The organism is Nitrospira sp. (genome assembly GCA_024998565.1).
Lineage (GTDB): Bacteria > Nitrospirota > Nitrospiria > Nitrospirales > Nitrospiraceae > Nitrospira_A.
On the sequence record JACOEM010000011.1, the window covers coordinates 115343 to 158067 of the forward strand.

36 protein-coding genes (1 of these 36 cut by a window edge) are annotated in these 42725 nt (G+C 57.2%); 32 read left to right on the forward strand and 4 right to left on the reverse strand.

What is annotated here, in order from left to right:
- The 12 genes from H8K11_16600 to H8K11_16655 all read left to right on the forward strand — a co-directional run.
- Nucleotides 1–1169, forward strand: the 3' portion of a protein-coding gene (locus H8K11_16600; protein MCS6265372.1) for a nitric oxide reductase. 151 nt of this gene lie to the left of the window's left edge; the window shows 1169 of its 1320 coding nt (coding positions 152–1320); its start codon lies off the left edge, out of view; it ends in the stop codon at nucleotides 1167–1169.
- Nucleotides 1170–1217: 48 nt separating this feature from the next.
- Nucleotides 1218–2255, forward strand: coding sequence for a cytochrome c (locus tag H8K11_16605; protein MCS6265373.1), 1038 nt, complete (start codon nucleotides 1218–1220; stop codon nucleotides 2253–2255).
- A 47-nt stretch (nucleotides 2256–2302) separates the two neighbouring features.
- Nucleotides 2303–4087: a c-type cytochrome gene (locus H8K11_16610; protein MCS6265374.1), complete on the forward strand. Its 1785-nt coding sequence runs from the start codon at nucleotides 2303–2305 to the stop codon at nucleotides 4085–4087.
- Nucleotides 4088–4180: 93 nt separating this feature from the next.
- Nucleotides 4181–4801 (forward strand): molybdenum cofactor guanylyltransferase, encoded by a 621-nt coding sequence (locus H8K11_16615; protein MCS6265375.1) that lies wholly within the window; start codon nucleotides 4181–4183, stop codon nucleotides 4799–4801.
- Between the two features lie 563 nt (nucleotides 4802–5364).
- Nucleotides 5365–5850: a glycosyltransferase family 9 protein gene (locus H8K11_16620; protein ID MCS6265376.1), complete on the forward strand. Its 486-nt coding sequence runs from the start codon at nucleotides 5365–5367 to the stop codon at nucleotides 5848–5850.
- A gap of 84 nt (nucleotides 5851–5934) precedes the next feature.
- Nucleotides 5935–7689 carry an arginine--tRNA ligase gene (locus H8K11_16625; GenBank protein ID MCS6265377.1) on the forward strand — a complete coding sequence of 585 codons (1755 nt, stop codon included), beginning with the start codon at nucleotides 5935–5937 and terminating at the stop codon, nucleotides 7687–7689.
- A 13-nt stretch (nucleotides 7690–7702) separates the two neighbouring features.
- Nucleotides 7703–8860: a tRNA guanosine(34) transglycosylase Tgt gene (gene tgt / locus H8K11_16630; protein MCS6265378.1), complete on the forward strand. Its 1158-nt coding sequence runs from the start codon at nucleotides 7703–7705 to the stop codon at nucleotides 8858–8860.
- A 23-nt stretch (nucleotides 8861–8883) separates the two neighbouring features.
- The gene (yajC, locus tag H8K11_16635; protein ID MCS6265379.1) at nucleotides 8884–9204 is read left to right on the forward strand and encodes a preprotein translocase subunit YajC; all 321 of its coding nucleotides are present in this window, start codon (nucleotides 8884–8886) and stop codon (nucleotides 9202–9204) included.
- A 35-nt stretch (nucleotides 9205–9239) separates the two neighbouring features.
- A complete protein-coding gene (gene secD / locus H8K11_16640) occupies nucleotides 9240–10889 on the forward strand; it encodes a protein translocase subunit SecD (GenBank protein ID MCS6265380.1) in 1650 nt (549 codons plus the stop codon).
- Between the two features lie 12 nt (nucleotides 10890–10901).
- Nucleotides 10902–11819 (forward strand): protein translocase subunit SecF, encoded by a 918-nt coding sequence (gene secF, locus H8K11_16645; GenBank protein MCS6265381.1) that lies wholly within the window; start codon nucleotides 10902–10904, stop codon nucleotides 11817–11819.
- Nucleotides 11820–11895: 76 nt separating this feature from the next.
- Nucleotides 11896–15072 (forward strand): PAS domain S-box protein, encoded by a 3177-nt coding sequence (locus tag H8K11_16650; GenBank protein MCS6265382.1) that lies wholly within the window; start codon nucleotides 11896–11898, stop codon nucleotides 15070–15072.
- Nucleotides 15069–16520 (forward strand): sigma-54-dependent Fis family transcriptional regulator, encoded by a 1452-nt coding sequence (locus tag H8K11_16655; protein ID MCS6265383.1) that lies wholly within the window; start codon nucleotides 15069–15071, stop codon nucleotides 16518–16520. The genes H8K11_16650 and H8K11_16655 overlap by 4 nt, the downstream gene beginning before the upstream one ends.
- Before the next feature lies 1 nt (nucleotide 16521).
- Here H8K11_16655 and H8K11_16660 read toward each other — a convergent pair whose 3' ends face one another.
- Nucleotides 16522–17631 (reverse strand): WD40 repeat domain-containing protein, encoded by a 1110-nt coding sequence (locus H8K11_16660; protein MCS6265384.1) that lies wholly within the window; start codon nucleotides 17629–17631, stop codon nucleotides 16522–16524.
- Between the two features lie 197 nt (nucleotides 17632–17828).
- Here H8K11_16660 and H8K11_16665 point away from each other — a divergent pair, with 197 nt between their 5' ends.
- From H8K11_16665 to H8K11_16725, 13 genes are all read left to right on the forward strand, one after another.
- Nucleotides 17829–18860 carry a hypothetical protein gene (locus tag H8K11_16665; GenBank protein MCS6265385.1) on the forward strand — a complete coding sequence of 344 codons (1032 nt, stop codon included), beginning with the start codon at nucleotides 17829–17831 and terminating at the stop codon, nucleotides 18858–18860.
- 12 nt (nucleotides 18861–18872) lie between these two features.
- Nucleotides 18873–19478, forward strand: coding sequence for a 4Fe-4S dicluster domain-containing protein (locus H8K11_16670; protein ID MCS6265386.1), 606 nt, complete (start codon nucleotides 18873–18875; stop codon nucleotides 19476–19478).
- Nucleotides 19479–19688: 210 nt separating this feature from the next.
- A complete protein-coding gene (locus tag H8K11_16675) occupies nucleotides 19689–20666 on the forward strand; it encodes a molecular chaperone TorD family protein (GenBank protein MCS6265387.1) in 978 nt (325 codons plus the stop codon).
- Nucleotides 20667–20765: 99 nt separating this feature from the next.
- Nucleotides 20766–21719, forward strand: a complete 954-nt coding sequence (locus H8K11_16680; GenBank protein ID MCS6265388.1) for a nitrite oxidoreductase, gamma subunit — start codon at nucleotides 20766–20768, stop codon at nucleotides 21717–21719.
- Between the two features lie 276 nt (nucleotides 21720–21995).
- Nucleotides 21996–23777 (forward strand): radical SAM protein, encoded by a 1782-nt coding sequence (locus tag H8K11_16685; GenBank protein MCS6265389.1) that lies wholly within the window; start codon nucleotides 21996–21998, stop codon nucleotides 23775–23777.
- Between the two features lie 89 nt (nucleotides 23778–23866).
- Complete coding sequence (locus H8K11_16690; protein ID MCS6265390.1) at nucleotides 23867–24988, forward strand: hypothetical protein; 1122 nt, start codon at nucleotides 23867–23869, stop codon at nucleotides 24986–24988.
- Nucleotides 24989–25021: 33 nt separating this feature from the next.
- Entirely contained in the window at nucleotides 25022–25834 is an 813-nt protein-coding gene (locus H8K11_16695) for a tetratricopeptide repeat protein (protein MCS6265391.1), read from the forward strand.
- A gap of 24 nt (nucleotides 25835–25858) precedes the next feature.
- Nucleotides 25859–26152 (forward strand): twin-arginine translocase TatA/TatE family subunit, encoded by a 294-nt coding sequence (gene tatA / locus H8K11_16700; GenBank protein MCS6265392.1) that lies wholly within the window; start codon nucleotides 25859–25861, stop codon nucleotides 26150–26152.
- Nucleotides 26153–26198: 46 nt separating this feature from the next.
- Nucleotides 26199–27452, forward strand: coding sequence for a hypothetical protein (locus H8K11_16705; GenBank protein MCS6265393.1), 1254 nt, complete (start codon nucleotides 26199–26201; stop codon nucleotides 27450–27452).
- Between the two features lie 84 nt (nucleotides 27453–27536).
- On the forward strand, nucleotides 27537–28370 hold the full coding sequence (locus H8K11_16710) for a hypothetical protein (GenBank protein MCS6265394.1): 834 nt from the start codon (nucleotides 27537–27539) through the stop codon (nucleotides 28368–28370).
- Between the two features lie 143 nt (nucleotides 28371–28513).
- On the forward strand, nucleotides 28514–28927 hold the full coding sequence (locus tag H8K11_16715; GenBank protein ID MCS6265395.1) for a PDZ domain-containing protein: 414 nt from the start codon (nucleotides 28514–28516) through the stop codon (nucleotides 28925–28927).
- 24 nt (nucleotides 28928–28951) lie between these two features.
- Complete coding sequence (locus H8K11_16720; protein MCS6265396.1) at nucleotides 28952–30259, forward strand: hypothetical protein; 1308 nt, start codon at nucleotides 28952–28954, stop codon at nucleotides 30257–30259.
- A gap of 68 nt (nucleotides 30260–30327) precedes the next feature.
- Nucleotides 30328–31566: a hypothetical protein gene (locus H8K11_16725; protein MCS6265397.1), complete on the forward strand. Its 1239-nt coding sequence runs from the start codon at nucleotides 30328–30330 to the stop codon at nucleotides 31564–31566.
- A gap of 91 nt (nucleotides 31567–31657) precedes the next feature.
- Here H8K11_16725 and H8K11_16730 read toward each other — a convergent pair whose 3' ends face one another.
- A complete protein-coding gene (locus tag H8K11_16730) occupies nucleotides 31658–31912 on the reverse strand; it encodes a hypothetical protein (protein ID MCS6265398.1) in 255 nt (84 codons plus the stop codon).
- A gap of 363 nt (nucleotides 31913–32275) precedes the next feature.
- Here H8K11_16730 and H8K11_16735 point away from each other — a divergent pair, with 363 nt between their 5' ends.
- The 5 genes from H8K11_16735 (at nucleotide 32276) to H8K11_16755 (ending at nucleotide 40349) form a co-directional block, all read left to right on the forward strand.
- A complete protein-coding gene (locus H8K11_16735) occupies nucleotides 32276–34330 on the forward strand; it encodes a sodium-translocating pyrophosphatase (GenBank protein ID MCS6265399.1) in 2055 nt (684 codons plus the stop codon).
- A gap of 161 nt (nucleotides 34331–34491) precedes the next feature.
- Nucleotides 34492–34689 (forward strand): ubiquitin-like protein Pup, encoded by a 198-nt coding sequence (locus tag H8K11_16740; protein ID MCS6265400.1) that lies wholly within the window; start codon nucleotides 34492–34494, stop codon nucleotides 34687–34689.
- Between the two features lie 204 nt (nucleotides 34690–34893).
- Complete coding sequence (gene recJ / locus H8K11_16745) at nucleotides 34894–36600, forward strand: single-stranded-DNA-specific exonuclease RecJ (GenBank protein ID MCS6265401.1); 1707 nt, start codon at nucleotides 34894–34896, stop codon at nucleotides 36598–36600.
- A gap of 2 nt (nucleotides 36601–36602) precedes the next feature.
- Nucleotides 36603–38786 (forward strand): bifunctional (p)ppGpp synthetase/guanosine-3',5'-bis(diphosphate) 3'-pyrophosphohydrolase, encoded by a 2184-nt coding sequence (locus H8K11_16750; protein MCS6265402.1) that lies wholly within the window; start codon nucleotides 36603–36605, stop codon nucleotides 38784–38786.
- Nucleotides 38787–38834: 48 nt separating this feature from the next.
- A complete protein-coding gene (locus tag H8K11_16755; protein ID MCS6265403.1) occupies nucleotides 38835–40349 on the forward strand; it encodes a mechanosensitive ion channel family protein in 1515 nt (504 codons plus the stop codon).
- A gap of 16 nt (nucleotides 40350–40365) precedes the next feature.
- Here the strand turns inward: H8K11_16755 and H8K11_16760 are convergent, their stop codons facing one another.
- On the reverse strand, nucleotides 40366–40878 hold the full coding sequence (locus H8K11_16760; protein MCS6265404.1) for a DUF192 domain-containing protein: 513 nt from the start codon (nucleotides 40876–40878) through the stop codon (nucleotides 40366–40368).
- A 135-nt stretch (nucleotides 40879–41013) separates the two neighbouring features.
- Here H8K11_16760 and H8K11_16765 point away from each other — a divergent pair, with 135 nt between their 5' ends.
- Both H8K11_16765 and H8K11_16770 read left to right on the forward strand, forming a co-directional pair.
- Nucleotides 41014–41199, forward strand: a complete 186-nt coding sequence (locus H8K11_16765; GenBank protein ID MCS6265405.1) for a hypothetical protein — start codon at nucleotides 41014–41016, stop codon at nucleotides 41197–41199.
- A gap of 141 nt (nucleotides 41200–41340) precedes the next feature.
- Nucleotides 41341–41973 carry an NAD(P)H-dependent oxidoreductase gene (locus H8K11_16770; GenBank protein MCS6265406.1) on the forward strand — a complete coding sequence of 211 codons (633 nt, stop codon included), beginning with the start codon at nucleotides 41341–41343 and terminating at the stop codon, nucleotides 41971–41973.
- Between the two features lie 19 nt (nucleotides 41974–41992).
- On the opposite strand, the gene H8K11_16775 is transcribed toward H8K11_16770, so the two are convergent.
- Complete coding sequence (locus tag H8K11_16775) at nucleotides 41993–42199, reverse strand: (2Fe-2S)-binding protein (protein MCS6265407.1); 207 nt, start codon at nucleotides 42197–42199, stop codon at nucleotides 41993–41995.
- Nucleotides 42200–42725 lie beyond the last annotated feature (526 nt).

The window sequence follows — 42725 nt, forward strand, 5'->3', positions numbered from 1 at the left end:
TGCTACTTTTTATGGCAATCGCCAATTACAAGATGAACTTCTTCGAAGAGTCACGGCTCTTGCCGGTGTCTCTGGTTCTCATTACATCGATGACGTTCATGATGGCGCTGTATTTCACGAACATCAGCGCCTTGCTGAAAATCGGCGGCTTCATGTTTTTCATCGCCGCAGCACTTTCCGGTTACGGTAACTGGTTGCCCCAGGTGGAAGGTGGATTTCCGCCCATCGAAGAAAAGAAAGACTTCAGCAACATGCCCCAGACGGAGCTCGCTGACGAAGGCGAGAAGATTATCTTTGGCGGCGTTGGTCAGAACAAGGTTCAGGGGGCGATCGGTAAGGGACAGTGTCCGCTCTGCCATGCTTTCCATAAAGGAATGTTGGGAGAGCGTGCGCCAAACCTCGACGGGTTGCCGGAGCGCGCGGGAACGCAGATCGACGATCCTCGTTATCATAAGGGAAATGCTGCAGCTCGTGATTCAGACCAGAAGGAAGCATTTCCTGGATCTGGAACCGCAGAGAATGGCCAAGAATACATTGCCGAGTCCCATGCCTGTCCGAGCTGTTTCGTGGTGGCTGGTTACGGTGTGAAGGGTACCAATGATAAAGTCAGCCCTATGCCGTCCATCCATAAGCCGCCGATCTCTTTGTCCTTGCCCGAGTTAGCGGCTGTCGACACCTGGCTGTATGTGCGTGAAGGGCGTGAGGCTCCGAGCTTTGATGAAATTGTGAAGTCCTATGAAAAGTTCATCCCGGATTCTGAGCGTCCAAAGCCGCCAACAGAGGGCGACAAGGCCGCCGGCGGGGGTGCATCCGCGCTCATGGCTGACGGGACTGAGCCTGTCGATCAGATTTTTGCGAAGGGACAATGTGTGGCATGCCATACGATCCCTGGTATCGCTGGAGCGACCGGCACGATTGGTCCGAAGCTGGTCGAGGGAACAAATGCTCCGCTACGCATTAAAGACAAGGATTATAAGGGAAAGGCGAAGAGCGTCCCTGACTACATAATGGAATCCATTGTTGAGCCTAGCGCTTACGTTGTGAAAGGCTTCCCTGACAATACCATGCCTAAGGTGTTCGGTCAGAAGCTTAGCGCCGGCGCGCTCAAGAAACTTGTAGATTACCTCTCGCAGGTGCAGGAAGGGAAAGAGCCACCCAAGGCCTCCTAGTTGCGATGGGTATCTGGTTGCTATTGCGGAAGAAAGGGAGATGAGGACATGAAAGCATTAATGTCAGTCGGGGCATTGATCGGCGTCCTGGGACTGCTCATGTTGATCGGCATGATCTTCGGAGTGATTCCCTCGAACACCGTCAGGCTCGTTGAGGGCTACATGCCCATGCAGGTCCTAAGTGAGCTAGCCGTATTCGTGGCTGGCTTCACCGGCCTGAGTTATCTAGCCAACTCGATGGGAATTGCTTTCCCTCGGTTTTGGCAGGGTGTGTTGTTTTGGGCCTTTATCCAAACCTATCTCAAGTTCCGTATCTATCCGCCGATTCCGTTCAGCGTTCGTGCCATGTACGGAACCGTATCGTTCGTAGCCGTGTTCATGTGGGTGTCGGCCAATGAAGAGGATTGGAAGAAATTCCGTCAGCCGATTCTCAATGTTTTGGATGCCAACACCGGCTTCCATAAGGCACTACGCACGATGTATCTGATTCTTCTTCCGCTACTCATTGGCGGCTTCTCTTTCTTGACGATGAAGCCGAGTGTCGATGAGCCGATTGAGTTGCGGACCGTGCATCCTGCACCACCAGCAAGCACGAAGGTGCATGGCAAGACTTACACCCTCCAGACTTCTCAGAATCCTTACCGGGTCAATCTTGAAGGTAAGTACGATCAAGCCTATAGCAATAAGCTGATCGTGGAGCAAGGCATGGGACGACTGATGGCTCCCAACGCCAACCCATGGGATGACAAAGCTGAAGGATACCTGAAGTACGTTCGGGAAGGTGGCGAAATATTCTTCCAGAATTGTCACTTCTGTCACGGCGACAATCTGAACGGTCGTGGTCTCCATGCCTTTGCGTTCAACCCGATTCCTGCTAACTTCACAGATCCAGGAACGATTGCGCAGTTGCAGGAAACCTTCATTTTCTGGCGGGTAGCGAAGGGCGGAATCGGTTTGCCGAACGAAGGATTCCCTTGGGCCTCGGTTATGCCACCATGGGAACAGCACCTGACCACAGATGAAATTTGGAAGGTGATCCTGTTCGAATACTGGCACACGGGATACTATCCTCGGACATGGGACTAATCCTGAATCTTACAAACAACCTGGGAGAACAGGTGGTGAGGTTAACAATGAGCAAACTTCGTATGAACGTAAAGGCGACCCCGATTATCGGAGCGGCCTTAGGTGCCCTCATCCTCTCTGCAAGTGCGGTGGGATTGGGTCATGCTGGAGATCTTCCGGAAGGCTTTGCCAAGGGTGAATTGGCCCCGGCTCCGCCCGCCGAGATGATCGAAGCCGGAAAGCGTGTCTATTTCACCAAGTGTGTCTGGTGTCATGGTGTGGACGGTGCGGGCGACGGGCCAGGTGCTGATCGTTTGTGGCCACGTCCGCGTAACTTCAATCAGGGTACCTTCAAAATTCGCCATACGGCGAGTGGAGAGTTGCCGCTCTTCAATTACAACGAGAAGACTCCTGATTCCGGCAAGAATGACCTGTTCGACACCGTCACGCACGGTCTTCCTGGCTCGGCCATGCCACCCTGGGAAGGTATCTTGACCGAGGAGCAGCGTATCCAGGTTCTGTCCTTCGTCACAACGCAGCTGGTTAAGGATAGAAAATTTACCGACAAACAGTCTGAGACGCAGACGATCCTCCAGCTCGGAACTATTAAACCTGCTGAGGCGACCGAGGACAGTATCAAGAAGGGCGCTCAGTTGATCGTGGACAAGAAGTGCATCGAGTGCCATGGTGTTGAAGGGCGTGGAGACGGAAACGCTTTCAATCTGAAAGATGATTGGGGGTTTTCGATTCAGCCGGCCAACTGGCACAAGTGCTGGAATTTCCGAGGAAGCCGGCAAGACCCTTACAACGTACGAAACATTTTCCGTACCTTCTCCACGGGTGTCAACGGAACGCCGATGCCGTCCTTTGCGGATAGCACGTCGGTCGAAGATCGCTGGAACATTGCGAACTTCGTGAACTCGTTGTGCGAACGCGATGAAGAGGGCAAGCCCCTGGGTATCGATCCTTTGACCGATAAGCCGAAGATCAACTTCGTTGTGCCTTCTGCGCCGGTCGAGGGTGAGATTTCAAACGACCCAGAAAATGAGATGTGGAAGAAGCAGGGCCGTCGTTATGTGGCGATGGGCGGTCAGATCACTCACAAACCTCGTAACTTCGTCAATCGTATCGATGATATCTGGGTTAAATCACTGTACAACGACAAGAACGTGGTGTACCTGATCCAGTGGGATGACCGGACGAAGAGTGTCGCCGAGGGGAAACTTCCTTGGGCGCCCACTCAAGTCAATGTCGAGAACTTTGGTGTGAAGGAGCAGGCACCTAAGACCGGAGAAGAAGGTTCAATTGCTGCAGCTCAGAACAACTACGCCGTTTATAACGATGGTATTGCATTCCAATTCCCCATCAAGTGGCAGGAGATTCCTGCTCCGTTTAAGCCACGATATTTGTGGGGTGATGCGAAGTTCAACGCCGACATCTTGAAGTGGGAGGCGGATGGTTCCCTCCGGTCCTTCAAGGGAACCGGTTGGGATCAGGACTTCGAGGAACGCGATGACTTCGAAGAAAAAGTTAAGTTGTTAAAGTCAGAGTGGAAGAACGGACAGTGGACTGTCATGATCTCCCGTCCGCTTAAGGGCGACAAGGATGATTATGATGAGTACACCCGGTTTGACATCGGTAAGTACATTCCGATGGTCTTCTTTGCCTGGGACGGACACAACGGGGATGCGGGACGGAAGATGGCCGTGTCGGCCTTCTATTACACAATCTTGCAGCCTCCGATTCCGCAGGAAGTGTACATTTACCCGGCCGTTATCGCAGTTGGCGTGGTGTTTTTGGAAGGGTGGATGCTGACCCGCCGGGCCAACAAGAAAAAGGGCAAGGTCCTCTAAGTCGATACTCGAGCTAGGGGTGGTGTCGCGAGGGGGTGGGGAAACTCACCCCCTCTTTTTTTGTGGCGATGAGACTCTGGGGACTGAGTTGGGATGAATGAGCGCAGCCTAGTCAATGCCACGGGAGTCCTCATTGCCGGTGGAAAGAGCCGTCGCATGGGGCGTGATAAGCGATTTCTGAAGGTAGGTGGGAAGAGTGTTTTTGACCGGACGCTCTCTCTCTTGATGGGTACTTTCGTGGAGACCATTATTGTTTTGGCTGAACCCATTGATTCACTGGATGTGCGTGGCTGTAGGGTAGTCTATGATGTGATCCCGAATGCGGGTAGTTTGGGAGGTTTGTATACCGGGCTACTGGCGGCGTCGCAGCCGAGAATATTTGCCGTGGCCTGTGACATGCCGTTTCTTGACCTCGAGCTGATTCGTTTCATGGCCTCCTTCGATGACACGGCCGATGTCATTGTTGCGAAACTCGAGGGACAGTTCCAACCCATGCACGCCATATATTCCAAGCGATGCGCCGAATTTCTCAAGGCGATGGCTGAGCGTCATGATCTGAAAATCCATGCGCTGTATCGAACGGAAGAACTACGAGTTGCGGTGGTAGGAGCAAATGACCTGTCATCTCTTGGTGGTGGTCTTCGTTCATTTCAGAATATCAATACGCCAGACGATTTGACTCTCGCCGACTCAGCGATACCCGATAAGCCGTGACGAGCAAGGTACCACAGGGCGTGAATAGGCGCGGGGTGCTCGTGATTCATGCCGGGGCCATAGGCGATGTACTCTTGGCCCGCCCTGCCTTATTCGCAGTCCGATGCCAGTTTCCACAGCATGAGATCGCATTGTTGGCCGGACAGTCCGTAGGAGCACTCTTGTGCGAAGCTCGTGAAGTTGATCGCCTCTTCCCTCTTGAATCGTCCTATTTCAGTGGGCTTTGGGTTGGGCCAGATAGTCTTTGCTCAGACTTCAGAGCCTGGCTCCGCAACTGCGATTTAGCAGTCGGGTGGCTACCGGACACAGAAGGGGCCCTCTCGGCTACACTGCGGGCCTCGGGTGTTCAGTATGTCTGCCTGCAATCTGCTTCATCTACCGACCTGCGTGCCGAGCACCAGGCGTCGCGGTATCTTGATGCCATTCAGGTCAGTGACACTCATCAGATACCCGGGACGCCACAGATACACGGCGCCCCACTCGATCTCTCACCAGTCATTCGTGAACGCGGTAGGCGCATCGTTGAGAGGCTCCTTCAAGAGAGTCGGCACAAGGTGGTGGTGATGCATCCCGGGAGCGGGAGCCCGCATAAGTGTTTAGATGGACGGCTTCTCGTGCCTGTGATCGAGTGGTTATTTCAGGCTGACATGGCTCCCCTATTGCTGGAAGGCCCGGCTGATAGTGAGGCTGTGGAGCGCGTCCTCGAGACTACAAAGCTGGATGTTCCGGTCATCCGTGAGCTGGATTTGTCCACGGTGGCAGGGGTGCTGTCGCACGCGGAACTCTATGTGGGGCACGATTCCGGCATGACCCATCTTGCGGCTGCCTTGTCGGTTCCTACGATTGCCTGTTTTGGCCCTACTGATTCACGTCGTTGGGCTCCGCTTGGTCGCGCCGTGTCGATTGTATCTGGAGCGCCCTGTACCTGCCGGACTTGGAGTGCCGTGGCAGAGTGCCGTGAGCGCGTGTGTCTTCAGATCGCTCCGGAGCGCATCATCGAGGCCTGCCGACTATTGTTGGCAGAGCGACGGACCGTTCCTGCCACCTAACTCACGATCTTGTCTCTCATGTCATGGTGTGTTAGATTCCCAGTTTGATTTTCGCTGTTTCCACGCAGACTTAGAGGGGTTTTTGTGACTCAGGGTGTGGTGCAAGACAAGGTCAGTCAGGCGTTGGTCGGGGCACTTCGATCGGCGCAACAACGCGGGATGCTCAAGCTTGAGCAAATGCCGACGGTCAATCTCGAAGCCCCGAAGCGGCCCGAGTGGGGTGATGTGTCGTGCACCGTGGCCATGTCGTTGTCAGCATCGGAGCGTCGCCCTCCGTTTGAAATCGCCCAGATTATTGTCGATCACATCGAGCAGCGCGAGGCATTGTTCAGTCGTGCAGAAATCGCGCGACCGGGCTTTCTGAACCTGACGGTCAAGCGGGAGCTCTGGATGGATGTTCTGCGCGAGATTGAAGCGCAGGGCGAGCGGTATGGCTCCAGCCAAGTGGGGCAGGGGCAGCGAGTGCTCGTGGAGTATGTCAGCGCCAATCCGACCGGGCCGTTGCATGTCGGACATGGACGCGGCGCGGCTGTGGGGCAAGCCCTGGTCCGTCTCTTACGCGCTACCGGACATGATGTCGTCAGTGAGTACTACATTAACGATGCCGGCCGGCAAATGAAGTTGCTGGGACTGTCTGTTCTGGCGCGGTACCGGGAGGCTTGTGGGCAGACGGTGTCCTTTCCTGAAGACGGATACCATGGCGGGTACATTCGCACGGTCGCCGAGCAGGTGAAGGCGGAACAGGGCGCGGCGCTGCTCTCGCTTCCCGTCGCTGACGCGGAACAGCGGAGTAGGGAGTTCGCGTATCGGGAATTACTGGCACTCATCCGTCAGGATCTGGAGACGTTCGGGATCGCCTTTGAGTCCTGGTTCAGTGAAGCCTCGTTGTTGTCGTCTGGCGCCGTGGAGCAGGTACTGAATGAACTGCGAGCCAGGGACCTCTTGTTCGATCAGGAGGGCGCGCAATGGTTTCGATCGTCGGCGTTTGGTGATGAAAAGGATCGGGTGGTCCGCAAGCAGGAGGGGGACTATACCTATCTGGCTTCCGACATCGCCTACCATCGAGATAAGCTGCGACGGGGCTTTGATCTCCTGGTCGATGTGTGGGGCGCCGACCATCACGGGTATATTCCGAGGATGCAGGCGGTGGTGCAGGCCTACGGATACCCGAGGGAACGACTGAGGGTCGTGCTGGTGCAGATGGTGAATCTCCTTCGTGGAGGCCAGAAGGTCGAAATGTCCAAGCGGTCCGGAGAGTTCATTACGCTGCGCGAGGTGATGGACGAGGTTGGGGCGGATGCCGCCAAGTTTTTCTTTCTCATGCGCGATTCCAGCACGCATCTGGACTTCGATTTGGAATTGGCCAAGCAGCAATCGCAGGAAAACCCGGTCTATTACGTGCAATATGTGCATGCGCGGATTGCCAGTCTCCGGCGTGTGGCGGCTTCGCGTGGCATTGCCTGTCCCCTTCCGAGTCAAGCCGATCTCAACGTATTGGAAGATCCTGATGAACTCGCGCTCATTCGGAAACTGTCGGCCTTCCCGGTGGTATTGCAGGCGAGTGCCGTGGAGCTGGAGCCGCATCGAATGGCCTACTATCTTCGTGAGTTGGCCGGCATGGTGCATCCCTTTTATAACAAGCACCGGATTTTACCTCCGGCACCAGACAGCGATGCGGCAGCCGCCTCATCCACAGAGCAGTCGGGCTCCTCAGGCCGGACAACTGAGGTGATGACGCCGGGTCTGACGGGTGCCCGGCTGGCACTCATGTGGGCCGTGCAGCAGGTGGTCCGAAACGGGTTGAACGTGTTGGGCGTGTCAGCCCCCGAGCAGATGTAGGACCGCCGATCCCATGTTAACCTTCCGCATCACCCATGAAGAATCCGGCGGCCGTGCGCGCGTCGGTGTGTTGACGACCGCCCGCAGTGAGATCGCGACGCCGGCGTTTATGCCGGTCGGTTCGCTGGGCAATGTGCGCAGTGTCGATGGAGAGGAATTGCTCAAGATGGGATATGGCCTCATCTTGAATAACGCCTATCACTTATATCTTCGCCCCGGCCATAAAGTGGTGGAAGAGTTGGGCGGGGTGCATGGGTTTACGGCATGGCCCGGCGCGATTCTCACCGATAGTGGGGGGTTCCAGGTCTTCAGTTTGGCAAAGTTTTGCAAGGTCTCCGATGAAGGGGTGATGTTCCAATCTCATATCGATGGGTCGTCGCGGTTTATCAGCCCGGAAACCTCCATCGAAATTCAGGAAGCCTTAGGCGCGGACATTATCATGGCGTTCGATCATGTCGTGGCATTGCCGTCCTCCCTGGATCAAGTTCGAGATGCCTCCAAGCGGACGTCGCTCTGGGCGCGCCGGTGCGTCAGTGCTAAGCGGCGGACGGATCAATCGTTATTTGGGATCGTTCAGGGCGGCCTGGATGCCGGTTTGAGAGTGGAGTCGGCGCGTGATCTGGTCTCGGTGGGGTTTGACGGATATGCCGTCGGTGGATTGTCGGTAGGCGAGGACAAGGCCGACATGTATGGCATGTTGGATGTCACGGTGCCCGAGTTGCCGTCGGCCAAGCCTCGTTATTTGATGGGCGTGGGCATGCCCGAGGATCTGGTTGAAGGGGTGGCGCGCGGGGTCGATATGTTCGATTGCGTCGTGCCGTCGCGTCATGGACGCACAGGCTGGTTGTTTACTTCGTTCGGGCGTGTGGTGATCAAGCAGGCTCGGTATGCGCGTGATGAACAGCCTATCGATCCGGCTTGCCGGTGTCCGGTGTGCACGCGGTACACCCGGGCGTACTTGCACCACTTGTTCGGCGTCAAAGAAATGTTGGGCGCCCGGCTGAATACGATTCACAACTTATGGTTTTTTGCGAAGTTGATGGAGGAGATCCGGAGCGCCGTTCGAGGCGGAACCTTTCAGGAGTTTCGCCGTGAATTTCATCGGACGTATGTCGTGGATCGGCCGGCCGATGATGGTCGATCGGACATTCAGAATACGAACGGGTCTTAACGGCGGCACAGGCGGGGGACATTATGTGGGATTCGGTGGCATGGGCTCAGGGAACATCGGGGAGCACAGGCGCAGGAGGTGGTCTTCTCTCGCTGGTCCCGTTCGTCCTGATTTTCGTCATTTTCTATTTCATGCTGATTCTGCCGCAGCAAAAACGCCAGAAGCAGTTGAAGACGATGATGGAAACGTTGAAGAAGGGCGACAAGGTGGTCACGGCATCCGGAATCTGGGGGACCATTACGAATTTAGGAAAAGACACGGTGACGCTCCAGATCGCGGACACGACCAAAATCAAAATCCAGAAAGAGCATATCGCTCGGCTGCGCGGTGAAGAAGAAGACTGACGCACGCGACGGAGACGGGAAGGATTGGCGCACGTATGAAAAAAGTCGGCGGACGGTTGTTAGCCCTAGTGACGATGGTGGTCGCCTCGATCATCTTTTTCTTGCCCTCATACCAACCTCTGTACAAGGAACTGCCGCGGTGGGTGCGTGAGGTCCTGCCGGACAAGGGCGTCACCCTGGGGTTGGATTTACAAGGCGGCATTCACCTGGTGTTGGAGGTGGAGGAAGATCGGGCCGTCGAGATTGCCGTGGAGCGGACGGCGGCGGGGCTCCAGGATCTGTTAGTGGAAAAGAAAATCCCGGCGGAGTCGGTGAAACGTACCGGCTCGTCGCAGATCACCATCGGATTTCAAAATGCCGAATTGAAGGCGCAGGTCCAGAAACTGTTGGACGATTTCCCGACCTATGTGGAGGTGGAGTCGGCCGGGTCTGCAAACAAGGTCGTCTGGGAGTTGCGGGATGCGGAGATCAAGCGCATCAAGGACTCCGCCATCAACCAGGCTCTGGAGACAATCCGGAATCGCATCGACCAGTTCGGTGTGGCAGAACCGTTAATCCAGCGACAGGGGCTCAAGCAGGTGGTCGTCCAGTTGCCCGGTATCAAGGATGCCAAGCTTGCCAAGGATCTGATCAAGCAGACCGCGCTGCTCGAGTTCAAATTGTTGGACGATGAGAATCAGCTCAAGCTGGATCTGCCCGGCCGAATTCAGAAGGGCAAGGAGCGCGAGGACGCGTTCCTGAAGCAGGTTGAGGGGAAAGTGCCGGAAGGCGACCAGATTCTGTTCGAACGGATCGTCGAAAAAGACAGCGGGCAGGAATGGCTGGCGCCCTATCTGGTGAAAAAGCGGGTGATGCTGGCCGGCGACGTGTTGAGCGATGCGCGGGTCTCCATCGGCCAGTTCAATGAACCCTACGTGTCCGTGACGTTCGATGCGAAAGGCGCGCGGGAATTCGACCGCATCACGGGCGAGAACGTGAAGAAGCGCATGGCGATCGTGCTCGACAATACCATCTATTCAGCGCCGGTCATTCAGGAACGAATCAGCGGCGGGCGAGCGCAGATCACAGGGACGTTTTCGATGGAAGAAGCGAACAACCTGTCGATCGTGTTGCGCGCCGGGGCGTTGCCTGCACCGCTTAAGATCATCCAGGACCTGACCGTCGGTCCGTCTCTCGGGCAGGATTCCATCGAAAAAGGTGTGAAGGCCACGCTTTTTGCGGGCCTCCTTGTGATCGTGTTCATGGCCCTGTATTACCGCCTCTCCGGCGTGATCGCAAACTTTGCGCTGTTGCTGAATCTGATCTGTCTGATCGGGGCTCTCGCCGGCTTGAACGCCACACTGACCTTGCCGGGCATCGCCGGTATCATTTTGACCATCGGTATGGGTGTGGACTCGAACGTGCTGATTTTTGAGCGCATCCGAGAAGAACTTCGGCAGGGCAAGGCGGTTCGGGTGGCGATCGATGCGGGATACGATAAGGCGCTGTTGACGATTGTGGACTCGCACGTGACGACGCTGATCACGGGGTTCGCCCTGTTTCTCTTCGGTACCGGGCCGATCAAAGGTTTTGCCGTGACCCTCTGCCTCGGTATCGCGATCAACCTCTTTACGGCGCTGGTCGGGACCAAAGTGGTGTTCGACCTGTTCAATCAGCGCAGGAAAATTGAGCAGCTCAGTATCTAGGAAGGAGCCGGAATGTTCGAGATTTTGGGGAAGACGAATATCGATTTCATGGGGAAGCGGTCCATCACGTTTGTGATCTCCGGCATTCTCGCCTTTCTGGGTCTCATCGCGGTGCTTCAAATCGCGCGCGGCGCGGCGAATCTGGGAATTGACTTCGCCGGCGGGACGGCGGTGCAGTTGAAGTTCGAGCAAGCGATGAAGATCGACGAGGCGAGGCGTGCTCTGGAAAATAACGGCCTGGGATCGGCGGAGTTGCAGGAGTTCACGCAGGACAACAAGTTGCTCATCCGCGTGAAGGCGTCGACCACGATTGAGGAGAAGGTTGCCGAACGGGTCATGGCGGTGTTCAGCAAGGAGTTCCCCGCCAACAAGTTTGTGGTCGATTCCAGCATGGAAATCGGCCCGACGATCGGGAAGAAACTCCAGGAAGATGCCATGATTGCGGTCCTGATTTCCTTCGTCGGGATCGTGCTCTATATTGCGGTCCGGTTTGAGTTGCGGTTCGGCGTGGCCGCCGCCCTGGCGACATTCCACGATGTGCTGGCTGTGCTGGGTGTCTTTTATCTGCTGGATAAAGAGATCACGCTGCTGGTGATCACGGCGTTGCTGACCCTGGCCGGGTATTCGTTGACGGACACCGTCGTCGTTTTCGATCGTATTCGTGAGAATTTGCGGACGCGCCGGCGTGAGGATGAAGAAACGATCATCAACCAGGCCATCAACCAAGTTCTGAGCCGTACCATCGTCACCAGTTTGACCGTGGTCATCGTGCTCATTCCACTGGTGCTCGCAGGCGCCGAGGTCTTGCACGATTTCTCCCTGGCATTGCTCGGGGGTGTGATGTTCGGAACCTATTCATCGGTCTTCGTGGCGAGCCCGCTGTTGCTGCTGTGGCCCGGCAGTGCCGGGGGGCTCATGAAGCGTCGTTAAGCTCGGGTCGTCCGGGCCTTGGCCGAAACCCTATATAATTATGTGAGAGGGCCGTTAGTCGGGGTACGTCGCACCCATGTTGTTCTGGAGCCGCTCTCACAGTCTCCAGCGAAAGATCATCACGGCGATCGTGATGGTCGGCCTCCTGCCGTTGTGCCTCTCACTCGTCCTCACCTACATCGAAGAACGCCGGGCGCTTCGGGAAACGATCGGGGCCAACTTTAAAGAGGTGGCGGTCGAGGCTGCCCGGCGAATTGAGATGCAGGTCACGCGAGGCGTCAACGAGGCGCAACAACTTGCCGCCACACCTTTCCTGCGCACCTCGGTGACTGAATCCAATCGCACCTACCTTGACAAGGACGAAAAAACCGTTCAGTCCATGATCAAAGCCTGGCAACAGCGGTGGCGTCAACGGGACAAGCAGAGCGAGTTTCCGCTGTTCATCAACAGGATCGTGACCAACTACTTGATTCGTTGGCACGATATCCGCAAAGCCGATTATGTGGGGATCTTTGTCACGGACAATCGCGGCGCTCTGGTGGTGAGTTCGATCCCGCAGGTCGAGTATTACCATGGCAAGGCGGCCTGGTGGCAGGCGGTCATGAGGCGCGGAACGGGGAGGGTGTTTGTCAGCGATATCTTCTTCGACCCGGCCTTTGGCACCCACGTGGTCAATGTGTCGGCGCCGATCATCGACGATGAACAGCATGTGACGATCGGTGCGGTCACCGTGCTTTTGCGGCGGGACACCCTGTTTCATTCCGTGTCGGAAGCCACGGTGGGGCAGACGGGGCATGCCATGTTGTTCAATTCTGACGGGGTTCCGTTGATTTGTCCGGTGCTGGCACCGGAAGAACATGCGGTGAAGCCTGAGCTGGTGAGCGCTATCAGCGCGAGCCTCGCGGGATGGACCACGCTGGCCAATGATTCGCACGGGGGACAGAATTCGATCGTGGGGTTTGCGCCGGTCCGGCTGGGGACTGAACTGACGCCGGACAGCCTGGGTGGCAAGCGCTGGGTGACATTCGTACGGCAGGACCCGGCCGAGTCCTATGCGCCGCTCTCGCGGCTCGTCGTGCAAGTGACGGTGTACGGGCTGGGGGTGTTCGGCGTGCTGTTGCTCACGGGCCTGACCGTCGCGCGACGCATCGCCCGTCCGATCGGACTGTTGCATGAAGGAGTGCAGCGGATCGGAAGCGGGCGGTTGGATCAGCAGTTGGATCTCAAGACCGGCGATGAAATCGAGCAACTAGCGGACGCCTTCAATAAAATGGCGGCGAATCTGCGTACCTCCTTCGAACAGATCGAGCAGCGGATGGAAGATGTCCGCCGGCTGGAGGCGCGGTATCGCGATCTCATCGAACATTCCCCGGAGATGATCTATCAGTTGAACAAAGCCGGCCAGTTTGTGCACGTGAATAAGACCGGCCTGGACAAGCTCGGTTATTCCTTGGAGGAGATGCTTCAGATGCGCCTTTGGGATCTCGTTCCCAAAGGCCGTGAGACGGAGGTGTTGGCCTATCTGGAGCGGTTGGTTTCGCAGGGGCGCAGTACGATAGAGACCGTGTTTGTGGCCGGGGACGGCCACCCGATCGACGTGGAAATTCATGCGACGGCCTTATTCGAAAGCGGCGGCGGTTTGGTTCACTCGCGCGCGTTTGTCCGCGATGTCACGGAGCGGCGGCTGTTGGAGGCGCAAATCCATCAGTACACGACCAGACTGGAACAGGCGGTCAACGAGCGCACACGGCAACTGGTGGCCTCGCAAGAACGGTATAAGGCGTTGTTCGACCTGGTGGCGGATTCGGTGTTTATGGTGGGGGAGGACGGCGTGATTGTGGCCGTCAACAAACGGGAAGAGCAGGCGCTGGGCTACTCGGAGCAACAGGTCGTCGGAAGCAGTATTCTCAACGTGGTCGAACCGGTTCACCATGACGAGATGCGGGTGTTGTTGGAAAAGATCCGCGCGGGCGAGCGCCAGGTGCCGACCCAGGAAATCACCGTGCGCGATGCCACCGGCAGGGAAACGCCGGTGGAGATGGATTTGATTCTGGTGCGCGGCAGCGATCATACCTGGGTGATGGTCCAGCTTCGCGACATCACCGACCGGAAACGTCTTGAGCGGCAGATGCATACCTACCAGCAGGAGCTGGAAGCGAAGGTCAGCGAGCGAACCCGCGAGATTGAAGAGACCAAGCAATACCTGGAGAACCTCCTGGAGAATGCCAATGACGTCATTTACACGCTCGATAGCGAGCAGTGTTTCACGTATGTGAACAGCAAGGTGCGGGCGTGGGGTTATGCCAAGGAGGATTTGTTGGGGCGGCCGTATCTGGGGTTACTGTCGAAACGGCATCGTGGGCGCCGATTGAAATCGACGCTGGATATCGGTGTAAAACAGGTCTATGAGGTTGAAGTGTTGACGAAGGCCGGCGAGCCGCGCTCCGTGATGGTCAGCGTCTCGCCGCTCCATGGCGTGGAGGGGGAGATTCTGGGCGTGCTGGGCATCGCCCGCGATATGACGGATACGAAGAAGCTGGAGCAGCAAATCAGAAACTCCGAGAAGCTGGCGTCGGTAGGAAAACTGGCGGCAGGTGTTGCGCACGAGATCAACAACCCGCTGGGGGGCATTCTCAATTGTCTCTATAACATGCGGAAGGGGACCCTGTCGCCGTCGCGGCAGGAGGAGTACCTGGCGTCGATGGAAGACGGATTACGCCGGGTGCAGCGGATCGTCCGGCAACTGCTCGATTTCTCGCAGCAACACAACCCGGAACTTGCGCTGGCTGATATTAACCAAGTCGTCAATCGGGTATTGCTTCTGACGGACCATCTGTTTGTCCCCCATCGTGTACAGCTGGAGACGGCGCTTTCCCCCGACATCCCAGAGTTGATGATCGATCGGCATATGATGGAGCAGGTGTTGATGAATCTCGTGTTGAATGCCATTCAAGCGATGCGGACCGGTGGAGTCCTGACCATTCGCACGTCGATGGATGAGGCCCACTGTCTGGTACGAATTCAGGATTCGGGTTGTGGCATTTCGTCCTCCGTGTTGCCGCGGATTTTCGATCCGTTCTTCACCACGAAAAATGAAGGGGAGGGCACCGGGCTCGGCTTGTCCGTCAGCCTGGGCATTGTGGAACGGCATGGCGGGAGGATTTTTGTGGAGAGCGAAGTCGGGAAAGGAACCACCTTTACTGTCTCTATTCCGCTTGCGACGGAACGGCACGCCATCGGGAGGTTTTCGTGAAGGGCCTCAAAGTACTGATCGTTGATGATGAGCCGTTGATGCGGTTGTCCATGCTGGATGCTTTGGAAGGCATCGGCTGTGAAGTCATGGCAGCCGCCACCGGAACGGAGGGGCTGACGATCCTGGGCACGCGTCAGTTCGATATCGTGATTACCGACCTGCGCCTTCCAGGCGCCGACGGCCTGACGATTTTGAAGGCCTGCAAGGAGCGGAGTCCGACGACGGAAGTCATCCTGATTACCGCCCATGGGTCGGTGGACACGGCGGTCGGTGCGATCAAGCTGGGTGCATACGACTACATCACCAAGCCGTTTCAAATGGACGAGCTGCTGCTGATCGTCGAGCGGGTCGGGAAAATTCTTGGATTGCGACGGGAAAACATTGAGTTGAAAGAGGTGTTGGAAGACCGGTTCAGCTTCGGCGGGATCCTCGGGTGCAATCATCAAATGCGGGCTCTGCTGGAGAAGATCAAGTTGGTGGCCGCAACCGATTCGCCGGTGTCGATTGTCGGGGAGCGAGGAACGGGCAAGGAGTTGGTGGCCCATGCCATTCACTTGAATAGTCTCCGGCGCGATCAGCCCCTGATCAAGGTCTGTTGCGCGGACCTTCCCGAGGCGCTCCTGGAGGCGGAGTTGTTCGGTCATGAAAAGGGCGCATTTTCCGGGGCGCTGCGCCAACGACGAGGGCGATTCGAATTGGCGCACAAGGGAACCCTGCTGATCGACGATATCGATGCGGTTTCTCCGAATGTGCAGGCCAGGGTGTGGCGCTTGCTTCAAAATCGGCGATTCGAGCGGGTCGGCGGGCGTGAACCCATCGAGGTGGACGTCCGGATCGTGTGTGCGTCCACGGATGATCTGAAGGAGATGGCTCACCAGGGACGGTTCCACAAAGATCTTTCCGAGCAACTCACGGCCGTACAGATCGTGGTACCGCCATTGCGCGAGCGGCGTGAAGATGTGCTGGTGATCGCCGAGCATATGCTGGAGGCGAGGTCGGCCACCCTCGGGAAGTCGCTCGACGGGTTTTCGCAACTGAGTCGCGATCTGCTTCTGCACTATTCGTTTCCCGGCAATGTCGGTGAATTGAAACAGATGGTGGAGCGCGCCGCTGTCTTGGGGCGGGAAGGGGAATCGTTACAGCCGTGGGACCTGTGCGGCTTCCAGACTTGTCCCTATCTCGGCGGGTCACCTCAACCAGGGTGCGGCTTTTGTGCGGAAGGACTGACGGCGAAGGTCGAGCAGCCGAAGTCCGCAGCCCCTGCCACGCTCGCGACGGCCCGGGAAGCCTTCGAGCGGGACTATATTGCCGCTGTGCTGAAGCAGGTGGACGGTAGTCGGACGAACGCTGCCACCATCCTGGGGTTATCCCGAAAGGCGCTGTGGGACAAATGTAAGCGGTACGGTCTCTCCTCCGCCAAGGGTGAGGCGGAGGAGAAAGAGGAGTAGGTTATTCGGCTGGCTCCACGCCACCTTCCCAGAGCTTCACCGTACGATCCCAGGAAGCGCTCGCCAGGCGGAGTCCGTCCGGCGAGAGGGCAATGCCGCGTACTGCTCCGCCATGGGTCTTGTCGGTTCTGAAATTTCGGCCCGTGGCGATGTCCCAGAAGCGGATGGTGTTATCGTCGCCTGCACTGATGAGCACTTTGCCGTCGGGCGACACCACTAACGACCGAACCCATCCGTTATGTCCCCGCACGACGCGCAGTTCGTTCATCGTCGGCATCTCGAAGAAACGGATCGTGTTGTCACGGCTGCCGGTGATCAGCATTTTGGCATCCGGCGTAAAGACCATCGCGCCGATCCAAAACTCCATCGGTTTCTGGAATCCGCCGTCGTCTTCGATGAAGAAGCCGCGGGTCTCCGTCGAGTCTTCGGCTGTTTCTTCCCAATGGCCGTTGTGGAGAATTTTCTCCTCTCCGCTCGGCAGCACTTCCCAGATTCTGATTTTGCCGATGTCGGACCCGCTGGCAAGGTGCACGCCATCCGGAGAAAATGCCACACAGACCGACCAGTGGTGATCGTATTGGTCCTTTCCGAGCAGGGTCATGAGGTCGGTGCCGGTCGTGACTTCCCAGATCTTGATGTCTTTATTGTGGCTTCCGCGGGCCAGCATGAGGCCGTCAGGAGACAACGACAGGCTGCAGACATTGTGATCGTAGCGGGTAAATAAGAGCTTGGTCGGCTCGCCGGTTTTCGGGTTCCACAGACGGATGGTCCGATCTTCGCTGCCCGAGGCCAGCGTGCGACCGTCCGGCGTGAACACCAGGGCGCGGATATCGGCCGTGTGCCCTCTGAGTGAACGCAGGAGTCGTCCGGTTTCAATGTCCCAGATGCGGACGTACCGATCAACCCCGCCGCTGACAATCGTCTGGCCATCGGGAGCGTAGGCGACGGACCAGACGCCGTGTGAGTGTCCGCGAAAGGTTTTGAGTTCCCGAAACCCTGCTTTCCAATATGCTAAATGGTCGACCGGAGGGGCGGCCTGTGCGGTTCCGCTCGGGCTGGTCAGCTGTCCGGTTGAGGGCGTGGTCAGGGGGGCGGTCGTTTGATTGCTCATAGAAGTCTGTGCCTCGTCGCTGTTCTGAGCGGGGGCCATCGAGCCCCGGCCGGACCCTCAACGGTTTGCAAAAATCGCTAAGGGGTTTGTATAATCGGCGGTCGTTTCGATGATCGTAAGAGAACGACTGGGAGCAAGTCAAGCACAGTACCCGTGCGGGTTTCATCCCTTCACCGAATCAGAACATGTGAGGTCTTATGGCAACCGGAGTAGAAGTTTCCAAGCCGTCGATGGAGATCCGTTTTCAGCCGGCCTTACTGCAGGAAGTCATCGACTCCTTTATTGAAAAGACGGAGCGGGAAGGGGATCCGACCTACTACAAAGAGTTTCATGAACTGGCCGACCCGATCTATGAAAAGTTCACGCTGGACGATCGCGAAGCCGAGTTCAAGAAGCTGTATCAGTACTTATTCGGTATCTGGGGGTTCTCCGATATCATCCGCGACGCGTTCAATGAATTTCCTGAGCTGAAGCAGCGCGTCGGAATCGTCCTGGTCAAGGGGGTGCTCAAGGAGGATCAGGAAGGGGTCGACGTCCTGCGCAAATGGGGCTCCGTCGAGCACGACCTGGCGAAGCAATTTGAGGAGAAGGGACTGAAGGGAGTCGGTATCAAGCTGATTCCGCGGCGGTTCTACGATCCGGCGTTGACGCGGTACTGTCGTCACGAACTCCTGCACATCCATGACATGCTCGACCCGGCGTTCGGGTACGATCCCGATACGCGGGTCGGACAGAATCCCGGCGAAGAAACGCTCATCCTGCACCGCTATCGTATTCTTTGGAATATCAGCGTCGATAGCCGCTTGATCGCCTCCGGGAAGGAGCCGATGCTCCAGAAGGAAGATCGATTCAAGGAGTTCCGGTCGTGGTATCGAAAGATTCCGCCGGCGCAGTTGAAATCCGTATTTGAGGGGTTGTGGCAGACGAGCTATTTCACCCATTCCGAATTGGTGGAAATGGCCACCGACACCCTGCGCATCCTGGATCGCGCGGTGGATGTCGAGGGCGGAGAAATTCCGGAGACCACCAATAAGGTGATGCTCATGCCGGGGTTTCCATGCCCGCTCTGCCGATTCCCGACGTACACCTGGGTGGAAGATATGGAGACCAAGCTGGAAAAATATATCTTGGACTTCATCCGCGAGAACCATCCGGGCTGGGATGTCGAGTACGGGGCCTGTGATCGTTGTGTAGAAGTGTACAAGTTGCGGGCCGACGGTGTGATGTAAGCGGGGTGTATCGTGGCCGCTGATCCTAAATACGGGCGTCGTGATTTCCTGAAAGACTCCGTTGTGTCGGTGGCGAAGGCGGCGCGGGAATTTGCCGCTCATAAGGACGCGCCCCGCGAGCAACCGGCCGCGCCGGTGCGAACAGACTGGCTGCGTCCGCCGGGTGCTGTCAATGAGGCCATGTTTCTTGAACGGTGCACACGCTGTAGCGATTGCATTGAAGTATGCCCGCCGGGAGCGATCGTGAGCGATGTGGCGAACGGTACGCCGGTCATTTTTTCGAATCAGGTCGCATGCGAATTGTGCGACGATTTTCCCTGTATTGCTGCCTGTGCGACCGAGGCGCTCCTGCCGGTTGCCGATTGTTTTGACGTGCGGATGGGTGTGGCAACGGTGTCGCACCGTGTGTGTACGGCGGGCCAGGGTTGTCATGCCTGTGTGTCAAAATGCCCTGTTGAGGCCCTCTCGATGGATTTTCACGCGCTTCATCTGGTGGTGGCTCCAGAGCGGTGCGTCGGATGTGGTATGTGTGAGCAGATTTGCAAGACGGTCAATGATCGTATTGCGATCAAGGTGACACCGGTAAGAAACCTGTCTGCCGGTGCGCGGGGCTACTGAATAAAGTGTGTGTTTACTCGTTCCGGAATGCGAAATGATCAGGCAGAGTAGTGAAACATCGGCACTTGCGGCAAGGGCAAAGGAGAGAGAGTTCATGCTTGACATCCCTCCCTCCTTTACCTATCATACGCCTCCTGTGCCGCAGGACTCAGATGTTGCGTAGTGTGCGAAAAAAATGCGCAACATGTTGAGGTGAGGAGCAAGATACGTATGACATCGAAACAGGTCGTGCAGCCCACCTCCCCGTCCTCCACCGCAATCGCTCCCCCGCAGGCGGTCGCTATAAAAGATTCGCCCGCTGTCGAACGCGCGCTCAATCGCAGCAAAATATATCTCTTGTTCTCGTGGAGTTTATTGTATCCGGAGGACGAGGAGTTCCTGGATTATCTCCAGTGTGGTGAATTCGTCGAAGATGGACGAGCCGCATTGGACGGATTGCGTCTCGCGCTCGATGGCATCGGTGGTGATCGGGCCAGCCAAAAAATCGCCCTGATGAAAAAACAGTTCGACCAGATCGAGAAGCTGGTGTCGGCTGAGTGTGTCAATTGGCAGATCGGCGATCTCCAGACCGAGCATCGGCGGGTCTTTACCAATGTGATCACGCTGGATTGTCCTCCCTACGAAACACTCTTCGGGAACGATCACGTCTTCGCGCAGTCCCATGTGATGGGGGACATTGCTGGTTTCTACAAAGCTTTCGGAGTTGAACTTTCCAAGGACGTGCACGAGCGTCTCGATCACCTGAGTGTCGAGCTGGAGTTCATGCATTTTCTGACTTACAAAGAGTCCTATTCCCGTTGCCATGATGGTATCGACAAAACTGAGATCGTGGTCGATGCGCAAAAGAAATTTATCAAGAATCATATCGGCCGATGGGTGCCGTTGTTCTGCAGAATGTTGGCGAAGAAGTCGGACACGGGCCTATTCAAGCTGATTGCCGACTGTATATCGGAATGGATGGATTTTGAGGTCGCCTTCCTCGGAGTGACCGTGCAACCGTACTCTGAGGCGGACTATAGACCAGCTACCTTCAATGCTCCGGAAGGTCAAACCTACGAGTGCGGGGCGCAGGACAAGGGGAATGAGCTCAGCATGTTGCTGAGTGAGGTCGGCGCTGAGTCCTTCATGGACCAACAGACGAAAGAGAAGGCCGGCGAGAAGAGCGAAGGCCCAGTCGGGACTGCGTAGGAGTTCTCGGTTTTCGGGCAGTGCAGTATTCGGTTTTCGGCAGACGTTATACGTTCCCAGTTCTTTTTCTTATTAATCTTTCAGAGGAGGGCATACGCAATGAGACTGGTGCAGACACGCAATAAGCGTTTGGTGTTTGGCATTCTGTTCTCTGCGCTGATCGTCGGCATTATGTTGACGATCGGGCAGGTGCCTCTCGCGGTCAGCCAACCGGTGACCATTCCCGTGAAGGCGATCAAGGGGGTAATCCCGATGGATGGTGCAAACCCCATCTGGGAAGGAGTGCCAGGTGTCATCATCCCATTGAGCGGCCAGACCATCACGACTCCGATGCATCCGAATATCTCGGTGAAATCGGTGTTTGTGAAGGCGGTCAGCAATGGGAAGGATTTGGGGTTGCGCCTTGATTGGAGCGACCAGACCAAGAACGACACGGCAATCGGTCCGCAGGATTTCCGCGACCAGGCCGCCGTCATGTTCCCGGTCAACACCGCTGGCGCCCCGCCATTCCAGTGCATGGGCCAGTCCGGTGGGACGGTCAACATCTGGCGTTGGAACGCGGAGTGGCAGAAGGATCTCGGCAAGGACAGCGCTGGGATGTGGGACGTGGATGATCAATACCCCGGCATCTTCTGGGACTACTATTTCGAAGAGCCGGCTGGTGGAGTGACCTATCCGGATCGTATCGGCCGGAGCCTTGGCCCATTCAATTCCGGCATCTGGTCCGGTAACATCATGTCTGATCCGACCCTGCGCGTCAGCTCCGTCGAGGATCTGAATGCCAACGGATTCAGCACCTTGACCACCCAGGCCCATCAGGATGTGATCGGCAATGGTGTGTGGGAGCCGTCCGGGTCCCTCAAGGGCGGTGGATACACCGGCCCGACCTGGCGCGTGGTCGTGAAGCGTTCGCTGGAGACCAGCGATGCCAACGACACTCAGTTCAAGGCGGGCGCTTCGGTGCCAATCGCCTTTGCAATCTGGGATGGTTCCAACATTGAACGGAACGGTATGAAGGCACTCTCCACCTGGTTCACGCTGAAGATGCCGTGAGCCTAGTGGCCTGAAGCGGCCAATCCTACCCCTGTGCCGGGTAGGAATCGTGTAGTGATTCGTAACAGGAAGGCCCCGAGTCGTTGCCAGAAATGGCAAAGTGATTCGGGGCCTTCGTGCGTTTTGACAGCAAGAGCCTCAACCTCTGGAAGGCCTGAAATTTCTTGACGTGCACAGGGCGGAGGGTTGCATTCGGACTGGAGCGGAGTGTATATACCGATACGGTCCAATTCTTCTGAAAATACTGATTTTTCTGCTTAATATAAAGATAATCCTATGAAAGTTTCACTCCTGTTTCCTCCTACGTGGCACCCATCCCAACCGTATCTCAGCCTTCCATCACTCACCGGATTCCTCACCCAGGCTGGAGTCAAAAACGTCTCTCAACGCGACCTCGGCATCGAGCTGTTGGACAAGGTTCTGACGCAGTCCTTTGCGCATGGGCTCTACCAGCAGTTGGTGGACAAACAGCAAAGTCTGGAGCGAGAGCGGAGCGGTGAGAGAGGGCCTGGAAGCGCGGAGCAGCTTGCTCGCGTCATCGAGTCGCTCGACCGGTTTCCGTATTTGTTTGAGCGAATCGAACTGGCAAAAGAGACGCTACGCGGCGAAGGCTTCTACGATATTGAGGCGTACCGTAATAGTCTCTTTCTGATCGATAAATGGCTTGAGGTCCTCTCCTCGTTGTACTTTCCGACGCGAATGACCGTGGTTGATAACCAATTCGGCGACTATTCGATCTACTCCTCAAAAGATCTGATCAAGGCCATTCGTGACGAAGGGCAGAATCCCTATATTAGTCTCTTCCGGGAGCATGTGTTGCCGTCGCTGCTGACCGATCGTCCGGATCTGGTCGGTGTCTCGATTACCGCGACGTCGCAAATTATTCCAGGGCTGACGCTCTGCCGATTGATCAAGGAGCATGCGCCGGAACTGCATGTGACGGTGGGGGGAAGTATCTTCACCCGGTTGGTCGATAATTTGCGGCGATGTCCATGGTTGTTTGACCTCGTCGATGATTTCGTTGTGTTTGAAGGCGAAACAGCCCTGCTGGAACTTGTGAACCAGATGGACGGCAAGCGGGACTTCAGCAAGGTTCCGAATCTGATTTATCGCCAGAACGGCAAGATTACGGTCAATCAGCCCTTCTACTCTGAGAATATCAATCAGCTCACAGCGCCGAACTACGACGGCTTTCCGCTGGATCTGTATTTGTCCCCCGAGCCCGTCCTGCCGGTACAATTTTCACGGGGTTGCTACTACAAAGATTGCGCGTTCTGTGCCCTGACCCTGGATCACCAGAATTTCCGGCAGCGTGATCCGGGGAAGACGGTGGACGATTTGGTCTGGTTAAAAGAGCGCTATGGAGCGCAGTCCTTTTTCTTCACCGACGAATGTTTCGCCCTCTCTCCCACCAAGCGTTTGTGTCAGCAGATGATCGAGCGGCAGGTCAACGTCAAGTGGACGTGCGAACTTCGGTTCGAAAAGAATCTGAGCCGAGAATTACTGACACAGATGCGGGACGCCGGCTGTTTAAAAATCGTGTTCGGTCTGGAATCGTTCAATCAACGCGTGATGGACTTCATGAAGAAGGGCATCAAGCAGGAATGGGTTCGCCGGATCGTCGATGACTGCGTCGATCTTGGGATTGCCGTGCACTGCTATGTGATCGTCGGATTTCCCACGGAGAAGGAAGAGGAAGCTCTGGATACCATGAACTTCGTGGTGGGGAATAAGAAGCTCCACGAGTCCTACGGATTCTCCTGTCAGCCGTGCTTGTTCGATCTGGAAAAAGAGGCGCCGATCATGAGCGATCCGGGCAGTTACGGCATCCGCCGGATTATGCGGCCGGCGACCGAAGATCTGAGCCTGGGCTTCTTTTACGAAGTGCAGGAGGGCATGACCCCGGCCCAGGCCGAGCAACTCTATCAGCAGGTCTACGAAAAGATCAGCGAAGTCGTGTGCGAATTGCCGTTTAATTATTCCATGGCCGACGGGCTCCTGTATATCGCCCGGGCCAAGTCGCAAGCGTTGCAAGTACCACAACCGACCGGCTCTTAGCATTCGTGCGGTCATCAGGGCAGGCCTCGTGCCCATTGACCGGTTGTAGGTAGAGGATTATCATCAACGTTTTGCACAGGGGGCTGGAGATGTCTGCTGTAGCCACCGCCGCTGAACGGTCAACCGGGCGGGTCGAAGATCAGGGACTGTTGTTCGAATACACCATTAAGTTGGTGTTGTTCGTCGGATTTTTCGAACTCGTCCTCTATCGCCTGGTATCCCGACTCGGTATGCACATCAGCAAGATTGCGGCCCAGCATGAGTGGGTCGGAACGATCTTCCAATTGCTGACGTCTGTCGGTTTTGCCTTGCTGAATGTCGTCGCGATTTTTGTATTTCTTGCCCTGGTGGTTTTGCTGGTGAACAGGGCTCGGGCCAAGGGCATCACGGGTTTGAATGCCGTCACGATTCCCAGTGTGGCGCTCCTGCTGATCCTCACGGTGTCCTTTCTGATTGTGCCGCCTGCCATGCTGGGCTCTATTGCCTATAATGTCGTAACTCTCATTGCACTCACCGCGCTGATGCTGGAGTATCTCTCCCAGCAGCAGGACTGGTCGAAGCGAGTGATGGGTGCGGTCTATTACTTCGGCATTTCCGGGTGGCTCTACTATCAAATCTTCTCCACCGCCTATGGGTGGATGGGGGTGATTGCGGCGCCGCCATTTGTGTATGAAGCCAATCGTCTCGGCGAAGCGTTGATGGTGCTTGCCAGCATCCTGGTGTTCTGGGCCTATGGGCGCGGGGTGTCGTTCCGTACCAGAAATCGACAGCAGCGTCGGCGCGCGATCTGGTTCGGGGCCGTCTCGGCGGTGGTGTTCTTCGGCTTGCTATTTATGGATTATTTTCTGGGGCTCTACAACCCGGTGTTGGCCAATTCCATCCGGAAAGCCGGGGAGGGGATCAGCTGGATCTTTCAGATGGGCATGGGGTATACCTTTTATCTGCCCTTTGCCTTTTATGTCGCAGGGCTGCTCTGCTGGTCGTACACGGTGATCAGGCTCGTGACGATGGGCCGTCTTGCGGGATACGGCTTGGCGCTGATGTTTATCGCCGGGTATGCATTACTGTTTTCCAGCTTGACCCTGATGGTTGTGCTCGGGGTCATGCTGTTGACGCTTGATCGTCCCAAAGGTGCGGTGACGGAACAGGCGGCGGTAACCAGGCCACCCATCGTCGGTACGCAGGAATCTCTCGTTGGTGGACAAATTTAATCTTATGAGTCACCCAGATTAGGATACGCTGTTATGGATGAACAGACACAGGCAAGCGGAGCAGAGCAGGCAAGTGCGGCGGTGGATCCTGGTGATCAACCGTTGAACCCCGATGAGGAAATTGCGGAAATTGAGAAGTTGCTCAGCGCCGAGCCGGACGATTTTCAAGCCCGGTGTCGGCTGGGGGAATTGTATTTCAGCAAGGGTCGGCTTGACGATGCGCTTACGGAAGTGAAAAAGTCGATCGAGATGGCGGAGGGACTCAGGACCGAGATGAACCGGTCGCTGGCCATGTACTACTCGAATCTGGGAACCATTTACGCCACCAAGGGCATGGTCGACGAGGCCGAGGCGGAATTCAAACGCGCGTTGGATGTCCATGCGTATGATGTCCTTGCTCTGTTTAACCTGGGACGTGTGCAAGCGGATAAGCGAAAGTATATGGAGTCGAAGAATTACTACGAGCGGCTCGTCGAGATCACGCCGGACGATCCGATGGCGTGGTACAATCTCGCCGGTGTGTACGTGGAACTCGATAATCCTCAAGTCTCCGATTACAACACGATCGACATGGGGATCCAGTGTTATCTTCGTGTCTTGGAGTTGGATCCGAAGCATCTTGAGGCGAGCTTCAAACTGATGGAAATCGCCCTCAATCATCGGAAGACAGATTTGGCGATCAAGGTCATGGAGAGCGCGGTGGAGCACAGCCCGGACGAGCCCCTCGCTTACTACAACTTGATCAGCGTCTACGACAAGTGCAAGATGTTCGAGCAGGCCGAACAGGCTCGCCAGCGCTTGAAAGAACGATTCGCGAAGAAAGCCAAAGAGGGAGCCGCATCCTGAACATGTGAGCAAAGGAGACACACCATGTTTGGCAGTCTTGGTTTTACAGAGTTGATCCTGATCCTGTTTATTGTGCTGATTATTTTCGGGGCAGGGAAGTTGCCCCAGCTAGGCGAAGGGATCGGCAAAGCGATCAAGGGCTTCAAGAAATCCGTTCACGAGGCGGATGCAATCGAGGCCGAGGCCCAGGCGCAAGCGCAGGCCCAGCAGGCCGAACCGGTGCAGGCACAGGCTATTCAGGCCCCGCCGCCGGTAGCCATGTCGGCGCCTGTCGTTGAGCAGCCGGTTGCCGCAGCGCCCCCGGCCGCCCGCGCGTAGCATCTTTCGGCACAATGGGCCCAGCACAGAACGGATTGAGACAGTTATGGAAACGGATGTTCAGTTAGCGGTCGGATACATTGAAACCTTTGCTGGAAACGGGAAGGCGCGAAGCACGGGGGACGGCAAGCGTGCGGTGAAGGCAGGCATTCCACTGCCGCACCATGTCGCCTTGGATCGGGACGAGCGCTGGCTGTATTTCGCCGAATCAGGCAGTGACCGGGTTCGTCGCGTTAATCTCGCGGAGGGTACCGTCCATAATTTTGCCGGGATCGGCGAGACCTGCTACAGCGGCGACGAAGGGCCTTGTGGAGAAGCCGGACTGTATCTGCCGCTGGATGTTGCCTGTGATTCCCGCAATGATCTCTATGTCTGCGATTCCGGCAGTAACCGGATTCGTAAAATCGATCGTGAAACCGGAATTATCACCACAGTCGTGGGCACCGGTGAACATGGGTTTAACGGTGATGGCCCGGCGTTGGAAGTGAATTTGACCTGGCCTGCGGCGATTGCCTTCGACGCGGACGATGTGATGTATATCGCCGACACGCAGGCGCACCGGATTCGTCGGTACGATTCGCGCACCGGCCGGGTGGAAACCATCGCGGGAAGCTGGACTGCGGAAGACGAAGCCCGGGAGCAGCCGTTGGTGGCGCGCAACCTCGTGGTGTTGTCCGGCGATGCGATCGGCATCGATTTCAGTGATGACAACGGGTGGCTGATGCCGGTCTGTTCGGATGGACTCAGTCTGTCGATGTACCTCGATGACGGCCATCCGGCCATGGAGGCGCGGCTGTATGATATTGTCGGCATCGCCGTCGACAATGCCGGTGATGTGTATGTCGTCGACAAAGGCAGTAATCGTGTGCGCAAGATTGATCGTAAAACCGGGCTGATTTCCACCCTCGCCGGTGTATGCCGGTACGGATACGATGGAGACGGGAAGCCGGCGGCGAAGTCGATGTTGCACGCGCCTGAAGCCATTGTCTTCGATCAACACAATCACGCCTATATTTCCGACACCGGCAACCATCGGGTCCGGAAGGTGGATGCGGACACAGGCTTCATCAGCACGGTGGCCGGCAACGGTGACAGTGGGTACGATGATAAGAACATGGGTGGCTGTGGCGCGGCGCGGTTTGTCGCCAAAGATGCCGCAGGCGCACTGAAGCATGGCGATGGTCTGCTCGCCGTCGAGGCGGTGGTCAATTCTCCGGTGGGGTTGACGCTCGACACGCAGGGGTACCTGTATATCTGTGAGCGGGGTGAAAACAAGATTCGTCGCGCCAAGCTGTGGTAGTGCTTGAGTAGCGGATTCAATGTCCCGCGCGCAAGGGGTGCGGGAGTGTTCGCAGTGAGCGGATTGCGTCGGGACATGAGGCGAATGAGATCGGTTCACACATCCCGCACCCGGTTACTGACATTTCTCTCCAGCCTGTTCGTTCTCGCCCTCATTCTGGGCGGTCTCGGTATCCCCATCGTCAGTTCAGAAGGCATGATCATCCGTGCACAGGTCCTCTCGGGTGACATCCCGACGGCGCCCGAAGATCCCCTCTGGCAGAAAATTGCGCCGATGACCTTGCCGTTGAGTGGCCAGGTGATCACCCGGCCCGTGTGGCCGGAGCCGACGGCCCATGCATTGGCGGTCCGCGCCGTGCACAACGGAACCGACATCGCCTTCTTATTGGAATGGCAGGATAATACGAAAAACGATCGCCTGACTCCCGGCACCTTCCGAGACGGTGTAGCGCTGGGATTGCCGCTCGGCGATGCGCCGGCATTTTTCTGTATGGGCCAGCTGGATCATTACATCAATATTTGGCATTGGAAGGCCGATTGGCAGAGCGACATCGACCGGCGTGCTTCCAGGACCACGGAGAAAGACAAGGCGGCCAGCGGTGAGCCCAGGCGCTTTGAGGTCATTCCGCGGCGGGCGTCCTCCGTGGAAGACTTGATCGGCGGCGGGTTCAGCACCCTGACTACCAAGGAGAAGCAGGGGCGCGTGCAGGGAAAGGCGACGTGGAAAGACGGCACGTGGCGCGTGGTGATGCGTCGGCCGCTGTCGAGTGAAGAGCAGGAGAATGAAGCCAAGCTGATTCCAGGTCGTATTCAGGCCGTGTCGTTTGCCGTGTGGAACGGCGAGAACAAAGAGCGCAACGGACAGAAGGCCATTGCCCCCTGGTTTCAACTCGCGCTCGATCCGGTCACAAAGACGTAATTCTTCCTGGTAGGATGTGACTGTCGGCATGACATGCCGGTTCGGTTTCAACCTGTGCGGATGAGGCGAACCCGTTGGAGGGAATGTCCAAGAAGAATCGAACGATTTTCACTAGAGCCCTTTCTCTCGGAAGGGCTCTTTGTGTGTGTGGGGCCTTGTTCATCGCGACGGGATGGGTCTTCCAGGCCGATGCGGGTACTGAGGCGAACGGCGAGATGACGGTGGAGGAAGCCGTTCAACTCGGGGAAGAGTTCGGAATCGCGGTCGGTGAAGTCGATGAAGAGGTACAGAAGGAGCTCAAGTTACAGCGGCCTGAAGGCGTGGCCGTCTTCGAAGTGATCGGCAATTCCAGGGCGGACTATGCGGGGATCAAGGTTCGGTCGGTCATCAAGGAGATCGACAAAAAGGAAGTCCGCAACCTGATCGATTTCGGGAAGGCCGTCAAGGCGGCGATGAAAGAGTGCAATTTTACCGTCGGGACCTATGAGCCGGCAGATCCGGGCGATCCGGTCGGCTGGGGCGTGAATTTTCATTTTGTCGGGTGCAAGCGGGACTAAATCCGAACCGATCATGAGCGCAGCGTGAACGACAAGGGACGATCGATTCAAAAATTGGCGATGGGCGGGCTGCTGCTGTTCATGGCCCTGCTCAATATCACGTTCCACGAGCGGGCGATCGCGCAGAAGACCGATGGTCAGGTGCCGGCTGATTGGATGGCCGAGATCGAAAAGATCTTCATTCGATCGGAAGACTGCAAACAGTGCCACGATCGTCATTACGAAGAATGGAAGGGGATGCGCGAGCAGACTCCTGATCTGAAATCGTTCGGGCGGGTCGATGCGGCTTTGTTGCATGGTACCTCGTTCGAATCCCCGGTGTTCCGGACGGTGCTGGGGATCTGGATGCAGACGAATCCGACGATGCAGGAGCGGCAACGTTGTTTGTCCTGCCATGCGCCGGCCGTGACGGTCTTTCCACAGCATGTCGAGAAGATCAGCGCTCAAATCCTGTCCGGCAAGCCACAGGTCGAGGGGATCGGCTGCGCGGCCTGTCACCTCATCAACGCCGTCGAAACAACCCCGCTGCCTCCCCCGACGTATAAGGTGCAGCCGGGCGAGATGCTCTACGGTCCTTATGCCGATCCGGAAGAGAATCTGGTGCATCCGGCGACGCAGTTGCCGCTGTTTCGTGGCGCGAATTTCTGCACGTCCTGCCATTTCGACAAGGTGAAGGATGTCACGCAGAAGGATCTGCCTGGAGAGATTCTGCAAGGGACGATTTGTCAGGATTGCCATATGGAGCCCTCCACGGGGAGTTCCACGTCGAAACGCGGCGCCATGACCCGCGCGATCGGCCGCCATTGGTTCCGAGGCGTTGTGATTCCCGGAACGTTGCTCAAGAACCGCAACCTGCAGGCGGAATGGATGCCGCGTATCGAGATAGAGGCTGCGAAGTCCGGAGCGGGAGTAGACGGCACTGTGCTGGTGAAAGTCGGCAGTCTGCCCCATAGTTTCCCCGACGGCGATCCGGTGTTGAAGCAGTTCCTCCTTGCGATTACCGTTAAGGATGCGCAAGGAAATGTGTTGGGTGAAGAGACGAAACGATTCGGTCTTCCCTACGACAAGATTCTACGCGGCCCGATTCCGGACCCGTTCATCAAGGGCGGCAACACGCGCCGTGTCCCATTCTCGCAAGCCCTGAAGGATGGAGGCGCGCCGGCGACGATTGAGGTCGTGCTCAGCTATGCATTGATCCCGGAGCCGGACGCTGAGCTCAAGGCGAAGTATCTGGCGAGCCTGGCGAACGAGCAGGAGCGGGCGACCGCAAAAAAGGTCATTGAGGAATACATTCAGCCCCGTATGCTAACCTATCGGGCCAAATCACTCTAAGCTTCCCTGCAGCAGGCCGTGCACTACATGCAGCGAGGATTGAGTACTGTGCGGAGGATACGCCGACGGTGAAGAATCGACGAGGATTACTGCAGGGGTTCCTGATCGGCCTGGTGTTGTTGTCGGTGGCCGTCACCAGCTACGGCGTACAGCAGGGATTGGCTCAAGACGCCAAAGTCCAAGCGACGATCGAAAAGGCTTTCCCCAGCTCGAGTAAGTGTAAGCGATGTCATGAGCGGGTGTTCGAAGAGTGGGAGACCTCGCCGCTCTCTCGTTCGATACATACGCCGACGTTCCGGGCTGCTCTCGATGCCTACCTGACCTCCTCTGCCGGGAAAGACAAAGCCCTGTGCTTTCGTTGTCATGCCCCGCATGTGCGTGAGTTTGCCGACCAGGCTCAATTGTTCGTGACTCAGGCCCAATCGGGTGAGCCATCATTGGATGGTGTAGCCTGCGTGCAATGTCATCTCATCAAGCAGGTCGATCGGACGAAACAGCCGCCTGAGCCAAAGTACGATATCGGCAGCAAGACGATGTATGGGCCGTACAAAGATTTTACGCAGAACCTGGCACATCAATCGATGGAATTGGGGCTCTTCCACAAGTCCGATCTGTGCCTCAATTGCCACCAGGTGGTGCCTGCTGCGGCGGACCTCGGCAAGGGTAACGACTTGTTGGGGAATTGGGACCAGAGCAAAGCCGTGAAGTCGGGCAAGGAATGCCAGACCTGCCACATGCCTGAGCAGGTGGGGGAATCCGCCAATGGAGAAGCCAAGCGGAAGGTGGCGAATCATACGTTTCCCGGTCGCATCGGTCAGCTCAGGCAGGAGGCGGCTAAGCTGGAGGTCTCGACCAAAGTCGAAGGGGAAAAAACGACCGTGACGGTCGCCGTGCAGAGTCTGGTCCCGCACAACCTGCCGACGACCCATCCCGGGTGGGCGAGCGTCGTCTTGGAATTGGATATCAAGGGCAAGAACCTCAAGACCGTGTTCAATGATAAACGGGTCTACGGTCGGACGTACGCCGACGCCAAGGGCCAGAAGACGGTATTCGATTTTGAGGCTGTGAAGGTGCTTGAGGAAACGGTACTCAAGCCGGAAGAGAAGCGCGTTGAAACCTTTACCTTCACGACACCGAAGGACACCAAGACCTTCGACGTCGAGGCCGTTCTCAGCTATGCGCCTGTGACCGGGCCGCCAACGTTTCTGCAGCGGATCGAGGCGGAATCCTCCAAAGGTGCGCAGGACCCTGTGTTTCAGTCCATCCCCATCGCGAAGTTCAGCGAAAATATTCCGGTCGCCAGGTAGCATCGCTCGTTATTCGTGACGCGTGTCTTGTTCGAGACCAGGTCCTCCACGGTCATACGTAAGAGGAAGGAAGCGTTACGAGAGAGGCGGATTATTCGGAGACGATGCTGGAGCCGGGGGACTTCATCTTGAAGATCTGAATGGCGCTGTAGATGCCCTTGGCCGGGTGGTTGAGGATGAGTCGAGAGTTGGTGATGTGCGTATCGATCAATTCGTACTGTCCGCCGCTGTAATACACATCGCAGTCGTCGATCTCGCAATTCTTATACACGTGATTGTCCAGCGCCAGCTTGGTTTTGCTGAACTTCTGCTGATCGATCAGGATGTATTCCGGCGCCAGTCCCATCGAGTACTCCTCAATCCGCGCGCACTATAACAAAGTCCCTCTCCTTCCGCAAACGACGGGCAGCGAGGGTTCGGCCGAATCGGCGTGCTTCAAGCCTTCACGCCACCCATCTTTCGCCTTGATCAGATGCCGACCTCGCTATAGAATGGCGCCACTTTCCCGCTCGTTCGCACCGTGTCTGTTGTCGGGCATGCAGCATTTCTTCCTGCTGCGTTCTCAGCTCGCGATGGGTTCAGGCCACGGAGATTCTGTGACATTCGTCGACCGTTGTGCGTGACTGGTTCATGTTCGCGACGGGGTATTCGCGTAGATCCCATAGCTGGATTCTCAGTTTCACCATTCTGTTAACAGGAGGAGAACACTGTGAGCGACTCAGCGATTGTGACCTTTGCTTTGATTGCGGCGATTGCCGGTATTACCTATGGCCTCTATCTTGCCATGTGGGTATTCAAGCTCAACGCGGGTAATGCGAGGATGCAGGAAATAGCGAAAGCGATTCAGGAGGGCGCCGGCGCCTACATGAACCGCCAGTACAAGACGGTCGGCATGGTGGCGGCGGTGCTGTTCGTAGTGCTCTGGGGGGCGGGCGCCGTATCGGATAAGTTCGGGATGCTGACAGCCATCGGATTTTTGATCGGCGCCGGGGCCTCCGCGCTCGCCGGTTATGTGGGCATGATTATCGCGGTCCGGGCGAACGTGAGGACCGCGCAAGCGGCGCACAACGGCATGAACGCGGCGTTGACCGTCGCGTTCCGCGGCGGTGCGGTGACGGGGCTGTTGCTGATCGGGCTCGGCCTCTTGGCGATTACCAGTTTCTACACACTAGCCTCGCAGATGGCCGGGCAGGAAAAGGCGATTCATGCCTTACTCAGCCTAGGTTTCGGCGGCAGCCTGATTTCCGTGTTTGCGCGCGTCGGCGGCGGCATCTACACCAAAGCGGCCGATGTGGGTGCGGACCTGGTCGGCAAAGTGGAAGCGGGTATTCCTGAGGATGACCCTCGTAATCCGGCCGTTATCGCCGATAATGTGGGCGACAACGTCGGCGATTGCGCAGGCATGGCGGCGGACCTTTTCGAAACCTACGCGGTGACGACCGTGGCCGCGATGGTCCTCGCCTTCACGATGTTCAAGGGTGTCAGCGCACCGATTTTGTATCCGCTCGCGTTAGGCGGGGTGACCATTTTCGCCACCATCATCGGCATTCTGTTCGTGAAGGTCAGTCAGGGCGGAGAGATTATGCCGGCTCTGTACAAGGGGTTGTTCGTGGCCGGCGGGATTGCGGCCGTGGCGTTCTTTCCGATCACCTCGAAGATCATGGAGGGGGTCGGCGGAGTGAGCGGCATGAGTTATTACCTAGCGGCATTAATGGGGCTGGCTGTCACGCTGGCTCTGGTCTTCATCACCGACTATTACACGTCCAAAGAGTACGCACCGGTGAAGGATATTGCCAAGGCCAGTGAAACGGGCCATGCGACGAACATTATTGCCGGTCTGGCAGTGGGGATGCAGTCGACGGCTGCGCCGGTGGTCGTCATCGGTGCGGCGATTCTCGGCAGCTATTGGATCTGCGGCGGCGCGGCGTCCGGGGGACTGTACGGCGTGGCTGTGGCGGCAGTGTCGATGCTGTCGATGGCGGGGATCGTGGTCGCGATCGACGCGTTCGGTCCGATTACGGACAATGCCGGCGGGATCGCTGAAATGGCGCATCTGGGCAAAGAAGTGCGCGACATCACAGACCCCCTCGATGCGGTCGGCAATACGACGAAAGCGGTCACGAAGGGGTATGCGATCGGTTCGGCCGGGCTGGCGGCGGTGGTGTTGTTTGCCGAATTCGCGCGCGAAGTGGCCAAAGGCACTCAAGCCAGCACCTTCGACCTGTCCAATCCATTGGTGCTGGTCGGGCTTTTCCTCGGGGGGATGTTGCCGTTCATTTTTGGCGCGTTGTGTATGAAAGCGGTGGGCCAGGCCGCGGGGCTGGTTGTGGAAGAGGTCCGGCGTCAGTTCCGAACCATCAAGGGTATTATGGAAGGCACGGGAAAGCCGGAGTACGGCACCTGCGTGGATATCGTGACGCAGGCGGCGATTCAGAAGATGATGATTCCGGGGTTGATTCCCGTGGTGGCCCCGATTCTGGTGGGCGTGATCCTTGGCCCGCAGGCGCTTGGCGGCGTGCTGGTGGGGAGCATTGTGACAGGTCTGTTTGTCGCCATTTCCATGACTAGCGGCGGCGGCGCGTGGGACAATGCCAAGAAATACATCGAAGAGCAGGGTTTGAAGGGGACCGATACGCATAAGGCGGCAGTGACCGGGGACACGGTCGGCGACCCGTACAAGGATACGGCCGGGCCGGCGATCAATCCGATGATCAAGGTCATCAATATTGTGGCCCTGCTGATTGTCTCGCTCATTGTGAAATAGTTGAAAGGGCCAGTCGGGATGCGGCGGGCGCGAGGCCTGTCGACGTTCTATCCGCGATGCCCACCGGATCTGTTCCTCGGCTTGACGCGTTCAAGGACCCTAGAGTAAGGTGACTGGAGATGGGTCATTCGAACACGTTCTGATTGACTGGAGGTGCTCCCATGGAGAAGCAGGAGAGGAGACCGGAATCCAGGAAAGAGTCTCATCAGAAGGAAGAGGTCAAGCCGAATCCGAAGGTCGTCGAGTCCGGGAAAAAAATGAAAGAGGACATCGACAAACTGGTCGATGAAATAGACGACGTACTCGAAAAAAATGCCGAAGAGTTCGTGAAGAACTATGTGCAGAAAGGAGGGGAATAGTCCCCTCCTTTTTCTTATCCGCTCCCTGTCTGTCCCTCTCGCTGTTCTCCCGAAGCGCGGGTCGCTCATCTGAGCATGAAGCGTGATGGCGCTTCGCGCGCCGCTCTCGTCGAACGGGCCCCGTTTGACAAAAAATAGATGAGTCGATACCATTCCCTCACTTCTTAGTAACTTCTGATTATTTCAGGTAAAGATAGAGGATTCATGCAGGAAAAGTTATGGGTATTTCGGGCGGCGGATCGTGCCTTGCAGCACACGCTGTCGCAGCAATTATCGATCTCGCCGGTGACGGCGTCGGTGCTGCTTGCGCGCGGTGTCACAACTCCTGATGAAGCGACCCGTTGGATGTCCAGCGTACAGGGCGGACTGCACGATCCATTTCTGCTCCCGGATATGGAACCGGCTGTCGAGCGGTTACATCAGGCCCTCGCTCGCCAGGAGCGGGTCTGTTTTTATGGCGACTACGATGTCGATGGGGTCTCGGCGACGAGTCTCTATCTGTCGTTCTATCAAGGGCTCGGCGGGAATGCCTGTGGCTACATTCCGCATAGGGTTCGCGAAGGCTACGGGTTGAACGAGGGCGCCGTTCGTCGCTTAGCGGAAGAGGGGATTTCGCTGCTGATTACCTCCGACTGCGGGACGACCTCGCACCATGAGATTGCGGTCGCCCGGGAACTCGGCATGGATGTCATCGTGACGGATCATCATCAAACCGATGCCACGATGCCGGCCGCCCTTGCCGTGCTCAATCCGCACCGGCGCGATGCGATCTATCCGTTCAAAGGACTCTGCTCGGCGGGGTTGGCGTACAAGGTCGTGTCGGCATACCAGCAACGCTATGGATCCGGCGAAGTGGAGCCCGACTCTTGCTTGGATTTGGTCGCGCTGGCAACGGTGGCCGACATCGTGCCGCTTCAGGACGAGAATCGGATTCTGGTGCGGGAAGGCCTGACGCAGATCACGCGTGGGGCCCGCGCTGGAATTCGCGCGCTCAAGCAGGTCGCCGGTATCGCGAAGGCCTGTACGAGCGAGACGATCGGGTTCCGTTTGGGGCCACGGTTGAATGCCGCGGGACGGCTGGACCATGCCATGCTCTGTGTGCGGCTATTGACGACGGAGTCCGATCAGGAGGCGATGCAGATTGCTGAGCAGTTGGAGCAGTTGAACCGCCAGCGGCAACAGATCGAGGAAGGCATTACCGGTGAGGCGGCAACCTATTTGAAGCAGGATGAGCCGGCCGCGGCGATCGTCTTGGGTTCGCGTGACTGGCATCTGGGCGTTGTCGGGATCGTGGCCGCCCGTTTGGTGGACCGGTTCCATCGTCCGAGCATCGTGATTGCGATCGACGGGCAGGGCATAGGGAAGGGCTCGGCCAGGACGGTGGAGGGATTCGATCTGTATCAGGGATTGTCCGAGTGCAAGGATCTGCTGGAGGCCTATGGCGGTCACCCGAGTGCCGCCGGACTGACGCTCAAGGAATCACGCTTGGAGGAATTCCGCCGGCGGTTCTGTGAGGTGGCGGCTCAGTGGGCCGGTGGTGCTCGCACGGTGCCGACCCTGCACGTCGATGCCGAGGTGAAATTGACGGATGTCAATTTCGACCTGATTCAGGAATTGGAATCCTTGCATCCCTTCGGGGCCGGCAATCCCGAGCCCACATTGGCTGTTCGCGGCCTGGATGTGGTGGATGCGCGAGTCGTCGGCGAGAAGCACCTGAAGTTGCGTGTGCGGCAAGGGCGGTCCTTTATCTTCGATAGCATCGGCTTTCGCATGGGCTCGTTTGAAGAGCTGGGGTTGAGGGCCGGTCGGCCGGTGGACCTGGCGTTCAGTCCCGAGCGCAATCATTGGAACGGATACGATCGGGTGCAGTTGCGTATCAAGGCCCTCCGTATGAGCGGTGAGGTGTCGTAATTATGCCGCATGAGACGGTGACAGAACTCGATCAATTGATCGAGCGGGTGAAGAGCTATAACGTCGAGGCGGATTTGGACCTCGTGCGTCGGGCCTATGACTTTTCAGCCAAGGCCCATGAAGGGCAGATGCGTCGATCCGGCGAGCCCTATTTTCGTCATCCTCTGGCGGTGGCCGGGCTTCTGACCCATTTGAAGACGGACGTGACGGCCATCGTCGCGGGGCTGCTGCACGACACGCTGGAAGATACACTAGCGACCCCGCTTGAATTGGAGCAGCGGTTTGGAAAAGACGTCGTCCACCTCGTCGACGGCGTGACCAAGATCGGCAAGATTACGTTCCGGAACTACGAGGAAAAACAGGCGGAAAATTTCCGCAAGATGGTTCTGTCGATGGCGGACGATATCCGGGTCGTCCTCATCAAGCTGGCGGATCGGCTCCACAACATGCGGACCCTCGAATATTTGAGCGAGGGGAAGCGGCAACAGATCGCTCAGGAGACGCTGGAGATTTATGCTCCGCTGGCCAATCGGCTGGGTATCGGCTGGATTAAGAACGAGCTGGAAGACCTCTGTTTGAAACATCTGAAGCCGGACGTCTACGAATCCTTACGTGTGCTGGTGGCGAAGCGGGACGAAGACCGGCAGCAGTACATCATCGAAGTCATCGACCTGGTGAAAAAGGCCATGGCCGAGGCCGGTTTGCAGGGTGAAGTGTCCGGGCGTCCCAAGCACCTGTACGGCATCTACCAGAAGATGGAGAAGCAATCGATCTCATTCGAGGAAGTGTACGATCTTGCCGCGCTGCGCATCATTACCGACATCAAGATGAACTGTTATGCGCTGCTCGGCGTCATCCATTCGCTGTGGCGCCCGTTGCCGGGTCGCTTCAAGGATTACATCGCGATTCCGAAATCCAACATGTATCAGTCGTTGCACACCACCGTCGTCGGACCCAAGGGTGAGCATGTCGAGTTTCAGATCCGCACGGAGGAGATGCATCGTGTTTCCGAACAGGGCATCGCCGCACACTGGAAATATAAAGAGCATGGGCGGATCGACGAGAAAGACGGAAAGGTGTTTAGCTGGCTGCGCCAGTTCGTCGAATGGAATCAGGATTTGCCGGACAATCGTCAGTTCATGGATTCGGTCAAGCTGGATCTTTTCCACGATGTCGTCTACGTCTTTACCCCCCAGGGGATGGTGAAGGAATTGCCCAAAGGCTCCACTCCGGTCGATTTCGCCTATTCCGTCCACACAGAAATCGGTGATCATTGTGTGGGGGCGAAAGTGAACGGCAAGATCGTTCCGCTGAAACATATGATGGAAAGCGGAGATATGGTCGAGATCCTGACCGCCGCCAATCAAACGCCTCACCGGGATTGGTTGAAATTCGTCCGCACGTCGCGCGCAAAAACCAAGATCAAACATTGGATCAAGGCCGAAGAGCAGTCCCGCAGCATCGAGATCGGCAAGCGGTTGCTGGAAGCCGAATTCCGCCGCCATGGCCTGGCGCCGGCGCAGATGATGCGATCGGAACAACTCCTGGCCGTGGCCAAACAGGTCGGGTATGAGACGCCGGAGGAACTGGCCGCGGCCGTCGGCTTCGGCCATGTACCGACCTCTCAGGTCATGAGTAAAATCATTCCGCCCGTCGCGACCGAAGGACAGACCCTCGCCCCCGAGGTTCCGCCCCCTCCGAAGCCGGTTACCGGACGGGCCGATGACACGGGTGTGCAGGTCAAGGGCGCGCGAGACCTGTTGATGCAACTCTCCCGCTGCTGCAATCCTGTACCGGGCGACCGCATCTTGGGATATATCACCAGGGGGCGAGGGCTCACAATCCATACCGTGGATTGTCCCAATTTGGAAGCGTTGGACTATGACAAGAACCGGCTGGTCGAAGTCGAGTGGGACCATTCCACGCCCAGTACACACTCCGTCAAGGTCTCGGTCATCGCCGTAGACAAGACTGGAGTGCTGGCGCATGTCTCGACGGCCATCTCCGAATGTCAGGCCAATATCAGTCGGGCTGAAATTACGACCCGCGAGGACCGGAAGGCGATGCTGGATTTCATCATCGAGGTCCTGGACACCGCACATCTGGCTCGGGTGCTGAAGGCGATTGAAAGGGTCGATGGCATCATCACCGTGCGACGTGTTCGCTCATGGCAAGAGCGCTCCTAACTCGAGAGGTGTTCGTGTGTTCTCCTCCCCGCATCAGATGAGATCCGCATGAGTCTGGGGCTGCTGGTCGGCACGGTGCTGGCGATGCTTGCCGGCTTGGCGGCCGTGCTGACGGGCCTGACCTATCTGTTGGCTCGACGCGGCAAGTCGGCGCCGCCGCTCCCGTTCTATGCCGGCGGTGTGGGCCTGGTGCTTGTCACCGCCGCGTTGGTCGGTCGCAGTGACCTCGTGGGCCACATTCCGCACTTTGTCCGGTCTGGACTCGATGTCGCGGCCTGGCTGGGCGCCTCTTTTTTTCTCTTTACGATTCTTGATGCCCTGATCATCGGCGAATGGCTGATCGAACGGGGGCAGCGCTATATCCCCGATATTGTCCGGCAGCTGCTCATCGGCGCGGAAGTGGTGGCTGCCGGAGTGCTGATCCTCTGGCTGGTCATGGGGATCAACCTCGTGGCCCTGGTGGCGTTGCCGACGGTGGCGGCGGCGATGGTCGGTGTCGCGTTAAAAGATACGCTGACGCGCTTCTTTTCCGGAATCGAGCTGGGAAAGATTGTGAAGGTGGGGGATTGGATCACGGTGGTTGATCGTGAAGGGATTGTGACCCACATCGGCATGGAGCATGTGACGCTGCTGACTCGCACTCAGGATCTCGTCTCGCTGCCTAACGATCTGGTGATCCAGAGCGGGGTGACGAATTTCAGCAGGCCCACGACGACGCATTTTTGCAGCGTGTATGTCGATGCCGCTTATCGCACTCCGCCTGAGCGGGTCTGTGCGACATTGCTTGAGGCGGCTGTGGCAGTGCCAGGGGCATTGCAGGACCCGAAAGCAACCGCTCTGGTCACGGCATTTAATGAATCGGCGATCCAGTATCGCATCAAATTTCCGATCGGTGATTTCGCACAGCGGGATATGATCGAAAGCCGGATGCGGACGTACATTTGGCATGCCTTTGCGCGCAATGGCATTGAGATTCCATTCCCGCAGCGTGTGATGCATCAGTCGGACGAACCGGAGGTTGTTGCGAACGGGCAGGCGGTCGGGCGCATGGTTGCGCAGCTCGCGGCGGTCGACTTTTTGGGGGCGCTCGATGCCAAGCAGCTCGAAGTACTGGCCAAAGAAGCGCGGTGGGAGTCCTACCTGCCCGGTGAACGGGTGGTTCGTCAGGGGGATCCTGGAGAAGTCCTCTACGTCATCGCTTCCGGAACAGCTGATGTGCGGTTGGAACAGGGGGGGCTCAGTTCCACGGTGACCACGCTTGACGCGGGGAAGTTTTTCGGCGAGATGTCGTTACTGACCGGCGAGCCGCGTTCGGCCACGGTGGCGGCTGCAACGGAGCTGTTGGTCATTGCCGTCGGCAAACAGGCCTTGCTGCAGGTTGTTCAGGATGATCGCCGGCTGATCGAGCGTATGGGCGAGGTGGTGGCCCGTCGACAGGCGGCGACGGCGGCGGCGAAGGCGCAACTGTCTCGTGAGGCAGCGGTCCTTTCGGCAGTCACACACACGCGCTCCCTCGTCGAGCGCATTCAGAGCTTTTTCTGGGGGGCGCGTAAGACGCAGTGATCGCTGTGATGGATGGTCAAGGCTGTTTGAAGCTCAGTTTCATGCCGCGTTGAAGCTGTAGCGCTGCTGCGCGGCCCCCGCCGAGTTCGAGAACGTACAGCGCCCCTTCCTCGGAGTGGTACTGAGGACAACCGTCGTCCTGTCTGGTGCAAATGGGGACGTTTCGCTCGATATGGACGATGGTTTTCTTCGCGTCCATCCAGATGATATCGAGGGGGATCTTGGTATTCTTCATCCAGAATGTCCAGGGCTGGGCGTCGCCGAAGATGAACAGCATACCTCGGTCATCAGCCAGATGTTCCCGAAACATCAATCCCTGGGCTCGCTTCAATGCGGTATCTGCCAATTCAGCCTGAATCAGCGTGCCGGTCGGTGTTTTGACTGTAATCAGTGTGTCGGTCGGAGCATCAAGGGCCCAGCCGGAGTAGGTTCCAAACAGCGTGGCGACTCCCCAAAGGCAGCCCACGACAATCTTCAACAGTCCTGGAGACTCTGCGTGACCAGGATGGTGTGATGTGATCGGTACCATGCCCGCATCCTAGCGGGCTCCTTCTAGGTCGTCAAGGTGGAGAACGTGGTTGGAGGCAGTGCGTAGGCTGTCTTGCAATTTCGCCGGCCCCTATGCCATCCTCGCCCTATCCTTTGGCTTGGATGGAGGTTGCTCATGAAAGAAACGCGACGTGTGTTGTACTTGCGCGGCGTATTTGTGTGTCCGAAGTGCCGCCAATCCTACGTGCAGGAAAAATGGATCGAGGAGTTCAGAATTCGCTGTCACAAGTGCGATTATCGCGGGACCTTGACCCAAGTGTCCGTCGAAGAGCACATGGACGAAGAAACTGTTCGTCGGTAAGCGCTACGGTTCTGTTGGGCGAGTTGTCCGGAGATCCCGTCCCCACTCCTCGATTCGAAGTTGCGACTAGTATATGCCAGGCCGCTCTTGGCCTGGCCCAGCCGATGTCAGGGTTGTTGTTTACCTAATTAGAGGTGCGTCATGATTCAGCTGTGGCGAGTGCTGCTTCTGTGCGTCAGCAGTCTTCTGGCCTGGCCCATCATTGCTCAAGCTGCTGATGACCCGCCCACGATCAGTGTGCTGGTGGCGTATCACTCTGTTTCCGGGCATACCGAGCGAATGGCCGAGGCGGTCGCGGAGGGTGCTCGATCGGTGTCCCGGACGCATGTGACCCTGAAGCGTGTGGGGAAGGTGACGGCTGAGGAATTATTCGCCGCGGATGCCATTGTGCTCGGCTCTCCTGTCTATTGGTCCAATATGGCCGGTGAGATGAAGGCATTTATTGACGACTGGCAATTCAAGTTCGGCGTATTCCCTGAATTTAAATTGAAAAACAAGGTAGGGGCTGCGTTCGCAACCGGCGGTCAGATTTCCAGCGGGAAAGAGCTGACGATGCTCTCAATCCTTGCGGCGATGCTGGGGAATCAGATGATTATTGTGGGCGGTGGTGGTGCGTTTGGCGCTTCTGCGACAACAGAAGGAGACAGTCCAGGGATCGATGCGCAAGAGCTGACCGGCGCCCGCGAGTTGGGTCGGCGGGTGGCTGACGTGGCCGGTGCCGTTAAGAGGGGATTCGAGTCACTGGGAAATCGGGCCGGTTCGAGCGGGCCGTGATTGCTTCTGGATAGTGATTCTAGGACCGCACAGGATTCTGACAGGTAGTCTCCAGCTGGCTCTTCGCCAGCGACACAAGTTCATGGATATTCTTTGCGCAACGGCCGCAGCATCCGTTATCGCGCAAGCCGAATTCAGCAACGATTTGTCTGGTGGTCAGGAAGCCCTGACGACCGGCCGCCCGCACATCTGATTCCGTTAAGCCCTTACATAAGCAAACATACATGAGTGGCATCTCCCACTGATGATCGGTTGTCCTTGTGGGCGTCTAAGTCAGTCAATTGCTCGATACTGATAACTGTTCTCAACTATTGAGAGTATAGCGGTCAGACGAATTCCTGTCAACATCTGGATAAACCGGCTTCCTGCTTCAGCTGTAATGCGGAGTGGCGGTTGCCTCGGAATACACTGTGAAGCCGAGTGTATTGAGGTGTTGGGGAGATGAGGGGAATCTGGGCTCCAGGGCGGCAGTAGCTTGAGCTCGTTGAAGAGTGGGAATCCCAGCTCTCGCGGCATCCTTGCGCAGACACTTGCCCGTTCAGGGAGATGCGCGAGCTATTCGGGAACAATGAGTGTCGGCAGGCAGAAAATGTGGGCTGCAAAGTACGAAGGCAGGAAGTTCTTGCGAACCTCCTGCCTTCGTTGTGCTGCGGTCCTTCACTAACGAGAGAAGTTGCCCTCTCTCGTCAGTGTGAGTCTTACAGCCAGTTCACGCGCTCGGCCGGCCGAATATAGATCGGCTCTTCGACCTG

What these genes read in the sequence shown, in the direction of transcription:
- H8K11_16750 (MCS6265402.1), top strand. Translation starts at nt 36,603, where the DNA reads ATGCCGCATGAGACGGTGACAGAACTCGATCAATTGATCGAGCGGGTG.
- H8K11_16685 (MCS6265389.1), top strand. Translation starts at nt 21,996, where the DNA reads ATGAAAGTTTCACTCCTGTTTCCTCCTACGTGGCACCCATCCCAACCG.
- secF (MCS6265381.1), top strand. Translation starts at nt 10,902, where the DNA reads ATGTTCGAGATTTTGGGGAAGACGAATATCGATTTCATGGGGAAGCGG.
- H8K11_16740 (MCS6265400.1), top strand. Translation starts at nt 34,492, where the DNA reads ATGGAGAAGCAGGAGAGGAGACCGGAATCCAGGAAAGAGTCTCATCAG.
- tgt (MCS6265378.1), top strand. Translation starts at nt 7,703, where the DNA reads ATGTTAACCTTCCGCATCACCCATGAAGAATCCGGCGGCCGTGCGCGC.
- H8K11_16770 (MCS6265406.1), top strand. Translation starts at nt 41,341, where the DNA reads ATGATTCAGCTGTGGCGAGTGCTGCTTCTGTGCGTCAGCAGTCTTCTG.
- H8K11_16615 (MCS6265375.1), top strand. Translation starts at nt 4,181, where the DNA reads ATGAATGAGCGCAGCCTAGTCAATGCCACGGGAGTCCTCATTGCCGGT.
- H8K11_16610 (MCS6265374.1), top strand. Translation starts at nt 2,303, where the DNA reads ATGAGCAAACTTCGTATGAACGTAAAGGCGACCCCGATTATCGGAGCG.
- H8K11_16765 (MCS6265405.1), top strand. Translation starts at nt 41,014, where the DNA reads ATGAAAGAAACGCGACGTGTGTTGTACTTGCGCGGCGTATTTGTGTGT.
- H8K11_16620 (MCS6265376.1), top strand. Translation starts at nt 5,365, where the DNA reads ATGCATCCCGGGAGCGGGAGCCCGCATAAGTGTTTAGATGGACGGCTT.
- H8K11_16755 (MCS6265403.1), top strand. Translation starts at nt 38,835, where the DNA reads ATGAGTCTGGGGCTGCTGGTCGGCACGGTGCTGGCGATGCTTGCCGGC.
- H8K11_16775 (MCS6265407.1), bottom strand. Translation starts at nt 42,199, where the DNA reads ATGTATGTTTGCTTATGTAAGGGCTTAACGGAATCAGATGTGCGGGCG.
- H8K11_16730 (MCS6265398.1), bottom strand. Translation starts at nt 31,912, where the DNA reads ATGGGACTGGCGCCGGAATACATCCTGATCGATCAGCAGAAGTTCAGC.
- H8K11_16680 (MCS6265388.1), top strand. Translation starts at nt 20,766, where the DNA reads ATGAGACTGGTGCAGACACGCAATAAGCGTTTGGTGTTTGGCATTCTG.
- tatA (MCS6265392.1), top strand. Translation starts at nt 25,859, where the DNA reads ATGTTTGGCAGTCTTGGTTTTACAGAGTTGATCCTGATCCTGTTTATT.
- H8K11_16675 (MCS6265387.1), top strand. Translation starts at nt 19,689, where the DNA reads ATGACATCGAAACAGGTCGTGCAGCCCACCTCCCCGTCCTCCACCGCA.
- secD (MCS6265380.1), top strand. Translation starts at nt 9,240, where the DNA reads ATGAAAAAAGTCGGCGGACGGTTGTTAGCCCTAGTGACGATGGTGGTC.
- H8K11_16650 (MCS6265382.1), top strand. Translation starts at nt 11,896, where the DNA reads ATGTTGTTCTGGAGCCGCTCTCACAGTCTCCAGCGAAAGATCATCACG.
- H8K11_16760 (MCS6265404.1), bottom strand. Translation starts at nt 40,878, where the DNA reads ATGGTACCGATCACATCACACCATCCTGGTCACGCAGAGTCTCCAGGA.
- H8K11_16660 (MCS6265384.1), bottom strand. Translation starts at nt 17,631, where the DNA reads ATGAGCAATCAAACGACCGCCCCCCTGACCACGCCCTCAACCGGACAG.
- H8K11_16605 (MCS6265373.1), top strand. Translation starts at nt 1,218, where the DNA reads ATGAAAGCATTAATGTCAGTCGGGGCATTGATCGGCGTCCTGGGACTG.
- H8K11_16705 (MCS6265393.1), top strand. Translation starts at nt 26,199, where the DNA reads ATGGAAACGGATGTTCAGTTAGCGGTCGGATACATTGAAACCTTTGCT.
- H8K11_16710 (MCS6265394.1), top strand. Translation starts at nt 27,537, where the DNA reads ATGAGATCGGTTCACACATCCCGCACCCGGTTACTGACATTTCTCTCC.
- recJ (MCS6265401.1), top strand. Translation starts at nt 34,894, where the DNA reads ATGCAGGAAAAGTTATGGGTATTTCGGGCGGCGGATCGTGCCTTGCAG.
- H8K11_16695 (MCS6265391.1), top strand. Translation starts at nt 25,022, where the DNA reads ATGGATGAACAGACACAGGCAAGCGGAGCAGAGCAGGCAAGTGCGGCG.
- H8K11_16665 (MCS6265385.1), top strand. Translation starts at nt 17,829, where the DNA reads ATGGCAACCGGAGTAGAAGTTTCCAAGCCGTCGATGGAGATCCGTTTT.
- yajC (MCS6265379.1), top strand. Translation starts at nt 8,884, where the DNA reads ATGTGGGATTCGGTGGCATGGGCTCAGGGAACATCGGGGAGCACAGGC.
- H8K11_16690 (MCS6265390.1), top strand. Translation starts at nt 23,867, where the DNA reads ATGTCTGCTGTAGCCACCGCCGCTGAACGGTCAACCGGGCGGGTCGAA.